This is a genomic window from Pseudomonas sp. GW822-FHT04C11, assembly GCF_058800905.1.
Genome location: NZ_JBXAMS010000017.1, coordinates 57,202 through 114,872, shown reverse-complemented (window position 1 = coordinate 114,872; position 57,671 = coordinate 57,202). Strand labels below are relative to the sequence as shown.

At 60.1% G+C, this 57,671-nt stretch carries 46 protein-coding genes and 1 other RNA gene (2 of these 47 only partly in view); 30 read left to right on the top strand and 17 right to left on the bottom strand.

From position 1 onward, the window contains the following. Positions 1-1,767, top strand: the 3' portion of a protein-coding gene (locus AC1RJ3_RS23990) for a transglycosylase SLT domain-containing protein (protein ID WP_054593196.1). The gene continues 162 nt to the left of window position 1, outside the view; the window shows 1,767 of its 1,929 coding nt (coding positions 163-1,929); its start codon lies off the left edge, out of view; the stop codon is at positions 1,765-1,767. 130 nt (positions 1,768-1,897) lie between these two features. Here the strand turns inward: AC1RJ3_RS23990 and AC1RJ3_RS23985 are convergent, their stop codons facing one another. After that, positions 1,898-3,697 carry an ABC transporter transmembrane domain-containing protein gene (locus AC1RJ3_RS23985; RefSeq protein ID WP_493080869.1) on the bottom strand — a complete coding sequence of 600 codons (1,800 nt, stop codon included), beginning with the start codon at positions 3,695-3,697 and terminating at the stop codon, positions 1,898-1,900. Positions 3,698-3,955: 258 nt separating this feature from the next. Here AC1RJ3_RS23985 and AC1RJ3_RS23980 point away from each other — a divergent pair, with 258 nt between their 5' ends. After that, positions 3,956-4,135: a PA1571 family protein gene (locus AC1RJ3_RS23980; protein ID WP_019689567.1), complete on the top strand. Its 180-nt coding sequence runs from the start codon at positions 3,956-3,958 to the stop codon at positions 4,133-4,135. A 156-nt stretch (positions 4,136-4,291) separates the two neighbouring features. Here AC1RJ3_RS23980 and pdxB read toward each other — a convergent pair whose 3' ends face one another. Then, the gene (gene pdxB, locus AC1RJ3_RS23975) at positions 4,292-5,434 is read right to left on the bottom strand and encodes a 4-phosphoerythronate dehydrogenase PdxB (protein WP_493080867.1); all 1,143 of its coding nucleotides are present in this window, start codon (positions 5,432-5,434) and stop codon (positions 4,292-4,294) included. Between the two features lie 282 nt (positions 5,435-5,716). Here pdxB and AC1RJ3_RS23970 point away from each other — a divergent pair, with 282 nt between their 5' ends. Next, positions 5,717-7,126 carry an MATE family efflux transporter gene (locus tag AC1RJ3_RS23970; protein WP_493080865.1) on the top strand — a complete coding sequence of 470 codons (1,410 nt, stop codon included), beginning with the start codon at positions 5,717-5,719 and terminating at the stop codon, positions 7,124-7,126. A 49-nt stretch (positions 7,127-7,175) separates the two neighbouring features. Here AC1RJ3_RS23970 and tusA read toward each other — a convergent pair whose 3' ends face one another. Together tusA and rlmM are read right to left on the bottom strand one after the other, a co-directional pair. Next, on the bottom strand, positions 7,176-7,427 hold the full coding sequence (gene tusA, locus AC1RJ3_RS23965; protein ID WP_054593199.1) for a sulfurtransferase TusA: 252 nt from the start codon (positions 7,425-7,427) through the stop codon (positions 7,176-7,178). A 228-nt stretch (positions 7,428-7,655) separates the two neighbouring features. Beyond that, complete coding sequence (rlmM, locus tag AC1RJ3_RS23960; protein WP_347929447.1) at positions 7,656-8,729, bottom strand: 23S rRNA (cytidine(2498)-2'-O)-methyltransferase RlmM; 1,074 nt, start codon at positions 8,727-8,729, stop codon at positions 7,656-7,658. A gap of 222 nt (positions 8,730-8,951) precedes the next feature. Between rlmM and acnA the strand changes: the two genes are divergently transcribed. The 3 genes from acnA to AC1RJ3_RS23945 all read left to right on the top strand — a co-directional run bounded on the left by acnA (position 8,952) and on the right by AC1RJ3_RS23945 (position 14,284). Beyond that, entirely contained in the window at positions 8,952-11,702 is a 2,751-nt protein-coding gene (gene acnA, locus AC1RJ3_RS23955) for an aconitate hydratase AcnA (RefSeq protein WP_493080862.1), read from the top strand. A gap of 124 nt (positions 11,703-11,826) precedes the next feature. Continuing rightward, on the top strand, positions 11,827-12,618 hold the full coding sequence (locus AC1RJ3_RS23950) for a CPBP family intramembrane glutamic endopeptidase (RefSeq protein WP_054593202.1): 792 nt from the start codon (positions 11,827-11,829) through the stop codon (positions 12,616-12,618). Between the two features lie 100 nt (positions 12,619-12,718). Next, the gene (locus tag AC1RJ3_RS23945; RefSeq protein WP_054593203.1) at positions 12,719-14,284 is read left to right on the top strand and encodes a methyl-accepting chemotaxis protein; all 1,566 of its coding nucleotides are present in this window, start codon (positions 12,719-12,721) and stop codon (positions 14,282-14,284) included. Between the two features lie 204 nt (positions 14,285-14,488). Here the strand turns inward: AC1RJ3_RS23945 and AC1RJ3_RS23940 are convergent, their stop codons facing one another. Beyond that, the gene (locus AC1RJ3_RS23940; RefSeq protein ID WP_347929446.1) at positions 14,489-15,166 is read right to left on the bottom strand and encodes an alpha/beta family hydrolase; all 678 of its coding nucleotides are present in this window, start codon (positions 15,164-15,166) and stop codon (positions 14,489-14,491) included. A 98-nt stretch (positions 15,167-15,264) separates the two neighbouring features. On the opposite strand from AC1RJ3_RS23940, the gene ccoN (AC1RJ3_RS23935) reads away from it, so the two are divergent. The 8 genes from ccoN (AC1RJ3_RS23935) (at position 15,265) to ccoP (AC1RJ3_RS23900) (ending at position 22,173) form a co-directional block, all read left to right on the top strand. Continuing rightward, positions 15,265-16,689: a cytochrome-c oxidase, cbb3-type subunit I gene (gene ccoN, locus AC1RJ3_RS23935; protein ID WP_054593205.1), complete on the top strand. Its 1,425-nt coding sequence runs from the start codon at positions 15,265-15,267 to the stop codon at positions 16,687-16,689. A 10-nt stretch (positions 16,690-16,699) separates the two neighbouring features. Beyond that, positions 16,700-17,308, top strand: a complete 609-nt coding sequence (ccoO, locus tag AC1RJ3_RS23930; protein ID WP_493080859.1) for a cytochrome-c oxidase, cbb3-type subunit II — start codon at positions 16,700-16,702, stop codon at positions 17,306-17,308. Between the two features lie 9 nt (positions 17,309-17,317). Further along, positions 17,318-17,524: a cbb3-type cytochrome oxidase subunit 3 gene (locus AC1RJ3_RS23925; protein ID WP_103315423.1), complete on the top strand. Its 207-nt coding sequence runs from the start codon at positions 17,318-17,320 to the stop codon at positions 17,522-17,524. Beyond that, positions 17,521-18,474 carry a cytochrome-c oxidase, cbb3-type subunit III gene (ccoP, locus tag AC1RJ3_RS23920; RefSeq protein ID WP_493080857.1) on the top strand — a complete coding sequence of 318 codons (954 nt, stop codon included), beginning with the start codon at positions 17,521-17,523 and terminating at the stop codon, positions 18,472-18,474. Before AC1RJ3_RS23925 ends, ccoP (AC1RJ3_RS23920) begins: the two co-directional genes overlap by 4 nt. A gap of 483 nt (positions 18,475-18,957) precedes the next feature. Then, positions 18,958-20,400: a cytochrome-c oxidase, cbb3-type subunit I gene (gene ccoN / locus AC1RJ3_RS23915; protein ID WP_054593208.1), complete on the top strand. Its 1,443-nt coding sequence runs from the start codon at positions 18,958-18,960 to the stop codon at positions 20,398-20,400. Beyond that, the gene (gene ccoO / locus AC1RJ3_RS23910) at positions 20,400-21,008 is read left to right on the top strand and encodes a cytochrome-c oxidase, cbb3-type subunit II (RefSeq protein ID WP_054593209.1); all 609 of its coding nucleotides are present in this window, start codon (positions 20,400-20,402) and stop codon (positions 21,006-21,008) included. Before ccoN (AC1RJ3_RS23915) ends, ccoO (AC1RJ3_RS23910) begins: the two co-directional genes overlap by 1 nt. A gap of 5 nt (positions 21,009-21,013) precedes the next feature. Continuing rightward, positions 21,014-21,199, top strand: a complete 186-nt coding sequence (locus AC1RJ3_RS23905; protein ID WP_003175465.1) for a CcoQ/FixQ family Cbb3-type cytochrome c oxidase assembly chaperone — start codon at positions 21,014-21,016, stop codon at positions 21,197-21,199. Then, on the top strand, positions 21,196-22,173 hold the full coding sequence (gene ccoP, locus AC1RJ3_RS23900; protein ID WP_054593210.1) for a cytochrome-c oxidase, cbb3-type subunit III: 978 nt from the start codon (positions 21,196-21,198) through the stop codon (positions 22,171-22,173). The genes AC1RJ3_RS23905 and ccoP (AC1RJ3_RS23900) overlap by 4 nt, the downstream gene beginning before the upstream one ends. Before the next feature lie 78 nt (positions 22,174-22,251). Here ccoP (AC1RJ3_RS23900) and AC1RJ3_RS23895 read toward each other — a convergent pair whose 3' ends face one another. Beyond that, positions 22,252-23,262 carry a metallophosphoesterase family protein gene (locus tag AC1RJ3_RS23895; RefSeq protein WP_493080854.1) on the bottom strand — a complete coding sequence of 337 codons (1,011 nt, stop codon included), beginning with the start codon at positions 23,260-23,262 and terminating at the stop codon, positions 22,252-22,254. A gap of 472 nt (positions 23,263-23,734) precedes the next feature. Here AC1RJ3_RS23895 and ccoG point away from each other — a divergent pair, with 472 nt between their 5' ends. From ccoG to AC1RJ3_RS23855, 8 genes are all read left to right on the top strand, one after another. Next, on the top strand, positions 23,735-25,150 hold the full coding sequence (gene ccoG, locus AC1RJ3_RS23890) for a cytochrome c oxidase accessory protein CcoG (RefSeq protein WP_103315347.1): 1,416 nt from the start codon (positions 23,735-23,737) through the stop codon (positions 25,148-25,150). An 11-nt stretch (positions 25,151-25,161) separates the two neighbouring features. Then, a complete protein-coding gene (locus tag AC1RJ3_RS23885) occupies positions 25,162-25,701 on the top strand; it encodes a FixH family protein (protein ID WP_054593213.1) in 540 nt (179 codons plus the stop codon). 176 nt (positions 25,702-25,877) lie between these two features. Beyond that, entirely contained in the window at positions 25,878-28,328 is a 2,451-nt protein-coding gene (locus tag AC1RJ3_RS23880; RefSeq protein ID WP_493080852.1) for a heavy metal translocating P-type ATPase, read from the top strand. Between the two features lie 22 nt (positions 28,329-28,350). Beyond that, a complete protein-coding gene (gene ccoS, locus AC1RJ3_RS23875; protein WP_347929440.1) occupies positions 28,351-28,581 on the top strand; it encodes a cbb3-type cytochrome oxidase assembly protein CcoS in 231 nt (76 codons plus the stop codon). Continuing rightward, positions 28,574-29,257, top strand: a complete 684-nt coding sequence (locus tag AC1RJ3_RS23870; protein WP_493080849.1) for a sulfite exporter TauE/SafE family protein — start codon at positions 28,574-28,576, stop codon at positions 29,255-29,257. Before ccoS ends, AC1RJ3_RS23870 begins: the two co-directional genes overlap by 8 nt. A 317-nt stretch (positions 29,258-29,574) precedes the next feature. Beyond that, positions 29,575-30,957 carry an oxygen-independent coproporphyrinogen III oxidase gene (gene hemN, locus AC1RJ3_RS23865; protein WP_347929439.1) on the top strand — a complete coding sequence of 461 codons (1,383 nt, stop codon included), beginning with the start codon at positions 29,575-29,577 and terminating at the stop codon, positions 30,955-30,957. Positions 30,958-31,036: 79 nt separating this feature from the next. Beyond that, complete coding sequence (gene fnr, locus AC1RJ3_RS23860) at positions 31,037-31,771, top strand: fumarate/nitrate reduction transcriptional regulator Fnr (protein WP_054593218.1); 735 nt, start codon at positions 31,037-31,039, stop codon at positions 31,769-31,771. 78 nt (positions 31,772-31,849) lie between these two features. Beyond that, positions 31,850-32,398, top strand: coding sequence for an adenine phosphoribosyltransferase (locus AC1RJ3_RS23855; RefSeq protein WP_054593219.1), 549 nt, complete (start codon positions 31,850-31,852; stop codon positions 32,396-32,398). Positions 32,399-32,518: 120 nt separating this feature from the next. Here the strand turns inward: AC1RJ3_RS23855 and AC1RJ3_RS23850 are convergent, their stop codons facing one another. From AC1RJ3_RS23850 to dnaX, 4 genes are all read right to left on the bottom strand, one after another. Beyond that, complete coding sequence (locus AC1RJ3_RS23850; RefSeq protein WP_493080846.1) at positions 32,519-33,667, bottom strand: acyl-CoA dehydrogenase family protein; 1,149 nt, start codon at positions 33,665-33,667, stop codon at positions 32,519-32,521. 204 nt (positions 33,668-33,871) lie between these two features. Next, a complete protein-coding gene (gene recR / locus AC1RJ3_RS23845; RefSeq protein ID WP_054593221.1) occupies positions 33,872-34,474 on the bottom strand; it encodes a recombination mediator RecR in 603 nt (200 codons plus the stop codon). A gap of 322 nt (positions 34,475-34,796) precedes the next feature. Then, complete coding sequence (locus AC1RJ3_RS23840; protein ID WP_008028561.1) at positions 34,797-35,135, bottom strand: YbaB/EbfC family nucleoid-associated protein; 339 nt, start codon at positions 35,133-35,135, stop codon at positions 34,797-34,799. A gap of 67 nt (positions 35,136-35,202) precedes the next feature. Beyond that, positions 35,203-37,311, bottom strand: a complete 2,109-nt coding sequence (gene dnaX, locus AC1RJ3_RS23835) for a DNA polymerase III subunit gamma/tau (protein ID WP_493080844.1) — start codon at positions 37,309-37,311, stop codon at positions 35,203-35,205. Positions 37,312-37,457: 146 nt separating this feature from the next. Between dnaX and AC1RJ3_RS23830 the strand changes: the two genes are divergently transcribed. Then, positions 37,458-38,216 carry a substrate-binding periplasmic protein gene (locus AC1RJ3_RS23830; RefSeq protein WP_493080842.1) on the top strand — a complete coding sequence of 253 codons (759 nt, stop codon included), beginning with the start codon at positions 37,458-37,460 and terminating at the stop codon, positions 38,214-38,216. A gap of 3 nt (positions 38,217-38,219) precedes the next feature. Here the strand turns inward: AC1RJ3_RS23830 and AC1RJ3_RS23825 are convergent, their stop codons facing one another. Then, complete coding sequence (locus tag AC1RJ3_RS23825; protein ID WP_347929435.1) at positions 38,220-39,920, bottom strand: putative bifunctional diguanylate cyclase/phosphodiesterase; 1,701 nt, start codon at positions 39,918-39,920, stop codon at positions 38,220-38,222. Positions 39,921-40,410: 490 nt separating this feature from the next. Here AC1RJ3_RS23825 and AC1RJ3_RS23820 point away from each other — a divergent pair, with 490 nt between their 5' ends. Both AC1RJ3_RS23820 and AC1RJ3_RS23815 read left to right on the top strand, forming a co-directional pair. Beyond that, on the top strand, positions 40,411-40,725 hold the full coding sequence (locus AC1RJ3_RS23820; protein ID WP_054593225.1) for a helix-turn-helix domain-containing protein: 315 nt from the start codon (positions 40,411-40,413) through the stop codon (positions 40,723-40,725). A gap of 279 nt (positions 40,726-41,004) precedes the next feature. Further along, positions 41,005-41,373 carry a VOC family protein gene (locus AC1RJ3_RS23815; protein WP_493080839.1) on the top strand — a complete coding sequence of 123 codons (369 nt, stop codon included), beginning with the start codon at positions 41,005-41,007 and terminating at the stop codon, positions 41,371-41,373. A 119-nt stretch (positions 41,374-41,492) separates the two neighbouring features. Here the strand turns inward: AC1RJ3_RS23815 and ffs are convergent. The 5 genes from ffs to AC1RJ3_RS23790 form a co-directional block, all read right to left on the bottom strand. Next, an RNA gene (ffs, locus tag AC1RJ3_RS23810) (signal recognition particle sRNA small type) lies at positions 41,493-41,589 on the bottom strand. Between the two features lie 201 nt (positions 41,590-41,790). Continuing rightward, entirely contained in the window at positions 41,791-44,148 is a 2,358-nt protein-coding gene (gene ligA / locus AC1RJ3_RS23805) for an NAD-dependent DNA ligase LigA (RefSeq protein ID WP_493080837.1), read from the bottom strand. A 146-nt stretch (positions 44,149-44,294) separates the two neighbouring features. After that, positions 44,295-45,143, bottom strand: coding sequence for a cell division protein ZipA (zipA, locus tag AC1RJ3_RS23800; RefSeq protein WP_493080835.1), 849 nt, complete (start codon positions 45,141-45,143; stop codon positions 44,295-44,297). Positions 45,144-45,399: 256 nt separating this feature from the next. Then, the gene (smc, locus tag AC1RJ3_RS23795; RefSeq protein ID WP_493080833.1) at positions 45,400-48,888 is read right to left on the bottom strand and encodes a chromosome segregation protein SMC; all 3,489 of its coding nucleotides are present in this window, start codon (positions 48,886-48,888) and stop codon (positions 45,400-45,402) included. 2 nt (positions 48,889-48,890) lie between these two features. Next, positions 48,891-49,550: a GntR family transcriptional regulator gene (locus tag AC1RJ3_RS23790; RefSeq protein ID WP_216744939.1), complete on the bottom strand. Its 660-nt coding sequence runs from the start codon at positions 49,548-49,550 to the stop codon at positions 48,891-48,893. 266 nt (positions 49,551-49,816) lie between these two features. Between AC1RJ3_RS23790 and xdhA the strand changes: the two genes are divergently transcribed. From xdhA to guaD, 4 genes are all read left to right on the top strand, one after another. Then, positions 49,817-51,271, top strand: a complete 1,455-nt coding sequence (gene xdhA / locus AC1RJ3_RS23785; RefSeq protein ID WP_054593231.1) for a xanthine dehydrogenase small subunit — start codon at positions 49,817-49,819, stop codon at positions 51,269-51,271. Further along, positions 51,264-53,663 (top strand): xanthine dehydrogenase molybdopterin binding subunit, encoded by a 2,400-nt coding sequence (xdhB, locus tag AC1RJ3_RS23780; RefSeq protein ID WP_493080830.1) that lies wholly within the window; start codon positions 51,264-51,266, stop codon positions 53,661-53,663. Before xdhA ends, xdhB begins: the two co-directional genes overlap by 8 nt. A 141-nt stretch (positions 53,664-53,804) precedes the next feature. Beyond that, positions 53,805-54,647, top strand: a complete 843-nt coding sequence (gene xdhC, locus AC1RJ3_RS23775; protein ID WP_493080828.1) for a xanthine dehydrogenase accessory protein XdhC — start codon at positions 53,805-53,807, stop codon at positions 54,645-54,647. A 24-nt stretch (positions 54,648-54,671) separates the two neighbouring features. Then, positions 54,672-55,976 (top strand): guanine deaminase, encoded by a 1,305-nt coding sequence (gene guaD / locus AC1RJ3_RS23770; protein ID WP_493080826.1) that lies wholly within the window; start codon positions 54,672-54,674, stop codon positions 55,974-55,976. A gap of 78 nt (positions 55,977-56,054) precedes the next feature. Here the strand turns inward: guaD and AC1RJ3_RS23765 are convergent, their stop codons facing one another. Next, complete coding sequence (locus AC1RJ3_RS23765; RefSeq protein WP_103315365.1) at positions 56,055-56,819, bottom strand: GntR family transcriptional regulator; 765 nt, start codon at positions 56,817-56,819, stop codon at positions 56,055-56,057. Positions 56,820-57,195: 376 nt separating this feature from the next. On the opposite strand from AC1RJ3_RS23765, the gene AC1RJ3_RS23760 reads away from it, so the two are divergent. Beyond that, on the top strand, positions 57,196-57,671 hold the beginning of the coding sequence (locus AC1RJ3_RS23760) for a benzoate/H(+) symporter BenE family transporter (protein WP_493080824.1). The gene runs 715 nt beyond the window's last position; only the first 476 of its 1,191 coding nucleotides appear in the window; the start codon lies at positions 57,196-57,198; the stop codon falls past the right edge of the window.

Here is a 57,671-nt window from a genome sequence, read left to right as displayed (position 1 = left end):
GAGCTGAGCGATTACCCGCTGGAGCCGTATCTGGCCTATGACGAGTTGACGGCGCGCCTGAAAACCGCGAGCAACGATGAAATCGAAAGGTTCCTCGCCGAGCACGGCGACCTGCCGCAAGCCAACTGGATGAAATTGCGCTGGTTGCGCTGGCTGGCTGAGCGGGGCGACTGGGCGACCTTCGTCAAATACTACGACCCCAAGCTCAATTTCACTGAACTGGACTGCCTCAATGCGCAATACCAGATCGGTCACAACCTCAAATCCGAAGGTTACGCCAACGCTGACAAACTCTGGCTGACTGGCAAATCCCAGCCTGAAACCTGCGACTCGTTGTTTGCGCAATGGGCCGCCGAGGGCCAACTGACCGAACAGAAACGCTGGGAACGCCTCAAACTCGCGGCTCACGCACGCAACTATGCGCTGGCCAACAGTTTGATCAACAACATGACCACCCTGGCATCGCGTGGGCGTTTATTGGTTGATGTCGCGCAAAGACCCGAAATGCTCGACCAGCCTTCGCGCTTCACCCCGGCCGATGAAGCCATGTCTGACATTGTCAGTCTTGGCCTGCGCCGCTTCGCGCGCCAGGATCCGGACCGGGCGATGGCCCTGCTCGACAGCTATGCCGTCAGCATGCATTTCTCTCGCGACGAAAAGGTCGCCATCGCCCGTGAAATCGGCCTGACCCTGGCCCGTCGTTTCGACAGCCGCGCCCTTGATGTCATGACCAAGTACGACCCGGAGCTGCGTGACAACACCGTATCCGAATGGCGCTTGCGCTTGCTGTTGCGCCTGGCGCGCTGGGACGAAGCCTATCAGTTGACCAGCCGCCTGCCACAGGATCTGGCCCTTACCAATCGCTGGCGCTACTGGAAGGCCCGCAGCCTGGAGCTGGCCCAACCACAAAACCCGGAAGCGCAAACCCTGTACAAGAGTCTGGCCCGTGAGCGCGACTTCTATGGGTTCCTTGCCGCTGACCGTTCGCAATCGCCTTACTCGCTGATCAACAAGCCACTGATGTTGAGCCCGGCGCTGATCAATAAGGTTCGCAATACACCGGGTATACGTCGGGCGCTGGAATTCCTTGCCCGGGGGCAGATCGTCGACGGGCGCCGCGAGTGGTATCACGTCAGCCGTCACTTTAGCCGTGACGAAATGGTTGCCCAGGCAAAACTGGCGTACGACCTGAAATGGTATTTCCCGGCGATCCGCACCATCAGCCAGGCGCAGTACTGGGACGATCTGGACATTCGTTTCCCGATGGCCCACCGCGATACCCTGGTACGTGAAGCCAAGGTCCGCGGCCTGCATTCGAGCTGGGTGTTCGCCATTACCCGCCAGGAAAGTGCCTTCATGGACGATGCCCGCTCTGGCGTCGGCGCCAGCGGCCTGATGCAGTTGATGCCCGGCACCGCCAAGGAAACCGCGCGCAAGTTCAGCATTCCGCTGGCCTCGCCACAGCAAGTGCTGGACCCGGACAAAAACATCCAGCTCGGCGCTGCCTACCTGAGCCAGGTCCACAGCCAGTTCAACGGCAACCGGGTCCTCGCCACCGCCGCCTACAACGCCGGCCCAGGTCGTGTTCGCCAGTGGCTGAGCGGTGCCAACCACCTGAGCTTCGATGTCTGGGTGGAAAGCATCCCGTTCGATGAAACCCGCCAGTACGTACAGAACGTGCTGTCTTACTCGGTGATCTACGGCCAGAAGCTCAATTCACCGCAACCGCTGGTGGATTGGCATGAGCGGTACTTCGACGATCAGTAGGAGCTGGCGCAGCCTGCGATCTTTTGATCCGGACTTCGGAAAGCTTTAGCATGAGGCGCTGACAAAAATGCCCGCATTGAAAGATGCGGGCATTTTTTGTGAAGGCCTACTTGGTCGGTTACTTAGTCGGTTACTTGGTCGCTCCGTCGAAAAGACCGCCATCTTCGGCCGCCCCAACAAACTGCAACGCCGCCAGCCGCGCATACAGCGCATTGCTGGCGAGCAGTTCCTGGTGTGTACCCACCGCTATCAGTTTTCCCTGGTCCATCACCGCGATCCGGTCGGCGTTCTTTACCGTGGCCAGGCGATGGGCAATGACCAGCGTGGTGCGGTTTTTCATCAGGCTGGGCAGTGCTTGCTGGATCAGGTGTTCACTTTGCGCATCGAGGGCGCTGGTGGCTTCGTCCAGCAGCAGGATCGGTGCATCCACCAATAACGCCCGGGCGATGGCCAGGCGCTGACGCTGACCGCCGGAAAGTCCGAGACCGCCGTCGCCCAGATGCGTCTGGTAGCCATCAGGCATTTTTTCGATGAAGTCGTGGGCGTAGGCAATTTTCGCCGCTTCCTGGACCTGAGCCAGGGTCGCCGAGGGTTTGCCATAGCGGATGTTCTCTTCGATGCTGCCGAAGAACAGCGCCGGGTTTTGCGACACCAGCGCGAAACAACGGCGCAAATCCATAGGATCAAGTTGGGTCAGCGGCACGCCATCGAGCAGGATGCGGCCCGCGATCGGATCGTAAAAGCGCAGCAGCAGGTCATAAACCGTCGACTTGCCGGCCCCCGAAGGTCCGACCAGCGCGAGGGTTTCACCGGCCTTGATGCTGAGACTCAAACCATCGATAGCGTAGCTTTCGGGCCGTGACGGGTAGGAAAAACGTAGATCTTCGAGCAGCAAATCGCCACGCACTCGATCAGGCAATGTCACTTGCCCCGAGACCGGTGGCTGGATGATGTTTTCCGAGCGCAGCAACTCGGCAATTCGTTCAGCCGCACCGGCCGCCCGCTGCAGCTCGCCAATCACTTCGCTCAAGGTGCCAAAGGCACTGCCGACGATCAGGCTGTAGAACACGAAGGCCGCCAGCTCACCCGCGGAAATCCGCCCGGCGATCACGTCCATGCCGCCGACCCAGAGCATCACCGCGACCGCCCCCAGCACCAGCATGATCACCAGGGTAATCAGCCAGGCGCGCTGGACGATACGTTTGCGTGCGGTATCGAAAGCCTCTTCCACGGTGACGGCGAAGCGCTGCTCGTCCTGCACCTGATGGTTATAGGCCTGCACGGTCTTGATCTGGCCGAGCGATTCCGACACATAGCTGCCGATGTCGGCAATGCGATCCTGGCTCAAGCGCGACAGGCGGCGAACCCGGCGACCGAAGATCAGAATCGGTGCGATCACCAATGGCAGCGTCACCACCACAATGCTGGTGAGTTTCGGGTTGGTGATAAACAGCAGCACGACTCCGCCGATGACCATCAGCAAATTGCGCAGGAACAGCGACAGCGACGAGCCGATCACCGATTGCAGCAGCGTGGTATCGGCCGTCAGACGCGACTGGATCTCCGAGCTGCGGTTGTTCTCGTAGAACCCCGGGTGCAGGTAAATCAAATGATTGAACACCTGTTGACGGATATCGGCCACGCAACGCTCACCGATCCACGACACCAGGTAAAAACGCATGAAAGTGCCGATCGCAAGGCCCAACACCAGCAACATGAACACGCCGATAGACTGGTTGAGCAACTGCGGTGACTGGGTCATGAAGCCCTGGTCCACCAGCAGGCGAATGCCCTGCCCCATGGACAAGGTAATGCCGGCAGTGACTATCAGCGCCAGCAAGGCACCGAGCGCCTGCCAACGGTAAGGTGCAACAAAACGACTGGCCAGGCGAATCGCACGGCGGTGACGGGCAGACAGCATCAGGATCATCCGAAAGCGCTAACTGAAAGAATCAACCTGGCCAAGCCTACACCGGTCGATCCGCCGCAACGCTGTAAATCACAATGAGTCAGGTTAAATATGACCGCTGACAATAGAGCCTAGACGTTATCGGTCTAAAGTCCGGCTAGAAGTCCTGGGTTATTTCTGATGGACTGGTATTGCCGCCTTGTCCCCTGTAGGGAGTTGTCACAGCTTGGTCATTTGGTGGCTCTACAGTAAATGCACAACCTGATGAGGAGACAGGCCATGTCCTTGCAAAACAGCAGCGATGACAAGATTCAAGTGATCCGCACCCGGCCAGACCAGTCTCTGGGATGCTCCATCATTGACGCTCAAGGGCGCGAAGTACCGATCACTGAAGATATGATCCAGAGTGCGTGTCGCGAACTGGAACAACGGTTGGTCAAGCCTGCCAAGCAAGATTGATACGTAGCCTTACGTCTTCCGACCCGGCTCTGATAGCCGGGTTTTTTATTGCTTATTTTTGGGGGCGCTGCGCGCGCCATCGCGGGCAAGCCTTGCTCCTACAGTTCGCGCTGATCTGTAGGAGCAAGGCCTGCTCGCGATGAGGTCGACTCGGTCCTAGACAGCCATTGCCCCCAGCGCCGCCACTATTTGCCGCAACGCCGGTGACTCGCCCTCAATGCGTACCTTCAGCCCGTCAATCTCACGCCGTTCAGGGTAATGCTTGCGCAGCAAGTCAAACGCTGTGCGCTGTTCGGCACCGCTGACCACCAGGCTACGGCGGAAATCCGCGTCATCACGACGCGGGTCGTACACGCCACGGCAGACCATCGCCAAGGCCCAGGCCGGATCACAGCTGGCGTTCAAGTGGACTTGCGCCAGCCACGGTGCCGGCAACAATTCATCAAGGGAGACCTGGGCCGGCTGCCCGAGGAACTGGCAAAACGCCTGATAGATCTGCGCGGTCCCGCGCTGCTTGCCGTCGAGGCTGTAACCGGCGATATGCGGGGTGGCGATCACACACAACTCGGCCAAGCCGATATCGACGCTCGGCTCGCCTTCCCACACGTCCAGCACCGCTTGCAGGTCTTCGCGCGCGAGCAACACTTCACGCAGCGCAGTGTTGTCCACCACCGGACCTCGGCTGGCATTGATCAGCCAGGCGCCAGGCTTGAGCTGGTTCAAGCGGCTTTGGTCAAACAGGTGCCAGGTCGAATGCTCGGCGTTGTTGCTCAACGGAGTGTGCAAACTGATAACGTCGCATTGCCCGATGATCTGCTCCAGGCTAACGAATTCGCCGCCTTCGGCCGCCTGACGCGGCGGATCGCAGACCAGCACCTTCCAGCCCAGACCTTGCAGGACCTTGACCAGCCGACCACCGACTTCACCGGCACCAACCACCCCGTAAGTGCGCTCGGCCAGCTCGACACCTTCGATTTCGGCCAGGGTCAGCAGGCTGCCCAACACGTAGTCGACCACGCCTCGGGCATTGCAACCCGGCGCGCTGGACCAGGTGATGCCGGCCTGCTGGAAGTAATCCAGATCCAGGTGATCCGTACCAATAGTGCAGGTGCCGACAAACCGCACGTTGCTGCCTTCGAGCAAGTCGCGGTCGACGTTGGTCACCGAGCGCACCAGTAGCACATCGGCCTGTTCGACAGTGGCACGGTCGATGGAGCGTCCCGGTACGCGGCGTATTTCACCGAAACCTTCAAAGAACGCATCGAGCAGCGGGATATTTTCGTCGGCAACAATCAGCATGGCAGGCTCCTTTGGCGGATCGGCAGTGTAGGCGTAGATGAAGGTGATGAGCCAGCAGGCAATGCACTACTTGTGGCGAGGGAGCTTGCTCCCGCTGGACTGCGTAGCAGTCCCATTTTTAGGGCCGCTTCGCGCCCCAGCGGGAGCAAGCTCCCTCGCCACTGGGATGTCGAAACGTCCGGCAACCGATTACAAATCCCTAACACAGGATTTTTCCTGACTGCGGCGTCAACGCGTAGAATGCGCCGCCCCGCGCATCAATCCTCTCTGGACGCTTCGCCTGTGAATTCCGTAACTGACAGCCTCGCCGCTACTCCCCTCAACCGCCCGGCCCGGGTTCGCCTGGAGCTTAAAAACCTGCTTGGCCTGGCGCTGCCGATCATGATCGCGCAACTGGCAACCACCGCCATGGGTTTCGTCGATGCAGTGATGGCGGGCAGAGTCAGCCCACGGGACTTGGCTGCGGTCGCACTGGGTAATTCGATCTGGATTCCGATCTATCTGCTGATGACCGGGGTTCTGCTGGCCACCACTCCCAAGATCGCCCAACGCTTCGGCGCAAAGCAGCACGACGAAATTGCGCCTCTGGCACGCCAGGCCTTGTGGCTGGCACTCTGTGTCGGACTGACAGGCAGTGGCCTGCTGCTTAGCGCCGAGCCGATCCTGCACTGGATGAAAGTCGACCCGCAGTTGATTGAGCCGAGCATGGGCTACTTGCACGGTATCGCCTTCGGTTTTCCCGGCATTGCCTTCTACTACGTACTGCGCTGTTACAGCGATGCCATGGGCCGCACCCGTCCAAGCATGGTCATTGGCGTGGGTGGTTTATTACTGAACATTCCAGTGAACTACGCGCTGATCTATGGCCATTTCGGCCTGCCGGCCCTCGGCGGCGTCGGTTGCGGCTGGGCCAGCGGCATCGTCATGTGGTTCATGGCGCTGAGCATGGCCGGTTGGACCCGCTGGGCGCCCTTCTATGCCCCCACGCGTGTGTTGGTGCGTTTCGATCGTCCGCAGTGGGCGGTGATCAAACGCTTGGTCGGCATCGGCCTGCCGATCGGTATCGCGGTATTTGCCGAGTCCAGCATCTTTGCGGTCATCGCCCTGCTGATCGGCAGCCTCGGATCGACCGTCGTGGCCGGGCACCAGATCGCCCTGAACATCAGCTCGCTGCTGTTCATGATTCCTTATTCCCTGGGGATGGCAGTCACCGTACGGGTGGGTCAGGCACTAGGGGCCGGGAACCCGTATCAGGCGAGCTTCGCGGCGAAGGTCGGCCTGGGTGCGGCGCTGGTGTTTGCCGCATTCTCGGCGAGCCTGATTCTGCTTCTGCGCGAACCCATCGCCTCGATTTACACCGCCGACCAGACTGTCATCCAGATCGCCTCGATGCTGATCGTCTATGCCGCGCTGTACCAGTTTTCCGATGCGATCCAAGTGATCTGCGCCGGCGCCCTGCGCGGTTATCAGGACACCCGGGCGACCATGATCCTGACGTTGTTCGCCTATTGGGGGATCGGCCTGCCGGTGGGATACGTGTTGGGGTTGACCGACTGGTTCGGCCCGGCCAGCGGCCCGAGCGGGCTGTGGGAAGGTCTGATTGCAGGCCTGAGCTGCGCGGCGCTGATGCTCTCGATCCGCCTGACGCGCAGTGCGCGCAAGCGAATCCGCATCAGTCGGGCAGCGAGTTAAGCGACGGTAAAAAGAAGGCCTGCAAACGCAGGCCTTTTTTTCGGGTCCGTTAATCGGACTTCTTGCGAATCCAGTACAGATAGGTCCCGGCATCTTCCTGTTGCTCGACCAGCTCATGGCCAAGAAACACGCAGAACTTCGGGATATCGCGACGGGTCGACGGGTCGGTGGCGATCACCTTCAGCAGGCCGCCAGCTGGCAGGTCGCGCACGTGCTGGTGCAGCATCATCACCGGCTCCGGGCAATTGAGGCCGGTGGCGTCGAGGGTGCCGTCTACCGGCGTATCAATCATTTCACTCATGACTCACTCCTGAAACTGGCCGGCATTGTCGCGCAATGTCGGCTCACTTAACAGATCGTACAACGCGTAACTGTGGCGAGGGAGCTTGCTCCCGCTCGGCGGCGAAGCCGTCGTAAAACCTGTGCACCCGGTGTTCGTGCCTGTTGCTACTGGGGCGCTGGTTTCAGGGCTGCTTCGCAGCCCAGCGGGAGCAAGCTCCCTCGCCACACAAACCCCCGCGGATAGAAATCAGCGGGTTTTCGGTTTCTTTACGTCATGCCGGCGCAAATGGCAGGTCACTTCTTCGCGGTCGTGGTACAGCTGTTTGCAGCCGATATCGACCCGAATGCCACGCGCCTTGAAGCCTTCTGCAATGCGCTCAAGCAAGCGCTTCACTTCGGCATAACGTTGCTTCATCGGCAGCTTCAGGTTAACCACCGCCTCGCGGCAATGCCCCTCGCCGATCCACTCTTCCAGCATCGCCGCGTTGCGCGCCGGCTTCTCGACGATGTCGCAGACCATCCAGTCCACCGGTTGCTTGGGCTTGAAGGTAAAACCGTCCGCCATCAAGTGCTGAACCAGCCCGGTGTCCATCAGGCTTTCAGCCATCGGACCGTTATCGATCGCCGTCACCAGCATGCCGCGATTGACCAGTTGCCAGGTCCAGCCGCCCGGCGCGGCGCCAAGGTCGACACCGGTCATGTCGCTGTGCAGACGCTCGTCCCACTGATCACGCGGGATAAAGTGGTGCCACGCCTCTTCCAGCTTCAGGGTCGAACGGCTCGGCGCTTCACGCGGGAACTTCAGGCGCGGAATGCCCATCGGCCACATCGCCGAGTTGTTGGCTTCGGCCAGGCCGACGAACACTTCACGGCCGCTTTTGAAGGTCAGCAGCAAACGCGGCTTGTTGGCGTCTTCCACCAGCTTGCCGGCACCGGTCAGCGCCTTGCGCAGCGGACCTTCGAATTTCTTGCAGAAGTTCGACAGCTCTTTGCCGTCGTTGGTATCGACCACTTCCAGCCACAGGCTGCCGCACGTCGGGAAGCTCGCCAGATGGGCGAGGATCACGCTGATGCGGTCGGTTTCCGGCAGATCGATGAAGATCCCGCGCGCCCATTGGCGCGGAAAAATCAGCTCGGCGAAACGCTGGCCGCGCATCAGGCGCTCGGCGCCATCTTCTTCGGTGCAGACAAACTCGGCGCAGGCGCTGGCGGCTTTGGCCTTGGCATAACCGGCCACGTTCAGCCGCGCGGCGTGTTCGGAAATCTCGGAACAGACTTCGCCTTCGAAGCCCGGCCGGCAATGCATAAAGAGGGTGTTCATTCTTACTCCTGGGCAGATGGCGAGACATTCAACCACTGCGCGATGCCCAGACTTGCGTTGAAGCAAAGCCTGTCACGAAAACCGGCGCATGATAGCCGAGTTCGCAACGCCGGACTTGTCCATAGCGTCCGGTTATTAGCCTTAATGTCCAAACAGGGCTAGGTTAAGAACTCTGTCTGTCCCGCCAGTCCGTAGCCGTGCGGACCCAAAGGAGTCATTTCAATGCCGTCCCTCGATAGTCTGAAGACCCTTAAAACGCTGAAAATAGACGACAAGACCTACCATTATTTCAGCTTGCCGGAAGCCGCAAAGTCCTTGGGCGATCTCGACAAGCTGCCGATGTCGCTCAAAGTGCTTCTGGAAAACCTGCTGCGCTGGGAGGACGAAAAAACCGTCACCGGCGCCGACCTCAAGGCCCTCGCCGCCTGGCTCAAAGAACGGCGCAGCGATCGGGAAATCCAGTACCGCCCCGCACGCGTGTTGATGCAGGATTTCACCGGTGTACCGGCGGTGGTCGACCTCGCGGCCATGCGCGCCGCCATGGCCAAGGCCGGTGGCGATCCGCAGCGAATCAATCCGCTGTCGCCGGTGGACCTGGTGATCGACCACTCGGTGATGGTCGACAAATTCGCCAGCAGCACGGCCTTCACCCAGAACGTTGACATCGAAATGCAGCGTAATGGCGAGCGTTACGCCTTTCTGCGCTGGGGCCAGAGCGCCTTCGACAACTTCAGCGTGGTGCCGCCGGGCACGGGCATCTGTCACCAGGTCAACCTGGAATACCTTGGCCGCACGGTGTGGACCAAGGATGAAGACGACCGCACCTATGCCTTCCCCGATACGCTGGTGGGCACCGATTCCCACACGACCATGATCAACGGCCTCGGCGTACTCGGCTGGGGCGTTGGCGGCATCGAAGCGGAAGCGGCGATGCTCGGCCAACCGGTGTCGATGCTGATCCCGGAAGTGATCGGTTTCAAACTCACCGGCAAGCTCAAGGAAGGCATCACCGCCACCGACCTGGTGCTGACCGTCACCCAGATGCTGCGCAAGAAAGGCGTGGTCGGCAAATTCGTCGAATTTTACGGTGATGGCCTCGCCGAGTTGCCGCTGGCGGATCGCGCAACCATCGCCAACATGGCCCCGGAATACGGCGCCACCTGCGGCTTTTTCCCGGTGGACGAAGTGACGCTGGAGTACCTGCGCCTGTCCGGTCGGCCCAGCGCCGTGGTCAAACTGGTCGAGGCCTACTGCAAAACCCAGGGCCTGTGGCGTCTGCCCGGCCAGGAGCCGGTGTTCACAGACAGCCTGGCGCTGGACATGAGCAGCGTCGAAGCCAGCCTCGCCGGCCCCAAACGCCCGCAAGACCGGGTGTCGCTGCCAAATGTCGCCCAGGCGTTCACTGACTTCCTCGGCCTGCAAGTCAAGCCTGCCCGCCCCACCAGCAAGGAAGAAGGCCGCCTCGAAAGCGAAGGTGGCGGTGGCGTCGCGGTCGGCAATGCCGATCTTGTGAGCGAAGCGGACTACGAGTACGAGGGCCAGACGTATCGGCTGAAAAACGGTGCCGTGGTGATTGCCGCCATCACCTCGTGCACCAACACCTCCAACCCGAGTGTGATGATGGCGGCCGGGCTGGTGGCCAAGAAAGCCGTGGAGAAAGGCCTCAAGCGCAAACCGTGGGTGAAGAGTTCTCTGGCGCCGGGCTCCAAAGTGGTTACCGACTACTACAAGGCCGCCGGCCTGACCCAATACCTCGATGAATTGGGCTTTTCACTGGTCGGCTACGGCTGCACCACCTGTATCGGTAACTCCGGGCCGTTGCTGGAACCGATTGAAAAAGCCATCCAGAGCTCCGACCTGGCCGTCGCCTCGGTGCTGTCCGGCAACCGCAACTTCGAAGGTCGCGTGCACCCTCTGGTGAAAACCAACTGGCTGGCCTCCCCGCCGCTGGTCGTCGCGTATGCCTTGGCCGGCAGCGTGCGCATGGACATCAGCAGCGAGCCGCTAGGTGAAGGCAAGGATGGCAAACCGGTGTACCTGCGGGACATCTGGCCGAGCAGCAAGGAAATCGCCGACGCCGTGGCGCAGGTCGACACCGCGATGTTCCATAAGGAATACGCCGAGGTGTTTGCCGGAGACGCGCAGTGGCAAGCCATCGAAGTCCCGCAAGCGGCGACCTACGTCTGGCAGAAGGATTCCACCTACATCCAGCATCCGCCGTTCTTCGATGACATTTCCGGCCCCCTGCCGGTGATTCAGGACATCAGCGGTGCACGCATACTGGCGCTGCTCGGCGATTCAGTGACCACCGACCACATCTCCCCCGCCGGCAACATCAAGGCCGACAGCCCGGCCGGACGTTACCTGCGTGAACAAGGTGTGGAACCGCGAGACTTCAACTCTTATGGCTCACGTCGCGGCAACCATGAAGTGATGATGCGCGGCACGTTTGCCAACATCCGCATTCGCAACGAAATGCTTGGCGGCGAAGAAGGCGGCAATACGCTCTACATTCCGACCGGGGAGAAACTGGCGATCTACGATGCCGCCATGCGTTATCAAGCGGCGGGCACCCCGCTGGTGGTGATTGCGGGTCAGGAATACGGCACCGGTTCTAGCCGTGACTGGGCGGCCAAGGGTACCAACCTGTTGGGCGTCAAAGCGGTGATTGCCGAGAGCTTCGAACGGATTCACCGTTCCAACCTGGTGGGCATGGGCGTACTACCGCTGCAATTCAAGCTCGACCAGAACCGCAAGAGCCTGAACCTGACCGGCAGGGAGACACTCGACATTCAAGGGTTGACGGGCGTCGAGCTGACACCGCGCATGAACCTGACGCTGGTGATCACCCGCGAGGACGGCAGCAGCGAGAAGGTGGACGTGTTGTGCCGGATCGACACGTTGAACGAAGTGGAATACTTCAAGGCGGGAGGGATCCTGCATTATGTGTTGCGGCAGTTGATTGCTTCATAATGTCGCACTGACAAAAACACCGTCTTCGGACGGTGTTTTTGTTTGAGTCGCGAACGTCCCTTTAATCGCACCGCTTCCTGTGGGAGCGAGGTGGCTCGCAGAATCTCAGACACAAGGATTTCACATGATTGCTCTGCCATGGCTCTATCTGGCACTCCTCTCCATCGGCTACGCACTGGCCCTGATCTACAGTCACCTCGGCTGGCTGGCGGCCATTTCCGTCGGGTTGTTAGCGTTTGCCGGCTTTGCCGTTCGCCAACCACAGATCCAGGTCGGCCGCGTCCTGGGTCACGGCCTGTTCGTTTTCCTCGCGGTAGCGCTGGCCATGCACTGGCTTCCCGGTTTCTACAACGGTCGCGGTATCGGCCCGGAACGCTTCAGCGCGGATGCCGTGCCGTTTTCCATGTACCTGAATCTGGACAAACCACTGATTGGTTTCTGGCTGTTGCTGGTGTGCCCGTGGATTGTCGGTCGCCGCTCCCTGCGTCTTTCACTGTATGCCACCGCCGCGGCACTGACCTTGAGCGCGCTGGCCGCTCTTGGTGGTGCGCTGCTGCTGGGTATGATCAGTTGGGCACCGAAGTGGCCCGATAAAGCCTGGCTCTGGGTGCTGAACAACCTGCTGTTGGTGACGCTGGTCGAGGAGGCGCTGTTTCGCGGTTACATCCAGGGCGGTTTGAGTCGCTGTCTGAAGAACCTGCGCTACGGCGAACACCTCGCCCTGCTTGGCGCCACAGTGTTGTTCGGTCTGGCGCACCTCGGCGCTGGCTGGCAATGGGTACTGCTGGCGAGCCTTGCCGGGTTCGGTTATGGGCTGGCGTACCGTTTCGGTGGGCTGGGGGCCGCCATCGCCACGCACTTTGGCTTGAATCTGCTGCACTTTGGCCTCTTTACCTACCCGATGCTGGCGGGTTGAAGGTCAAGGAATGTGCGCCAGCGCTGAATATTGAAAAATAATTTCAATTTATGCCTGGTACTGCCGACACCCTGTCAAAGCCTTGCGGATTGAAAAAGCCATGCGTAATAACCAGCCCATTACACAACGCGAACGGACCTTTCCGGCTCAGCAACGGTTGATTTCCACGACCGATGCCAAAGGCGTGATCACCTACTGCAACGATGCTTTCGTCGAAATCAGCGGGTTTTCTCGTGAAGAGCTGATCCGTGCACCGCACAACCTGGTCCGTCACCCCGACGTTCCACCTGCGGTCTTCGCGCACATGTGGGGCACACTGAAACAAGGCTTGCCATGGATGGGCATTGTCAAGAATCGCTGCAAGACCGGTGACCACTACTGGGTTAACGCCTATGTCACACCGGTATTCGACGGCAATCAGGTGGTCGGTTACGAGTCGGTGCGGGTCAAGCCCAGCGCCGAGCAGATCCGCCGCGCCGAAGCACTCTACCAACGCATCAATCAGGGCAAGTCGGCGATTCCTCAAACAGACAAGTGGCTGCCGGTGCTACAGGACTGGTTGCCGTTCATTCTGGTCAGCCAGCTGAGCTTCATGATCGGCGCCACACTCAACTCGCAGTGGGGTTTTGCGCTGGCCGCCGGCCTGTCCGTGCCGCTTGGCCTGCTGGGCTTGAGCTGGCAACAGCGAGGCCTCAAGCGCTTGCTGCGCCTGGCCGAGCAGACCACATCCGACCCGCTGATTGCGCAGATGTACACCGACAGCCGCGGCGCTCAAGCGCGCCTGGAAATGTCGATCCTCAGTCAGGAAGCGCGTCTGAAAACCTGCCTGACTCGCCTGCAAGACACCGCCGAGCACCTGAACGAGCAAGCTCGACAGTCCGACACCCTGGCGCACAAAAGCTCGACCGGCCTGGAACGTCAGCGCGTCGAGACCGAGCAAGTGGCGACCGCCGTCAACCAGATGGCCGCCACCACCCAGGAAGTCGCCAGCCACGTGCAACGCACCGCTGACGCGACCCAGGAAGCCAATCGCCTGACCGGTCGTGGCCGTGACATCGCCGGTGAAACCCGTGACGCGATCCAGCGCCTGTCGGTGGTGGTCGGCGAAACCGGCCTGACCGTGACCCAACTGGCCAAGGACAGCGACGAAATCGGCGGCGTGGTCGACGTGATCAAAGGCATTGCCGACCAGACCAACCTGCTGGCCTTGAACGCCGCCATCGAAGCGGCTCGTGCCGGTGAGATGGGCCGTGGTTTTGCGGTGGTTGCCGACGAAGTAAGGCAACTGGCGCAACGCACCAGTGAATCGACCGGGCAGATTCACACCCTGATCGCCAAGCTCCAGCAGACCGCCAGCACCGCGGTGCAAACCATGGAAGCCGGTCACCGTCAGGCTGAGGAAGGCGTGGCGCGGGTTCTGGAAGCCGATCAGGCTCTGGTGGGTATCAGCGAAGCGGTGGCCAACATCACCGACATGACCACCCAAATCGCTGCCGCGACCGAAGAGCAAAGTGCAGTAGCCGAAGAGATCAGCCGCAACATCAGCACCATTGCGCAACTGGCCGACCAGACCTCGGAACAGGCACAGAACTCGGCGTTACTGAGTGAAGAGCTGACCAAAACCGCGAATACCCAGTATTCGTTGGTAGAGCGGTTTAACCGCTGATCGTTGCTGGCAAATACAAAAACCCGGGAGGTGATGCTTCCGGGTTTTTTATTGCCAATGCAAAGACGATGTCGACTATGGCGCAGCCATCGCGGGCAAGCCTTGCTCCTACAGGTATGTATCGTGCCCAAATCATCAGGCAACCCTAAAACCTGCAGGAGCAAGGCTTACCCGCGATGAGGCCCTGACTGCCACCACAAAAACTCACAGGAGAAATGCTGCAACCTTGCTGGCCGCAGCCGCCAAATGCTGTTCATGAGTAAAGCCCGAAGCCTTCAACGGCTTCAAATCATGATCGCCAGCCACCAGCCAAAGCACCTCAATACTCGGCGCTAACGTATAACCCTCGACCGCCTCACGATTCCCCAACGCATCCCGCTCACCCTGCACAATCAGCGTCGGGGCTTTGAGCCCGGCCAGATGCTCGACTCGCGGCTTCTCCGGTTTGCCCACCGCGTAAAACGGATATCCCAGACACACCAGCGCATCCGCGCCCAGCTCATCGGCCAGCAAACTGGCCATGCGCCCGCCCATGGACTTGCCGCCAATGGCCAGACGCCCAGCGACATGGCGTCGCACCACGGCATACACATCACGCCAGCATTCGAGCAATTTGGGCGTCGGATTCGGTGGACGCTTGCCACCGTCGATGCGCCGTTGCGCCATGTACGGAAACTCGAAACGCAACACGTTGACGCCAAGCCCGGCAAGGCGTGCGGCGATGTCGCTCATCCAGTCACTGTCCATCGGTGCGCCGGCGCCATGGGCGAGAATCAGCGTCGCCGATGCCGGCACCGAGGCGGCGTCCCACAGCCATCCGCGATCCTGCACGCACTGCGCCCATTGATCCCCGTCAATACTGGCCTTGTGCTGTTTGTCCATGCTTGCCTCGCTTTTAATCTGCCTATAACTCCAGGCGAAGGGAGCGTCATCGCCTCGCGCGGACGCTTTCACTTCGGCTGAACCGTGGATGGGGAACCATGAACACTTCTTTAAGTACCGCCTATAACTACAAGGTGGTCCGCCAATTCGCCATTATGACGGTGGTGTGGGGCATCGTCGGCATGGGGCTCGGGGTTTTTCTCGCGGCTCAATTGGTCTGGCCTGAACTCAACTTCAATTTGCCCTGGACCAGCTTCGGCCGTTTGCGCCCGCTGCACACCAACGCGGTGATCTTCGCGTTCGGCGGCTGCGCCCTGTTCGCAGCCTCCTTCTATTCGGTGCAACGTACCTGCCAGACGCAGCTGTTCGCGCCGAAAATCGCCGCATTCTGCTTCTGGGGCTGGCAGTTGGTCATTGTCCTGGCCGCCATCAGCCTGCCGCTGGGCTACACCACTTCCAAGGAATACGCCGAGCTGGAATGGCCGATCGCCATTTTGATCGCCATCGTCTGGGTCGCCTACGGCGTCGTGTTCTTCGGCACACTGATGAAGCGCAAGACCAAGCACATCTATGTCGGCAACTGGTTCTTCGGTGCGTTCATCATCACCGTGGCCATCCTGCATATCGTCAACCACGCCTCCCTGCCGGTGAGCTGGACCAAGTCCTACTCGGCCTACGGCGGTGCGACGGATGCCATGGTGCAGTGGTGGTACGGGCACAACGCGGTAGGTTTTTTCCTCACCGCCGGTTTCCTCGGGATGATGTATTACTTCGTGCCGAAACAGGCCGAACGCCCGGTGTACTCGTATCGCCTGTCGATCGTGCACTTCTGGGCACTGATCACCCTGTACATCTGGGCCGGCCCGCACCACTTGCACTACACCGCGCTGCCGGACTGGGCGCAGTCGCTGGGCATGGTGATGTCGCTGATCCTGCTGGCACCGAGCTGGGGCGGGATGATCAACGGCATGATGACCCTCTCGGGCGCCTGGCATAAGTTACGCAGCGACCCGATCCTGCGTTTCCTCGTGGTGTCCCTGGCGTTCTACGGCATGTCGACCTTCGAAGGGCCGATGATGGCGATCAAGACGGTCAACGCCCTCTCCCACTACACCGACTGGACCATCGGCCACGTACATGCCGGCGCACTCGGCTGGGTGGCAATGATTTCGATCGGCGCGCTGTACCACATGATCCCGAAAGTCTTCGGCCGCACGCAGATGCACAGCCTCGGCCTGATCAACGCGCACTTCTGGCTCGCCACCATCGGCACCGTGCTCTACATCGCCTCGATGTGGGTCAACGGCATCGCCCAGGGCCTGATGTGGCGCGCGGTCAACGAAGACGGCACGCTGACCTACTCCTTCGTCGAAACCCTGGTGGCCAGCCACCCAGGCTACGTCGTGCGACTGGTGGGCGGCGCGATCTTCTTCAGCGGCATGCTGCTGATGGCTTACAACACCTGGCGCACCGTGCGTGCCGCACAGCCAGCCGAAGTCGCCGCCGCGGCGCAGATGGCCTGAGGAGTCCGCCATGAAACACGAAACGATTGAGAAAAACGTCGGCCTGCTGTTGCTGCTGATGGTCTTCGCGGTGAGCATCGGCGGTCTGACCCAGATCGTCCCGCTGTTCTTCCAGGACGTCACCAACAAGCCGGTCGAAGGCATGAAGCCTTACACCGCGCTGCAGCTTGAAGGTCGCGACATCTACATCCGCGAAGGTTGCGTGCAATGCCACTCGCAGATGATTCGCCCGTTCCGCGCCGAGACCGAGCGCTACGGCCACTACTCGGTAGCCGGTGAAAGCGTCTGGGATCACCCGTTCCTGTGGGGCTCCAAGCGCACCGGCCCGGACCTGGCCCGGGTCGGCGGTCGCTACTCGGAAGACTGGCACCGCGCGCACTTGTACAACCCGCGCAACGTGGTGCCCGAGTCGAAGATGCCCGCCTACCCATGGCTGGTGGCCAACGCGCTGGACAGCAGCCACACCGAAACCAAGTTGCGGACCATGCGTACCCTCGGCGTTCCGTACACCGACGAAGACATTGCAGGCAGCGTCGAAACGCTCAAGGGCAAGACCGAAATGGACGCGCTCGTCGCCTACCTGCAAGTGCTCGGCACTGCGATCAAGAGCAAGAGGTGAGCCATGGCCATGTTCTTTGAATTAAGTAGCGGAATGATCCGCGGCCTGGGCACCGTCGTCGTCTTCGTAGCGTTTGTCGGACTGGCGCTGTGGGTGTTCAACGGCAAACGCAGCCCGGATTTCGCCGAAGCGCGTCTGCTGCCTTTTGCCGACGAACCGCAACCCGACGACACCACCAGCCAAGAAACAGCAACAACAAGGAGTACCCGGCCATGACCACCTTCTGGAGTACGTGGATCTGCGTACTGACCATTGGCAGCCTGATCGGCCTGACGTGGCTGCTGATCGGCACCCGCAAGGGCGAAACCAAGGGCAGCGTCGACCAGACCATGGGCCACAGCTTCGACGGCATCGAGGAGTACGACAATCCGCTGCCGCAGTGGTGGTTCATGCTGTTCGCCGGGACCCTGGTGTTTGCCGTCGGCTACCTGATCCTTTATCCGGGCCTGGGCAACTGGAAAGGCGTACTACCCGGCTATCAGGACGGCTGGACCCAGACCAAGGAATGGGACCGGGAGATGGCCAAGGCCGACGCCAAGTTCGGGCCGATCTACGCCAAATTCTCGGCCATGCCCGTGGAAGAGGTCGCCAAGGATCCACAAGCGCTGAAAATGGGCGGACGCCTGTTTGCCTCCAACTGCGCGGTCTGCCACGGCTCGGATGCCAAGGGCGCTTTCGGCTTCCCCAACCTCGCCGACAACATCTGGCGTTGGGGCGGCAGTGCCGAAACCATCAAGACCACGATCATGGGCGGACGCATGGCCGCCATGCCGGCCTGGGGTAAAGTGCTGGGCGAAACCGGCGTGAAAAACGTCGCGGCGTATGTCCGTCACGAGCTCGCCGGCCTGCCACTGCCAACCGACAGCGGTGCTGACCTGCAAGCCGGACAGCAAACGTTCAGCACCACTTGCGTAGCCTGTCACGGTGCAAACGGCCAGGGCACGGAACTGATGGGGGCGCCAAACCTGACGCAACCGGCAGGTTTCATCTACGGCACCAGCCTGACGCAACTGCAACAGACCATCCGCCATGGTCGCCAGGGTCAGATGCCGGCGCAGCACGAACTGCTCGGCAACGACAAGGTGCAACTGCTGGCCGCGTATGTGTACAGCTTGTCTCACAGCCCGAACGCCGAGCGTTTGCAGGCTGAAAGCAAAACCGAATAAATCTTCACTGCCCAACTGCTGCATTCACCCGAATGCGGCAGTTCCCTGCTCCTTTGCGACGCATTGTCGCACCCCTCAATTGGTCTGCCTTTCGGTTCGGTGGATTCGCGTCTACGCTTGCTTCGAAGCGGACTGGCAACAGCCGGTCAAAGGTCAACCGTACACGATGCGTTCGACGAATCTGTTCGATGACAGGCCGCAAAGGCTGGTAGATACCGGCTGTCGCGCAAATTGCCGTCTGTCACCTGCCCGCCTCGTTTGAACACACCCAGTTACACCTGACCCGACCCCCTCGCCTTTTTGGTCCGCCGAGACATTTTGTCCATGGGCAATTTTGTCCCTACGCGGAGCATGGAAAGGCCGCAGAATCAGCTTTTGAAAGCATTGACGCAGGTCATGGCGCGTTGCAATGACCCCCCGCTTTCTCCATACTTGCGACCGATTTTTATCCCTAATAAAACACCTAAACCGTGGAACCTTAGAATGAGCACAGCAATCAGTCCGACTGCTTATAACTATAAGGTAGTCCGCCAGTTCGCCATCATGACGGTGGTCTGGGGGATCCTTGGCATGGGGCTCGGTGTCTTCATCGCCTCACAACTGGTCTGGCCGGAGTTGAATTTCGGCCTGCCGTGGACGACGTTTGGACGCCTACGCCCGTTGCACACCAACCTGGTGATTTTCGCCTTCGGTGGTTGTGCACTGTTTGCCACTTCCTATTACGTCGTGCAGCGAACCTGCCAAACGCGACTGATTTCCGACAGCCTCGCCGCCTTCCACTTCTGGGGTTGGCAAGCGGTGATCGTCGGCGCGATCGTTACCTTGCCGCTGGGTTACACCACCACCAAGGAATACGCGGAACTGGAATGGCCCCTGGCTATCCTGCTGGCTATCGTCTGGGTCACCTACGGCCTGGTGTTCTTCGGCACCATCGTCAAGCGCAAAACCAAGCACATCTACGTCGGCAACTGGTTCTACGGTGCCTTCATCGTCGTGACGGCGATGCTGCACATCGTCAACCACGCGTCCTTGCCGGTCAGCTTCTTCAAGTCCTATTCGGCGTACGCCGGTGCGACTGATGCCATGATCCAGTGGTGGTACGGCCACAACGCGGTAGGTTTCTTCCTGACCACCGGCTTCCTGGGGATGATGTACTACTTCGTGCCGAAACAGGCCGAGCGTCCGATCTACTCGTATCGCCTGTCGATCGTGCACTTCTGGGCACTGATCACCCTGTACATCTGGGCTGGCCCGCACCACCTGCACTACACCGCACTGCCGGACTGGGCTCAGTCGCTGGGCATGGCGATGTCGATCATCCTGCTGGCGCCAAGCTGGGGCGGCATGATCAACGGCATGATGACCCTGTCGGGCGCCTGGCATAAGCTGCGCACCGACCCGATCCTGCGCTTTTTGGTCGTGTCCCTGGCGTTCTACGGCATGTCGACCTTCGAAGGCCCGATGATGGCCATCAAGACTGTCAACTCGCTGTCTCACTACACTGACTGGACCATCGGCCACGTACACGCCGGTGCCTTGGGCTGGGTAGCGATGATTTCGATCGGTGCGCTGTACCACATGATCCCGAAAATCTTCGGTCGTGCGCAGATGCACAGCATCGGCCTGATCAACACGCACTTCTGGCTCGCGACCATCGGCACCGTGCTCTACATCGCTTCGATGTGGGTCAACGGCATCACCCAGGGCCTGATGTGGCGTGCAATCAACGATGACGGCACCCTCACCTACTCCTTCGTTGAAGCCCTGCAAGCCAGCCACCCTGGTTTCATCGTTCGCGCCCTTGGCGGTGCGTTCTTTGCCAGCGGCATGCTGTTCATGGCGTACAACGTGTTCCGCACCGTACGCGCCTCGAATCCGGAAGATGCTGAAGCCGCCGCTCAGATCGCTGTCGTTGGAGCTCACTGATGAAGCATGAAGCAGTCGAGAAGAATATTGGCCTGCTGGCCTTCTTCATGGTCATCGCCGTCAGCATCGGCGGCCTGACCCAGATCGTCCCGTTGTTTTTTCAGGACGTGACCAACAAGCCGGTTGAAGGCATGAAGCCACGCCCGGCACTGGAACTTGAAGGCCGTGACATTTTCATCGCCAACGGTTGTGTCGGCTGCCACTCGCAGATGATCCGTCCGTTCCGTGCTGAAACCGAACGTTATGGCCACTACTCGGTAGCCGGTGAAAGCGTCTGGGACCACCCGTTCCTGTGGGGCTCCAAGCGTACCGGTCCGGACCTGGCCCGCGTTGGCGGTCGTTACTCCGATGACTGGCAGCGTGCGCACTTGTACAACCCGCGCAACGTGGTGCCAGAGTCGAAAATGCCGGCTTACCCGTTCCTCGTGGAAAACAAGCTCGACGGCAAGGACACCGCGAAGAAAATGGAAGTCTTGCGCACCCTCGGCGTTCCTTACACCGACGAAGACATCGCCGGTGCAAAAGATGCCGTGAAGGGCAAAACCGAAATGGACGCGCTGGTGGCCTATCTGCAAGGCCTGGGCACCATCATCAAAAGCAAACGGTGATCTGGATGGATATCGGGATGATTCGTGGCCTGGGCACCGTTGTCGTGATGGTTGCCTTTATCGGTCTGGCGCTGTGGGTGTTCAGCCCCAAGCGCAAATCGGAGTTTGAAGACGCGACCTTGCTGCCTTTCGCGGATGATCCCGAAGCCATCAAGCACGTCGAGCAAGCTTCTAGGAGTAACAAAGAATGACTACGTTCTGGAGTCTGTACGTCACAGTCCTCAGTCTGGGTACCATTTTCGCCCTGACTTGGCTGCTGCTGTCGACCCGCAAGGGCCAGCGCGCCGAGCAGACGGATGAGACGGTTGGCCACGCCTTCGACGGGATCGAGGAGTACGACAACCCGCTGCCGAAATGGTGGTTCATGCTGTTTGTCGGCACCATCATCTTCGCCCTCGGCTACCTGGTGCTGTACCCGGGCCTGGGCAACTGGAAAGGCCTGCTGCCAGGTTACGGCTACCTCGACAACGAGAAGCAGACCGCGTTCGCCAACGGCCAGTCCGGCTGGACCGGCGTTCACGAGTGGGAAAAGGAAATGGCCAAGTCGGACGCCAAGTTCGGTCCGATCTTCGCCAAATTCGCAGCCATGCCAATTGAAGAAGTTGCCAAGGACCCACAAGCCCTGAAGATGGGTGGCCGCCTGTTCGCCTCCAACTGCTCGGTTTGCCATGGCTCCGACGCCAAAGGCGCTTACGGCTTTCCTAACCTGACCGACGAAGACTGGCGTTGGGGCGGCGAGCCACAAACCATCAAGACCACCATCATGGGCGGCCGTCACGCGATGATGCCGGCTTGGGGTGAAGTGATCGGCGAGCAAGGCGTCAGCGACGTTGCCGCGTTCGTGCTGACCAACCTCGATGGCCGCAAGCTGCCGGAAGGCGCCAAGGCCGATCCGGTTGCCGGCCAGAAGATTTTCGCTGCCAATTGCGTGGCTTGCCACGGTCCGGAAGGTAAAGGCACCCCAGCCATGGGCGCACCTAACCTGACCCACCCGGCCGCGTTCATCTACGGTTCGAGCTTTGCTCAACTGCAGCAGACCATCCGTTACGGCCGTCAGGGCCAGATGCCTGCGCAAGAACAGCTGCAAGGCAACGATAAGGTTCACCTGCTGGCCGCTTACGTCTACAGCCTGTCTCACGGTGAGAAAGCTGCTGACGCCGAGTAAGGCAAACGCGTGATCGCACTAAAAAACGGCCCCGCCAGTGATCTGGCGGGGCCGTTTTCATTTCCGTCATTCATTTGCCTACTTCAAGACCGGGATGACCTGATCGAGCTTTCGGCTTGGCCAGTTACTGTTGCGAACAACGCTGACCGCCAGCGACTGCCGATCAGCGGTAAAACTGGCAATCAGATAAGTTTGTTGGGAGGCAGAGCCGCTTAGAAAGACCGGTACATCACCAAAGTACTGTGACTTGCCCCAATCAAAGTAAGTCCCCGCGCCCCAGTGATCATGCCCACCAAAGACCGCCGTTACCTTGTATTTCTCGACGATCTGTTTGAATCTCGAAATCTGCTCGTCGTTGCCGTCCCACTGATAAACCTTGTGCATATTCAGAATAATGATTTTGCCCTCCTCTCTCGCCCTCTTTAAATCCCGCTCCAGCCAGTCAAGCGCAGGGGTAATTTCAAACGTTGTCGGAACAAGTGGATTGCCGGAGGTAAAACTGACGGTATAGGTCGGTTCATTATTCAATTGAACCATGTGCACATCACCGATATTTTTCGAGTAAGCGAGGCTGCCATAAAAGATCGTCCCCACGCCCGAACTTCTTGCCGCCAGATCCATGGATTCGACTTTTCCCCAGTAGCGATCCTTGAGGTCGTTGACACTGCCAGCCGCACAGCTATTCAGGAAACAGTCGTCCACGTTATTGGCATAGTCATGATTACCCAGCCCGAAATCATATAGCCCCTCCAGTTTATTCTCGAAAACCGACTTCATGTATGATCGTTCGCCACCATGACCAAAGGCTGTGATATCACCGTTAATCATCACCGGCATGCGGGATGCGCCGCCATTCAACTTCCTGAAACTTGAAATATCGGAGTACTGCAACTCTATCAGCTCTTTTGAGCGCGCCTCCTTGTTGGGATCCGGAAGATTATCATCCGTGAGATCAGTCCAGGGGTATTGCGAATCCGATACAAACACCATATGGCGCGGCGTCTCTGCCGCCGAGGCGCCATAGACCACAGGGATAACCGACGCCAGTGCAAGGCACACCAGCCACACACGCTCTTTATATAAAGTCATAGAAGTCCATTTCCATCGATAGTTAACAGCCACTCCATAGCGGCAACTGCAAAATATATCGCCCCTTGATAATTAACAAACTACCGACCTCTGCAGATCAACAGCAGATATTTCCAACATCCACAGACACTCGCACACTTCAAAACACTCACTAAAAAATGTTCTATATAGTCCAGCGCAAATGAATGTCAGACAGTGGAAGGAGGAGGATGAGGGAATCGGACTCGGTACGCCCCTTGCAGGCGCGCGGTAGTAACCCTGGGCGGACGGATAGCTATACTCAACAAGTCAATTGATCTGCATCACGATTTGTTACATTTGCTACACCATCTACGAATTTCCACCAACGCGACCAAAGGTCGCACCCTTGAGCTAGAGCGACAGGCGTATCATTACGCCACTGCAACACCCTTTTTGACCGCGGTCGGCACGTACTGACCGAGGCATTTTTCCACTGCCGTGGGATGCAATGATGAGCAACCAGATTCCGGTACACGACGTCACCCCGCCTGCCAAGAACGCAAATAACAGCGTCGATCTCTACGCCTCTCGGGAAAAAATCTACACCCGCGCCTTCACCGGCCTGTTCCGCAATTTGCGGATGGCGGGCGGCGCCGCGTTGTTCCTGCTGTATTTCGGCACGGTCTGGCTCAATTGGGGCGGTCACCAGGCGGTCTGGTGGAACCTGCCAGAGCGCAAATTCTTCATCTTTGGTGCGACCTTCTGGCCGCAGGATTTCATCCTGCTGTCCGGCCTGTTGATCATCAGCGCCTTCGGCCTGTTCTTCATTACCGTGTATGCCGGACGCATCTGGTGCGGCTATACCTGCCCGCAAAGTGTCTGGACCTGGATTTTCATGTGGTGCGAGAAGGTCACCGAAGGCGACCGCAACCAGCGCATCAAGCTCGACAAGGCGCCAATGAGCGCCAACAAGTTCTTGCGCAAACTCAGCAAACACACGATGTGGTTGTTGATCGGTTTTGTCACCGGCATGACCTTTGTCGGCTACTTTTCACCGATTCGTGAACTGACGATCGACTTCTTCACCGGCCAGGCTGATGGCTGGTCGTATTTCTGGGTCGGCTTCTTCACCCTCGCCACTTACGGCAACGCCGGCTGGTTGCGCGAACAGGTGTGCATCTACATGTGCCCTTACGCGCGCTTCCAGAGCGTGATGTTCGACAAGGACACGCTGATCGTCTCCTACGACCCGCGCCGCGGCGAAGCCCGTGGTCCGCGCAAAAAAGGCATCGACTACAAGGCTCAGGGCCTGGGCGACTGCATCGACTGCACCATGTGCGTTCAGGTGTGCCCGACCGGCATCGACATCCGTGACGGCTTGCAGATCGAGTGCATTGGCTGTGCCGCCTGCATCGATGCCTGCGACAGCATCATGGACAAAATGGACTACCCGCGCGGGCTGATCAGCTACACCACCGAGCACAACCTGTCCGGGCAAAAAACCCATAAACTGCGTCCGCGCCTGATCGGCTACGCGCTGGTGTTGCTGGCCATGATCAGCTTGCTGATCACCGCGTTCTTCATGCGCTCGCTGGTCGGCTTCGATGTCAGCAAGGACCGTGTGCTGTACCGCGAGAACGCCGAAGGCCGGATCGAGAACGTCTATAGCCTCAAAGTCATGAACAAGGACCAGCGCGACCACACTTACGTGCTGGAAGCCTCAGGACTGCCGGATCTCAAGTTGCAAGGCAAGCGCGAGATCAAGGTGGCTGCTGGCGAAATCTTCAGCATGCCGGTCGAGCTGTCGAGTGCACCGGAACAACTGCCGTCGAGCACCAACGAGGTGAAATTCACCCTCAAGGATGCCGACGACAACAGCGTCCACGTTGAAGCCAAGAGCCGATTCATCGGCCCACAAATCCGTTGAGAGAAGTCATCATGCCCGCAGCAACTGCCACCAGCCCTTGGTACAAGCACCTCTGGCCATGGATCATCATCGGGATTCTGACCTGTTCGGTGACCCTGACCTTGTCCATGGTGACCATTGCCGTGAAAAACCCGGACAACCTGGTCAACGACAATTACTACGAGGCGGGCAAAGGCATCAACCGTTCGCTGGACCGCGAGTTGCTGGCCCAGACCCTGCTGTTGCGCGCCAACGTGCATCTGGATGAGGTGACCGGTGAAGTCGACGTACGCCTGACCGGCAACAGCACGCCAGCGACCCTCGAACTGAACCTGATCTCGCCGACCCAGCCGGATAAAGATCGCAAGATCACCCTGACCCGCAGCGCGGCCGAACCGGGTCGTTATATCGGCCAGTTGACCGACAAGATCGAAGGCCGGCGCTTCGTCGAGCTGCTGGGCAGCCAGGACGATCACGTGTGGCGCCTGTTCGAAGAAGAACAGATTGGCCACGACAAGCATTTGCTGCTCGGTGACGAACCGCTGCAAGGCGCGGAAGATCTGAAGCAGTAACACCTGTGCTCTGTGGCGAGGGAGCTTGCTCCCGCTGGGGCGCGAAGCGCCCCCGAACCCTGCAGACCGGTTCGTTCAGGCCTATCGCGGGCGCAGTTTGACGACTGCTTCGCCCGAACGCGGACCGACCGACGGGAGCAAGCTCCCTCGCCACAATAGTTCTCATGGCAACAAACATGACCACTCCGCTCCCCTGCTACCACTGCGCCCTGCCCGTTCCCTCCGGCAGCCGGTTTACCGCCGTCATCCTCGGCGAAACCCGCGAGCTCTGCTGTCCGGGTTGCCAGGCCGTGGCCGAGGCGATTGTCGCGGGCGGGCTGGAGCACTATTACAGCCATCGCAGCGAGGCTTCGGCCAACCCTGAAGCCTTGCCGGTGCAACTGGTGGACGAACTGGCGCTGTATGACCGCGCCGACGTGCAACAACCGTTTGTTCGCCACGACGGCGAGCTCGCTGAAACCACCTTGCTGATGGAAGGTATCAGCTGCGCGGCCTGCGGCTGGCTGATCGAGAAACACCTGCGCAGCCTGCCGGCCGTGGCCGAGGCGCGCCTGAACCTGTCCAACCATCGCCTGCACGTGCGCTGGGCCGACAGCCAGTTACCGTTGAGCCAGCTGCTTAGCGAACTGCGTCACATCGGTTATGCCGCCCACCCCTACCAGGCCGACCGCGCCAGCGAACAACTGGCCAGCGAAAATCGCCTGGCCCTGCGCCAACTGGGCGTCGCCGGCTTGCTGTGGTTCCAGGCAATGATGGCGACCATGGCCACCTGGCCGGAATTCAATATCGACCTCAGCCCCGAGCTGCACACCATCCTGCGCTGGGTCGCTCTGTTCCTGACCACGCCGATTGTGTTCTACAGCTGCGCGCCGTTTTTCAAAGGTGCAATGCGCGACCTGCGCACCCGCCACCTGACCATGGACGTTTCCGTGTCGCTGGCCATCGGCGGCGCCTACCTCGCCGGGATCTGGACCTCGATCACTGGCGTCGGCGAGCTGTATTTCGACGCGGTCGGGATGTTTGCGCTGTTTCTATTGGCGGGCCGCTATCTGGAGCGCCGCGCCCGTGAACGCACCGCCGCCGCCACCGCGCAATTGGTGAACCTGCTGCCCGCATCGTGCCTGCGCCTGAGTGCGGACGGCCAGAGCGAGCGCATCCTGCTCAGCGAGTTGCGTCTCGGTGACCAGGTATTGGTGCACCCCGGTGCCATCCTCCCGGCCGACGGAAAAATCCTCGATGGCCAGTCGAGCATCGATGAGTCGCTGCTGACCGGTGAGTACCTGCCGCAACCCCGGACGCTCGGCGATGCGGTGACGGCCGGCACCCTGAATGTCGAGGGCGCACTGACCGTCGAAGTGCTCGCGCTGGGTCAGGACACTCGCCTCTCGGCCATCGTCCGCCTGCTCGATCGCGCCCAGGCCGAGAAGCCGCGACTGGCAGAAATTGCCGACCGCGCTGCGCAGTGGTTCTTGCTGTTGTCACTGATTGCCGCTGCTGCCATCGGTTTGCTCTGGTGGGAGCTGGATGCATCCCGTGCCTTCTGGATCGTGCTGGCGATGCTGGTCGCGACCTGCCCTTGTGCGCTATCGCTGGCCACGCCGACCGCACTCACCGCCGCCACCGGCACCTTGCACAAACTCGGCCTGCTGCTGACCCGCGGCCACGTGCTGGAAGGCCTGAATCAAATCGATACGGTGATTTTCGACAAAACCGGCACGCTCACCGAAGGTCGCCTGGCCTTGCGTTCCATTCGAGCACTGGGCGCGCTTGACAGCGATCAGTGCCTGGGCCTCGCTGCCGCCCTGGAGAACCGTTCTGAACACCCGATCGCCCGCGCCTTTGGCCGAGCGCCGCTGGCCGCCGAAGAAGTCCTCAGCACTCCAGGACTGGGCCTTGAGGGCCGGGTCGGCGAACAGCGCCTGCGCATCGGTCAACCGGCATTTGTCTGCGAACTCAGCGGCTGCGCTGTGCCGGCAATCCCGGATGAAGCCGGTCAATGGCTGTTGCTTGGCGACAGCCATGGTGCGCTGGCCTGGTTCGTGCTCGACGACCGCCTGCGCAACGACGCACCGGCGCTGCTCGCGGCATGTAAAGCACGCGGCTGGCGCACGTTGCTGCTGTCCGGCGACAGCTCGCCGATGGTTGCCAGTGTCGCCGCCGAGTTGGGTATCGACGAGTTCCGCGGCGGCTTGCGCCCGGATGACAAGCTGCAGGTGCTCAAGCAGTTGCACCAGCAGGGCCGCAAGGTGTTGATGCTCGGCGACGGGGTCAACGACGTGCCGGTACTGGCCGCCGCCGACATCAGCGTGGCCATGGGCTCGGCCACCGACCTGGCGAAAACCAGCGCCGACGCGGTGCTGTTGTCCAATCGTCTCGACGCCTTGGTGCAAGCCTTCAGCCTGGCCCGGCGTACACGTCGGGTAATCATCGAGAACCTGTTGTGGGCCGGGCTGTACAATGGCTTCATGTTGCCGTTCGCCGCCCTCGGCTGGATCACTCCGGTATGGGCCGCAGTCGGCATGTCGATCAGTTCGCTGACCGTGGTACTCAATGCACTTCGCCTGACTCGCATACCGAGCCAGCCAAGCGCCAGCGCCACGCCAGTCACCCGCCCGCTACCGGTTTGATCCGGTCAGGCATGGAGTCCAGATGCCAGCTCTTTATGTGATGATCCCGGCAGCGCTGCTGATCGTCGCCATCGCCATTTACATTTTCTTCTGGGCGGTCGACAGCGGTCAGTACGACGACCTCGACGGTCCGGCCCACAGCATCCTGTTCGACGACCAGGACCCGAGCCATCAAGCGGCAGTCGACGAAGCCAGCGGTCACTCGCCGACCGATCCGGCCAAGCCGAACGACAAGGCCCCGCCTCATGCTTGAGTTGGCGCCAATGCTGGTTTCTGCGGTGATCCTTGGCCTGCTCGGCGGCGGGCATTGCCTGGGCATGTGTGGCGGGTTGATGGGCGCGCTGACCCTGGCGATTCCCAAGGAACAGCGCAGCCGGCGCTTTCGCCTGTTGCTGGCGTACAACCTCGGGCGGATTCTCAGTTACGCCACTGCCGGCCTGCTGATCGGCCTGGCGGGATGGGCGGTGGCCAACAGCCCGGCGGCGATGTTCATGCGGATCCTCGCCGGCTTGCTGCTGATCGCCATGGGCCTGTACCTGGCCGGCTGGTGGAGCGGCCTGACCCGCATCGAAAGCCTGGGACGTGGCCTGTGGCGCTACATACAACCCGTTGCCAACCGTTTGTTGCCGGTGTCGAGCCTGCCGCGTGCGTTGCTGCTCGGCGCACTCTGGGGCTGGCTGCCGTGCGGTTTGGTCTACAGCACGCTGTTGTGGTCTGCCAGCCAGGGCAATGCCATCGACAGCGCGTTGTTGATGCTCGCGTTTGGCCTTGGCACCTGGCCGGTTTTGTTGGCCACTGGCCTTGCGGCCGAACGGGTCACGGCGTTACTGCGCAAACGTAGCGTGCGCATGACCGGTGGTTTGTTGGTGATCCTGTTTGGTATCTGGACCTTGCCGGGACCGCATCAGCATTGGCTCATGGGGCACTAAAACTGTGGCGAGGGGGCTTGCCCCCGCTGGGCTGCGAAGCGGCCCCAAAATCTGCAATCGTATCCTGCCTATGATCTTACGACTGCTGCGCAGCCGAACGGGGGCAAGCCCCCTCGCCACAAGTAAAACCTCCACCTCGCTGTCTCAGTGAAACCGCATCCATCGCATTTGCGAGGACTACGTCCTCGAACGCCGCCTGCGGCAGCTGCTACAAAGGGCCGCACCACTTCCGGTTACCCTTGATGCAAATCAAGATGCCCCAACGTCGCACCCCCTAGACTCGCCACCACTGCCAGCCTATCCGGGGGAATGCCCGCATGCTCGACGCCATTCGTTGGGACACAGATCTGATCCGCCGTTACGACCTGGCGGGACCACGCTACACCTCGTATCCGACCGCGGTGCAATTCAACAGCCAGGTCGGTACTTTCGATCTGTTCCATGCCCTGCGCGAAAGCCGCAAGGCCCTGCGCCCACTGTCGCTATATGTGCACGTGCCGTTCTGCGCAAACATCTGCTACTACTGCGCCTGTAACAAAGTCATCACCAAGGACCGTGGCCGCGCCCTGCCCTACCTGCAGCGCCTGGAACAGGAAATCCAGCTGATCGCCTGTCACCTGGACCCGAACCAGAAAGTCGAGCAACTGCATTTCGGCGGCGGCACCCCGACCTTTCTCAGCCACGACGAACTGCGCCAGTTGATGGCGCAACTGCGCAAGCATTTCAACCTGCTGGACGATGACTCTGGCGATTACGGCATCGAGATCGACCCACGGGAAGCCGACTGGTCAACCATGGGCCTGCTGCGCGAGTTGGGTTTCAACCGGGTCAGCATCGGCCTGCAAGACCTTGACCCGGCCGTACAGCGTGCGGTCAACCGCCTGCAAAGCCTGGAGGAAACCCGTGCAGTGATCGAGGCGGCGCGGACCCTGCAGTTTCGCTCGATCAACATCGACCTGATCTACGGCCTGCCCAAGCAAACCGCCGAGAGCTTCGCCCGCACCGTGGACGAAGTCATCAACCTGCAACCGGATCGGCTCTCGGTGTTCAACTACGCGCACCTGCCCGAACGTTTCATGCCACAGCGGCGAATCAACAGCAGCGACCTGCCGGCAGCCGCCGAAAAACTGAACATGCTTCAGCGCACCATCGAGCAACTGACCGCCGCCGGTTATCGCTACATCGGCATGGACCATTTCGCCCTGCCGGATGATGAACTGGCCATCGCTCAGGAAGAGTCGACGCTACAACGCAACTTCCAGGGTTACACCACCCACGGTCATTGCGACCTGATCGGTCTTGGCGTGTCGGCCATCAGCCAGATCGGCGATTTGTACTGCCAGAACAGCAGCGACCTGAATCAGTACCAAAACACTCTGGCCAGCGCGCAACCGGGCACCAGTCGTGGTTTGCTGTGCAACCAGGACGACCGTCTGCGGCGGGCAGTGATTCAGCAATTGATCTGCACATTCAGTCTGGCATTCGCCCAGATCGAGCAGGCTTTCAACATTGATTTTCGCGGCTACTTCAGCGAGCTCTGGCCGCAGTTGCAGGCCATGGCCGAGGATGGCCTGATCGAACTCGACAGCGAAAAAATCGTGGTCCTGCCGGCCGGAAGGTTACTGGTCCGTTCGGTGTGCATGGTCTTCGATGCCTATCTGGAACAACAGAATCGCCAACGTTTCTCTCGGGTAATTTAAGACACCATAGGCTGGCTTCGATGTCATTGCGTGGGTTACCCTTACGTCTTATGTGTGTTTTCCCACAAGGATCTAAGAAATGTCCGAGCCAGTTAAACTGCGCGCTCACAGCCAGGCACATTGCAAGGATTGCAGCCTGGCACCCCTCTGCCTGCCACTTTCTCTGAATCTGGAAGACATGGATGCGCTGGACGATATCGTCAAACGTGGTCGCCCGCTGAAAAAAGGCGAGTTTCTGTTCCGTCAGAGCGATCAGTTCGATTCCGTTTTTGCAGTACGCTCTGGCGCGTTGAAAACCTTCAGCCTGAGCGATGGCGGCGAAGAACAGATCACCGGCTTCCACCTGCCGAGTGAACTGGTCGGCTTGTCGGGCATGGACACCGAGAGCCACCCGGTTTCGGCCCAGGCACTGGAAACCACCTCGGTATGCGAAATCCCCTTCGAACGTCTCGATGAACTGGCCCTGCAACTGCCACAGTTGCGCCGCCAATTGATGCGCGTGATGAGCCGCGAGATTCGTGACGACCAGCAAATGATGCTTCTGCTCTCGAAAAAGACCGCTGACGAGCGTATCGCCACGTTCCTGGTCAACCTGTCGGCACGCTTCCGCGCACGCGGATTCTCTGCCAACCAGTTCCGCCTGAGCATGTCGCGCAACGAAATCGGTAACTACCTGGGCCTCGCCGTGGAAACCGTGTCCCGGGTGTTCACGCGCTTCCAGCAGAACGAGCTGATTGCCGCCGAAGGCAAGGAAGTGCACATCCTCGACCCGATCCAGCTGTGTGCACTGGCCGGTGGCTCGGTCGAAGGCTGACGTTGCGATTGCGGCTGAGCGAACCCGCCCGGCCGCAGTTATACTTCGCCGTTTGTAGCCTGCCAGGACACCTCGACGATGGTCATCGACTCCTTCGACATCAAATCCCTGATCCGCCCCGTGATCGATTTTCCAAAGCCGGGCGTGATCTTTCGCGACATCACCCCGCTGTTCCAGTCCCCGAAGGCCCTGCGTCTGGTGATGGACAGCTTTGCGCACCGCTATGTCGAGGCTGACTTCACGCACATCGGCGCCATGGATGCGCGCGGCTTCCTGATCGGCTCGATCCTCGCCTATCAGTTGAACAAGCCACTGGTGCTGTTTCGCAAGCAAGGCAAACTGCCGGCTGACGTACTGTCCGAGGGGTATCAGACCGAGTACGGCGAAGCTTTTCTTGAAGTTCACGCCGACAGCCTCTGCGAAGGCGACTCGGTGCTGATCTTCGATGACCTGATCGCCACTGGCGGTACGCTGATCGCTGCGGCCAACCTGATTCGGCGCATGGGCGCGCGGGTTTTCGAAGCCGCGGCAATTATCGACCTGCCGGAACTGGGCGGCTCCCAGCGCCTGGAAGACATGGGCATCCCGACGTTCTGCCTGACACAGTTTTCGCTGAACGAAAGGTAAGTCGGCGTCGTCACCAACGCCCTCGCGGGCAAGCCTTGCTCCTACGAAAAGCACCGTCTCCTGTAGGAACAAGGCTTGCCCGCGATGGGGGCGCCGCCACACCGAGCCGCTCAGACCAGATCAAAGCCCCATCTGCTTACTGATGATCTCGTTCATCACTTCACGCGTACCGCCGCCAATGGACAGGATCCGGCTGTCGCGGTACAGCCGCTCCACCAGACTTTCACGCATGTAGCCCAACCCACCGAGGATCTGCACCGCGTCGCTGGTGATGCGATCAGCCGTGTCGGTGGCCACATTCTTGGCCATGGATATTTCCTTGATCACGCTCTGCCCCGCCGCCATTTTCGCGGCCTGGCGATAGGTGAACTCCCGGGAGACTTCCAGCGCCGTGGCCATCTCCGCCAAGCGATGCTTGAGCACCTGAAACCTGCCAATCGGCTTGCCGAACGCTTCGCGCTGCCGGGCCCATTTCAGGCTTTCTTCCAGCGCCAGTTGCGCAGTCATGTTGGCCATCAATGCCAACGCCAGGCGCTCGTTTTGAAAGTTGCCCATGATGCAGGCAAAGCCCATGTTCTCGACGCCGATCAGGTTGCCCACCGGCACACGGCAATCATCGAAAAACAGCTCGGCGGTATCCGACGCCCACCAGCCCATTTTTTTCAGCTGACGACCGACAGTGAATCCTGGCATGCCCTTCTCGATCAGCAGCAGGCTGATGCCGCCAAATCCCGGCTCACCGGTGCGCACCGCGATGGTATAAAAATCCGCGCGAACACCGCTGGTGATAAAGGTTTTGCTGCCACTGACCCGGTAATAATCCCCGTCACGCACGGCGCGGGTTTGCAGGTTGGCCACATCGGAGCCGCCGCTGGGCTCGGTAACCGCCAGCGCGCTGATTTTTTTGCCGCAAAGGACTTGCGGCACCACTCGCTCGCGCACCTCGGGCCTGGCCCATTTGAGGATTGGCGGCAGGCCGATGTCCAGCGAGCCCAGCCCCGCCACCAGCCCGCCAGAACCACAGCGCATCAGTTCTTCAGTGGCGGCGATCTTGGCGAACAGATCACCTTCGTGGCTGCCACCCAGCGCTTCGGGATAGCCAATCCCGAGAATGCCCGCTGCACCGGCCTTGAGGTAAAGCTCACGAGGAAAGCCCTCGGCCTCCTCCCACTGATCGATGTCCGGAAGAATCTCGCGTTCAACGAAACGTCGTACGCTGTCGCGGACCAACTGATGGCCAGGGTCGAAGTATTCCTGAAAGGCAGGCATCGGCGAGCTCCACTGAAGGTTCAGCGAACTTACCGAGCGCTTGCTTGGTTTTCAATAGTTGTTGAGTAAATCCTTTGACCCGAGGCGCCTGCATCGCGGGCAAGCCTTGCTCCTACAGGTTCGTGTCGTTCACGTGTTCGTGGTACGACGTAAATCCTGTAGGAGCAAGGCTTGCCCGCGATGGCGTCAACCCAGACACCACAGTTACAACACGATTGGCTTACGCCCGGCAAACGAATGGGCCAATGTCCCGCCATCCACCAGTTCAAGCTCGCCACCCAACGGCACACCATGGGCGATGCGCGAAGCAATCAGGCCTTTATTGCTGAGCAACTGGGCGATGTAGTGCGCTGTCGCTTCACCTTCAACCGTCGGGTTGGTGGCCAGGATGACTTCAGTGAACGTACCCGCCTCTTCGATCCGCGCCAGCAATTGCGGAATGCCGATGGCTTCCGGCCCCAGACCGTCGAGTGGCGACAAATGCCCCTTGAGCACGAAGTAGCGACCGCGAAACCCGGTCTGCTCCACGGCGTAGACATCCATCGGCCCTTCGACCACGCACAGTAAGGTGTCGTCGCGGCGAGGGTCCGCGCATTGCGGGCACAGATCGTCTTCGGTCAGTGTGCGGCACAGTCGGCAATGACCGACCCCTTCCATGGCCTGACTCAGGGCCAGCGCCAGCCGCGAGCCGCCGCTGCGATCACGCTCGAGCAGTTGCAACGCCATGCGCTGGGCGGTTTTCTGACCGACACCGGGCAAGGTGCGCAAGGCGTCGATCAGTTGGCGAATCAAAGGGCTGAAGCTCATGGGGGAAACGTCCGACATATCAACAAGACGCGGTTTATACCCGCGCCTCTGGCCAGCGTCAAATGCTCATCTGCAGCAATGATTTTGCTTTCACTGTGGCGAGGGGGCTTGCCCCCGTTCGAGCGCGAAGCGGTCGCAATCCAGACAATGCTACGCTCCTGAAAGAACACGATTGCCTGAATTACGGCTGCTTCGCAGCCGAACGGGGCGGTGCAGCGTTCCGACAAGCCCCCTCGCCACAAAAACGAACTTTGTGTCACAGAAACAAAAATGCCAGGCGCGATGCCTGGCATTTTTGTAGACCATCCGACGCGTCAGCGAATCAGAATGGCAGTTTCATGCCCGGCGGCAGTTGCATGCCTGCGGTCATGCCGGACATTTTGTCCTGGCTGTTGGCTTCGATCTTGCGGACGGCGTCGTTGACGGCGGCGGCGAACACGGCCTCCAGCATCTCCTTGTCGTCCTCGCTCAGGCCTTCGACCAGGCTTGGATCGATGGTCACGCGCTTGACGTCGTGACGACCGGTCATCACCACGGTGACCATATCGCCACCGGCTTTACCGGTGACTTCGGCGTTGGCCAGCTCTTCCTGCATCTTGGCCATTTTTTCCTGCATCTGCTGCGCCTGCTTCATCAGGCCGGCCATGCCACCTTTCATCATGGGAATCACCTCAAAAGTACTTGGATCAAAACAGCGCCCGGCCCAGTGGGCCGAACACCTTCAGTTATTAGCCCTGGCTGACCAGAGCCTCGACAGGTTCAATAGTATCGTTACGGATCACCGCGCCGAACTGTTGCATCATTTGCTGGATGAACGGATCGCCGTGGATCGAATCCTCAGCCTCGCGCTGGCGGTCGGCACGTCGACGCGAAGCCGCCTGGGCCGGGGTTTCCTGCTCAGGCTTGATCAGCTCGATGCTCACCGTCAGGGTGCGCTGGTGATATTGGTTCAGCGCATCGTTCAGCCGGCGTTGTTGTGTTGCGTTGAACAGCGCGCTGTGGGCCGGGTCCAGGTGCAGCAACCAGTGGTCACCATCGACGGCAATCAGCGTGCAGTTGGCGGCGATGCTGCCGGTCATGCCGGAAATCGGCAATTTCGGGAACAGCTCCAGCCATTGCAATGCCAACCCTGTGGCCGGCATCGCAGCCGGTTCAGGTTCGGGGGCCGGCGCAGGTTCTGCGGCGTGCTCACTGGCCAGCTCATCGAGGTAACTATAGGCCGAATCCATGTCCGGCTCGATGTAGTCCTCGTCCAGCGGCGGCTCGTCATCCTGGTCCATTCCCGGCGTGGCGGCGTCGATGTCAGCCACCGACGGCTCGGGAATCGGCGCTGCCGCCCATTCCGGCGCATCGGGTACAACGCTGTCCGGCGTCGGTGTCGGCATTGGCGTCAGGTCAGGCTGCTCGGCAGTCGTCTCCAGCACCGGCTCGACAGCCGGTTGCTGGACGATCTCAGGCTCTACCGGATCGTTCCAGGGCAAGTCGACGACTTCTTCGACAATGGCCACGGGTTCAGCCACCGCTTCGACCACCGGCGCAGGCACGACCACCGGAGCAACAGGCTCAGGTGCCGGCGCTGGTGCAACCACCTCGGCAACCGGTTGAACCGGCGCCGCGGCAGGCGCAGCGGTAACGGGTGCGGGCGCGATTACCGGCGCAACACGCGGTGCGCCAGCCACTGAGTTTGCGGAATCAACTGTGGCCTGGCTGATCCCCACTGGCTTTAGCGGCTGCCTCGGCGCGTCTGCAGTGTCTGCCGGGCGGAACGCGAGCATTCGCAGCAAGACCATTTCGAATCCGCCGCGCGGGTCCGGCGCCAGCGGCAAATCGCGGCGACCAATCAAGCCCATCTGGTAATAGAACTGCACGTCTTCGGCTGGCAAGGCCTGAGCCAGCGCCAACACCCGGTCGCGGTCGCCATGACCGTTATCGACGCCTTCAGGCAAGGCCTGGGCAATCGCGACACGGTGCAGCACGTTAAGAATTTCCGACAGCACGCCATTCCAGTCCGGACCCTGCTCGGCCAGATGCCGCACCGCTTCGAGCAACGCCTTGGCGTCGCCATCGAGCAGCGCGTGCAGGACATCGTAGACCTGACCATGATCGAGCGTGCCGAGCATCGCCCGCACGTCGGCCGCCATGACCTTGCCTTCACCGAAGGCGATGGCCTGGTCGGTGAGGCTCATCGCATCGCGCATCGAACCGTCGGCAGCCCGGCCCAACAGCCACAGCGCATCGTCTTCGAACGGCACATTCTCGACGCTCAGCACATGGGTCAAATGCTCGACCACGCGCTCCGGCGTCATGTTTTTCAGCGAGAATTGCAGGCACCGCGACAGAATCGTTGCAGGAAGTTTCTGCGGATCGGTGGTCGCCAGGATGAACTTGACGTAGGGCGGCGGCTCTTCGAGGGTTTTCAACAGCGCATTGAAGGAATGGCTGGAGAGCATGTGCACTTCGTCGATCAGGTAGACCTTGAAGCGCCCACGGCTCGGCGCGTACTGCACGTTATCGAGCAGCTCACGGGTGTCCTCGACCTTGGTCCGGCTCGCGGCGTCGATCTCGATCAGGTCGACAAAGCGCCCTTCATCGATTTCGCGGCACACCGAGCACTCGCCACACGGCGTCGAAGTGATACCTGTCTCACAGTTCAGACATTTGGCAATGATCCGCGCGATGGTGGTCTTGCCCACACCGCGGGTGCCGGTAAAAAGATAGGCGTGGTGCAGCCGCTGGCTGTCCAAGGCATTGATCAGAGCCTTGAGCACATGGGTCTGGCCGACCATTTCGCGGAACGAGCGCGGACGCCATTTACGTGCAAGAACCTGATAACTCATCGAAAACCGTCGCATCTGGGAAGCGGAAGCGGGTAATGCTAGCGGAGCAAGGCCAAAATTGCATCCGGTGTGCTCGGCTAATCTGGCTAAGCTGGTATTTGGATCCGTTTTAATCGGCTCCTGCCGGTCTTTTTGCTGGAGAATTTATGCGTTCAGCCTTGGGGGCTTTGTTGTTGATCAGCGTCAGCGCTACCAGCGCGCCTGCACCCTTGCGCTTTGCGATCACCGACAGCTGGGCGATGCCCATGGTGCAAATCGATCATGGCCGACCGACCCAAGGCATTCTGTACGACGTGATGCTCAGCCTGGCCACACAACTGGGACTGCCGGCCGAGTTTCACGTGCTGGCCCGCGCACGTGTGCAGAGCGCCATGGAGCACGGGGAAATCGACATCCGCTGCTACGCGGCGCAGTCCTGGCTACCAAATCAGTCCGCAGACTATCTCTGGAGCGTTCCGTTGTGGTTTCAACGCGACGTGCTGGTCAGCACGCAAGGCTCTCCTGCCTCGGTCATCCCTGCCAGCCTTCCTGTGCAGCCGATCGGCACCGTACTCGGTTACAGCTACCCGACCCTGCAACCACTCTTCGATAACGGCCAACTCAAGCGCGACGACGCACGCAACCAGGAACTCGTGCTGAAAAAACTGGCGGCCGGCCGTAATCACTACGCCGTCAGCAATCAATGGGCCCTGGACTGGGTCAACCTGCAACTGTTGCCCGACCGGCCATTGCGGGCAGTCGCGGTGTTGCAGGAGCAAAACGTCGGCTGCTACGTGCGTAACGACCCAAGACTGCCGGTCCAGTTGATTCTGCAAACGCTGCTCAAGATGAAAATGTCCGGGGAAGTCGACGACATCATCAGGCTCTACACCGGAACCAACGAACCGACCCTGGCCGACCAGTAAGCCTCAGACCGCCTGGTCCAGTGTCTGCCACCGGGTTGGTGCGACGAAGGCCTCGACCCAGCCCGGCACCTCGCTGGCCGGCATCGGCCGCGCAATGAAATAGCCCTGCGCTACCTCACAGCCCAGGCGCAACAGCAACTCGCCATGCTCGATGCTTTCCAGGCCCTCGGCGATCACCTCTCGCCCAAACGCCCGGGCAAGACCAATGACTGCGGTGGTCAACGCCAGATCATCGCGATCATGCAGTATGTCGCGCACAAATGACTTATCGATCTTGATGGTTTGCGTGTGCAGGCGCTTGAGGTAACTCAGCGACGAATAACCCGTGCCAAAATCTCCCAGGGAAAACCTCACGCCCAGCGCCTGGCAGGCCTGCAGGCAGGTGCTGACGTGCTGAATATTCTCGATCGCCACCGACTCGACAATCTCCAGGTCAAGCAACTGGGGCGCGACCCAGGCGTGCCGTGCAAGCACGGTCTTGAGCCGATCAAAAAAGTCCGCCCGCTGAAAATGCCGGGCAGCGATGTTGACGCTGACCGGCCAGCGTTGACCGTTCTTTTGCCATCGCGACAACTGCGCCAGAACCTGCTCCATCACCCACTCGCCAATATCGACGATCAGGTCCGTCTCCTCGACAAACGGCAGAAACTCCCTGGGCGGCACCAGGCCATCCTGCGGGTGCTCCCAGCGCAGCAACGCTTCGAAACCAACCACCGCACCGCAGCGCATATTGACCTTGGGCTGAAAATGCAGGCGCAGCTCATCGTTGAGCAAAGCCTGACGCACCCGCGCAACCGTCTGGTGAGTGGCCTTGACCTCTTGGTCGCGCACCACATCAAACAGGTGGAAACGGTTACGCCCGCTCTGCTTGGCCACGTACATTGCCTGATCGGCATGGCGCAGCAGGGTTTCCGCATCTTCGCTATCGACCGGGAACAACGTGACACCGATGCTGGCAAACACATTGATGTCCTTGCCCAGAATCGAGTACGGCGCAGAGATCGCCTCGAGCACGCGATGCAGCGCCGCGCGCAATTCCGGCATATCGCGTACAAACCGCAAGATCAGCACGAACTCGTCCCCAGCCAGCCGCGCCACCACATCCTCGCCGCGAACGATGGTGCGCAGACGCTTGGCCACCTCGACCAGCAACAAGTCGCCGCTGGCGTGACCATAGCCGTCATTGACCGCCTTGAAGCCGTCAAGGTCGAGCATGCACACCGCTAACGGCACCTTCTCGACGCGGGAATAATCCAGGGCCTGCTCGAGCAAGTCGGAGAGATACGCCCGATTGGGCAGGCCGGTCAGGACATCATGGCCGACCCGCCATTGCAGTGAGTGCAGCAACTGCCGCTTTTCACTGATATCGAAGCAAATCGACAGATACCGATGAACCCGTCCGGTCGACTCATCCAGCACCGGCACCATGGTGCTGTCGACCCAATTCAGGCTACCGTCTTTGGACCGGTTGCAGATTTCGCCCTTCCAGACTTTGCCCAGGGCAACCGTGCGCCACATCGTTGTGAAGAAGTCGTCAGGATGCAGACCTGAATTGAGGATGCGGTGATTGGCCCCCAACAACTCCTCGCGACTGTAGCCAGACACTGCGCAAAACAAATCGTTGACGTAAGTAATGCGCCCCGCCAGGTCTGTCTCGGAAAAAATGGCGGCTGCATCTACGGCCCTGCGGTACTTCTCATCCATGAGTCCGGCTCACTGTGGCTAGCGGTTGTACCGCTCGACCAGCGCACAACGCCCGGAAGAGATGTTTTGAAGGATGCGGCACTGCGCAGAGGGTCGCAGCGCGTGATGCTGCCAGGGCAACATCCTTGTAAAAGAGCGGGCCGGCAAATTCAGATGCACGTTAAAACTCCATGAACAGCATTTGATGGCCCCCGAACAAACGAAGATCAACTAGGCTCAGAGGCCTCGTACAGGCACGCCAAAAACACCGACTCTGGTAATATTGAAACGGCATTTCGCGTCGTCGGCGGCGTCTCTGCACACCCTGCGAGGTAACGCAATGCTGGCCGTCTCACATTGCCTGGACTTATGAAGCCAGGTCACCAAATGCCTGTACGAAACGGGGATTCTACGAAATACATCACATTTTGCAAAGCAAGGTGATGGATCATGCAGTTGTCTAATGCAAAAATCTATCGTTAAGTTCTTGATTCTAAATGGGAATTGAGCGATGCAAATTTCAAGTTTGGGTCCAGCCATAAGACGCTATCGCAAGGTGGCGGGGCTTACTCAGGCTGAACTCGGTGAAAAAACCGGTTTTGACCCCAAAACCATCAGCCGCTTCGAAACCGGCACCTATACCCCCAGCGTGGAAGCCCTGTTCATGCTTGCCGATGTGCTGGGAGTGAAGCTCAAAGCGTTTTTTGCCGATCTTGGCGACGAAGACGAACAGCGAGCGTATTTGTTCGGTGTCATACACAAAGCCACCCCGAAGGATCTGGGAAAGCTGATCGCGGCGGTAGACCAGGCCTTGTCCAAGCCGTAGGGTCTGTACGAAAATTCGCCGAGCGGCGACCAGGCAAGGCAAAAACAGGCGAGGAAGCGGAGTTTAGGCCTCTAAATAAGCATTCCGAGCCTGTTTTTAACGCAGCTTGGTCGACGCGCAGGCAGTTTTCGTACAGAGCCTAGAGCCAGAAACAAAAAAGAGCAGACAGGTGTATTGGATTGATACACCTGCCTGCTCTTTTGCTATCGACTACTGACAGAAACTGACAGACCGACCGTTTAGGCTTGAGCCATCAACGCCAACGACATCGGAGTCGCCATGAACGCCCAACATTACCTGCTGCTGTACGTCGACAGCCCCGCCACCAGCGCCAACTTCTATAGCCGCCTGCTCGACAAACCACCGGTTGAACTGCAACCGACCTTTGCGCTGTTCATTCTTGATTCGGGTGTAAAACTTGGGTTGTGGTCCAGGCACACCGTGGAACCTGCAGCCGAAGCGGCGGGCGGTGGCGGCGAACTGGGATTCTCGGTGGCCGACAAAGAGACGGTCGACACGCTGTACACCGCATGGACCGCACAAGGGCTGCGCATCGCCCAAGAGCCAATTGAACTGGATTTCGGCTACACCTTCGTGGCGCTCGATCCGGATGGGCATCGGTTGCGGGTGTTTGCGCTTTCGGAATGACGGCGAGGTTATTTTGGACGAAGCAAGGCATCGACCAGGAAAGATCAATGAGATAAAAATTCTGGATTTTTTTGAGGATCACAAGCCTTGCGAATGAAGGCTTGGCGTTAAGGTGGCGACCCCACCAGCCACACCCCGGCACACAATGTTCCCGCTGTGGCTGCTTCCTTCCGGATCTGACCAGGTTCACGGGTAATCGTTGCGGGGGGACCGATGGGGTCACCATAACGACGCTCACCTGACGGCGAGCCGCGCCATTGTACCTATCTGAGACGAAGTTACAACCGTTCGCGCAGATTAAAAAATATGAACCGGTTCAAGGACATGCGTTGGTCTTGAAAAGGTCGCGGCCTGCGGCAGCTCCTACATGCATACATTGCCCCGCAGGAACTGCCGAAGGCTGCGACCTTGCCGACTTCAGGCAGTAATGCCGTGCCCGGCCAAAAACGTCACGAACGCTTCTTCGTCCAGCACCCTCAACCCCAGCTCATTGGCCTTGACCAATTTGGAGCCGGCGCCAGGCCCCGCCACTACACAGTAAGTCTTGGCCGACACCGAGCCCGCCACCTTGGCGCCGAGGCTTTCGAGCTTGTCCTTGGCGACGTCACGACTCATCAGCTCCAGAGAGCCGGTGAGCACCCAAGTCTGGCCTGCCAGCGGCAAGCCTTCGACGACTTTTTTCTCGCTTTGCCAGTGCATGCCAAAGTCGCGCAACTGCTGTTCGGCATCCAGCGCCAACCGACGGTTCTGCTCGATGGCGAAGAATTCCCGAACGGCGTTGGCCTGCTTCTCCGGCAGCGCCTGGCGCATGTCCAGCCAGTCGGCGCTGATGATCGCTTCCAGCGAACCGAACTTGTCAGCCAACTTCTGCGCCCCGCCTGGTCCGACCGAGGGAATGTTCAGCTTGTCGATCATCCCGCCCAGCGTGGTACTGGCGGCAAACTCGGCGCCCAATTCGCCCTGATCCTGAATCTCCAGGCCATGCTTGAGCAGTTCTTCGATCACCTTCCGGTTGTGCGCGTCTTCGAAGAAGCTGTGAATCTCGTAGGCGACTTCCAGCCCGACATCCGGCAAGTACGTCAGCACTTGCGGCAATGCCTGCTGAATCCGCGCAAGCGATGCCAGCGAGCGCGCCAGGACCTTGGCCGTCTCTTCGCCGACATCCGGAATTCCGAGGGCGTAGATGAAGCGCGCCAACCCCGGTTTCTTACTGTCGGCAATCGCGCTGAGCAGGTTCTTGCTCGACAGCTCGGCGAAACCTTCCAGGTCGACGATCTGTTCGAAGCTCAAGGCGTACAAATCCGCCGGCGAACTGACCAGACCTTCATCCACCAACTGCTCGACGCTCTTCTCGCCCAGCCCCTCGATGTCCATGGCCCGGCGCGAAACGAAATGGATGATCGCCTGTTTGAGCTGGGCCCCACAGGCCAGACGCCCGACACAACGATATACCGCCCCTTCGCTGAGCGTTTCGCGACCCTTGCTGCGCTTGACCAACTGCGTGCGCTCGACATGCGAACCACAGACCGGGCAGCACTTGGGAATCTGCACGGGACGGGCATTTTCCGGGCGACGCTCGGTAACCACTTGCACCACTTGCGGGATCACGTCACCGGCGCGGCGAATGATCACCGTATCGCCGATCATCAAGCCCAGACGCGCGACTTCGTCCATGTTGTGCAATGTCGCGTTGGACACGGTCACACCCGCCACTTTCACTGGCTTCAAGCGTGCAACCGGAGTGACCGCACCGGTTCGGCCGACCTGGAACTCCACGTCGAGCAACTCGGTGAGCTCTTCCATCGCCGGAAACTTGTGGGCAATTGCCCAGCGCGGCTCGCGAGCACGAAAGCCCAGCTCACGCTGCGAGGCGAGGCTGTTGACCTTGAACACCACACCATCGATTTCATAAGGCAGCGCATTACGGCGCTCGCCGATATCGCGGTAGTAATCCAGGCATTCACCAATACCCTTGGCCAGTTTCAACTCGTGACTGACCGGCAAGCCCCATAGTTTGAGTTGTTGCAGATTGCCAATGTGCGTGTCGGCGATCTCGGCCGAGACCTGGCCGAGACCGTAGCAGCAAAACTCCAGTGGGCGACTGGCGGTAATCTTCGAATCCAGCTGACGCAAGCTGCCCGCTGCGGCGTTGCGTGGGTTGGCGAAGGTTTTGCCGCCGGCTTCCAGTTGCGCGGCGTTCAGGCGATCGAAACCAGCCTTGGACATATACACTTCGCCGCGCACTTCCAGGGTCGACGGCCAGCCGCTGCCCTGCAGCTTGAGCGGAATGTTGCGCACCGTGCGCACGTTGACGCTGATGTCTTCACCGGTGGTGCCGTCGCCGCGAGTAGCGCCGCGCACCAGCATGCCGTCCTGATACAGCAAGCTGACTGCCAGGCCATCGAGCTTCGGTTCGCAGCTGTACTCCACCTCGGCGCCAGCGCCAAACAAATCGCCGGCCGGCAAATCCAGACCTTCGGTGACCCGGCGATCGAACTCGCGCATGTCGTTTTCTTCGAAGGCGTTACCGAGACTGAGCATCGGCACTTCGTGCCGCACTTGAGTGAACGCTGCAAGCGCCGCACCGCCAACCCGCTGGGTCGGCGAGTCGACAGTGACCAGCTCGGGATTTGCCGTTTCCAACGCCTTGAGCTCATGGAATAGCCGATCGTATTCGGCGTCCGGAATGCTCGGCTCGTCGAGGACGTAGTAACGGTAGTTGTGCTGATCCAGCTCAGCGCGCAGCTCTAGAATGCGTTTTTCAACGGCGGTCATGGGTGCTCTCTCATAAAGCAAAAGAGCAGCCGAGGCTGCTCAATCTTCAAAATACGATATAGCGTAAAGACGCAGATTCTGTGGCGAGGGAGCTTGCTCCCTCGCCACAAGAAGCTCTCTAGTCATAGAGAGCTTGACCATTCGATTCAGCGCTTCTGGGTCAGGGCGCGACGCTCGAACTCGACGATACGTTGACGGTAGTGCTCGATGGTCTGAGCGGTCAGTACGCTGCGCTGATCGTCCTTCAGTTCGCCATTGAGCTCCTGAGACAGTTTGCGGGCAGCGGCGACCATCACGTCGAAGGCCTGTTTCGGGTGGCGCGGGCCTGGCAAGCCGAGGAAGAAGCTGACAGCCGGGGTGCTGAACAGATCGATATCGTCCAGATCGAACACGCCAGGCTTGACCGCGTTGGCCATGGAGAACAGCACTTCGCCGTTGCCGGCCATGCTTTCGTGACGATGGAAGATATCCATCTCGCCAAAGCGCAGACCGCTTTCCAGGATGTTCTGCAACAGGGCCGGGCCTTTGAATCCGCCCGGGTCACGGCAGATCACGCTGATGACCAGGACTTCTTCTGCCTGCGGCTGTTCTTTATTGACTGCAGCGCTCAACGATTTGGTTTCGTCCGGGAAATCATCACGGCTGCTGAAGCTAGGGCCGCCATCCAGGTCCAGATTCAAATTCAGGTCGCCCTGGGATGGCTCGCCACCCCGCTTGCTGCGCTTGGAGCCCGACTCACGCGGCTCACGGGCAGGCATGCTCACCGACGGCAAGTCATGCTCGTCGAGTTGCGGTTCTTTATGGGTATCCAGCACGCGTGGCGGGCCCAGCAGTTCGGCACCACTGTCCTCGTCCGGCAGGTTGGACAGGCTTCGGTCCAGGCGAAACTTCAGCTTGCCCTTGCCGCCGCGCATGCGCCGCCAGCCATCAAAAAGAATACCGGCAATGACAATAATGCCGATGACGATCAGCCACTCGCGCAGACCGATTTCCATGTAATCCCGTGCCTCTATAAAAAATGCTGAAAAATAAGGGGTTTACAAGCTGTAAACCGCTTTAAAACGTGGCGCCAACTCTATGTTCTGAATGGCGTTTTGCCCACGCATACGAAAAATTGACATTAAACTAGCACGACCAAAGATAACTTTACACCGTCAGTCACAATGGCTTCAGCCATTATGTCGATTAGCCAGCATTCTCTGCGGGTAAAAATCCCTGATTCCCGCAAATATCTGGCCTACGCGCCATGACTCAGGCGTCCACCATCGCCATCGCCTCCTCGACATCCACGGCTACCAGACGCGAACAACCAGGCTCGTGCATCGTGACCCCCATCAATTGGTCGGCCATTTCCATGGCGATCTTGTTGTGGGTGATATAGATGAACTGCACCGTTTGTGACATCTCTTTCACCAATCGGGCATAGCGTCCAACGTTAGCGTCATCCAGCGGTGCGTCAACTTCGTCGAGCATGCAAAACGGCGCCGGGTTCAGCTTGAAGATCGCAAAAACCAGTGCCAATGCCGTCAGGGCTTTTTCACCGCCTGACAGTAAATGGATGGTGCTGTTCTTCTTCCCGGGCGGACGCGCCATGATCGTCACCCCTGTATCGAGTAGATCTTCGCCCGTCAGTTCCAAATAAGCGCTGCCTCCACCGAAAACTTTTGGAAAAAGAGCCTGCAATCCACCGTTAATCTGATCAAAGGTATCTTTGAAGCGATTGCGGGTTTCCTTGTCGATCTTGCGAATGACGTTTTCCAGGGTGTCGAGCGCTTCCACCAGGTCAGCGTCCTGAGCATCCAGATAACGCTTGCGCTCGGACTGCTGCTGGTACTCGTCGATAGCCGCGAGGTTGATCGCGCCCAGTCGCTGAATTCGCGCAGCAATGCGCTCGAGCTCTTCTTCAGCGTCTTTTTCGTTCGCTTCAGCCACCAGAGTGGCGAGCACCCCCTGCAGGTCATAGCCGTCTTCGAGCAATTGATCCTGCAAGGTTTTGCGGCGCACGGTCAGGGCCTGCCATTCCATGCGCTGCTGTTCAAGTTGACCACGGATCAGCTGCGATTGCTGCTCGGCCTGGCTGCGGCGTTTCTCGGCATCACGCAATTCGCGGTCGGCATCTTCCAGGGCGATCTGTGCGGTTCTGAGTTCTTCGTCGACGCTCATGCGCTTGTCGAGCAACTCTTCAAGCTTGAGCCGCAACTCTTCCAGCGGCGCTTCGCCCTCCTCCAGATTAAGACTGAGCTGCTCGCGCTTTTCAGTCAGGCGCTCGGACTGCAATTCCAGCCGTTCCAGTGCCTGACGGGTTGAATCGTGTTGCGCCTTGAGCGAGCCCAGACGCACCGCCAATTGGTGCGCATGGTCTTTATGCTGACGGGCCTCCTGCCGCACCCGATCCAGGCGTTCGCGCAAGCTGTCGCGCTGAGCCAGCAGCAATTCGCGCTGTTCGGTGTCGATCGCCATGCTGTCGAGGGCTTCCTGCAATTGCAGGCGCGACTCGCCAATCTGTTCATGCTCCAGCGCACGCTGCTCCGCCAATTCACCGAGCTCTTCGTCGAGCCGCGTACGGCGTAATGTCAGCTGCTCGGCCTTGGCTTTACCGGCCGACAGTTGAGCTTTCAATTCGCCTTGCTGGCGCGCTTCGTCCTGCAGCAAACGGCGCAGGTGTTCGCGGCCATTCTCTTGCTGACGCTGCTGGGCGCGCAGGTTTTGCAAAGTGGTTTCCAGCGTCTCGACGGTGGCTTCACGTTCTTCGCGCTCAAGCCCCAGACGCTGGATTTCCTGCCCGCGCGCCAACATGCCGCTCTCGGCCTCACTGGCGCGGCGCACCCGCAAAAAGTGCCGCCCAACCCAGTAGCCATCACGGCTGATCAGGCTTTCGCCGACCGACAATTGACCACGCAGCGACAGCGCCTGTTCAAGACTGTCCACCGGTTTGACCTGCCCCAGCCACGGCGACAGATCGATCTGCGCCTCAACCTTGTCGAGCAGGCTGCCGGGGATCCGTACTCCATCGCTGGCCGCGCTGAGCAAGCGCAGATCGCCCTGGGCAAAACCGGACAGATCGAAGCCCGCGAAGTCATCGACCAGCACGGCTTGCAGGTCGGCACCGAGCACGGTTTCCACCGCCAGCTCCCAACCCGCCTCAACCTTCAAGCCTTCGGCCAGACGCGGACGTTCGGCCAGATGCTGTTCACGCAACCACTCGGCGGCGCCGGTGCCCGGATCGAGCGCCGCTTGCTGCAACGCCTCCAGCGAGGCCAGGCGCCCGTTGAGCCGTTGCAAGTCGCCCTGCGCCTGCTGCTGGTTTTGCAGGGCCAGTTGCAGTTCCTGACGCAATTGCTCAAGCCGCTCGACCTGCGCTTCTTCGCTGGCCTGCAAATCTTCGAGGGTCGCTTCACTGGCGGCGAGCTGTTCACTCAGATCGAGAATCGCCGCGTCTTCCGGGGCTGCCGACAACAGGTCGCGCTCTTCGGCCAAGCGACGTTGGCGCTCGGCCAGGCGTTCCATGCTGGTTTCCAGCTGCTGGATGCGCGACTGCTGGACTTCAGCCTGACGCCGTGGCTCGGCCGAGCGCAGGTTAAAACTGTCCCACTGCTCCTGCCAGCCGTGCATGGTGGTTTCGGATTCTTCCAGCGCGGCGGCGGCCTCTTCAGCGGCGGCGCTGGTGACTTCCTGCTCAGGCGTGAGCATATCCAGCTCTTCGCCGAGAGTCGCCAACAAGGTGCGGTCATGACCCAGGTGCGACTCGGTTTCCAGGCGCGAACGCTCGGCTTCCTTGAGGTCATCCTGCAACTGACGCAAACGCTGCTGGCCGTGCTGGATGCTTTGCTCGACCCGGGCGATGTCGCCGCCGACCGAATAGAAACGTCCCTGCACCAGATTGAAGCGCTCAGACAGGTCGTGATGACCGTCGCGCAGCCGCTCGATGCTCGCATCGGCATTGCGCTGTTCAGCGACCAGGGCTTCGAAACTGATTTCCTGGTTGCCAATGATTGCTTCGCGCTGACCAACCTGTTCGTTCAATTCCTGCCAGCGTAGCGCCGACAGTTGTGCCTTGAGCTGACGCTCTTCGGCTTTGTATTCCTGATACTTCTCGGCCGCCTGGGCCTGACGATGCAAGCGTTCGAGCTGACGTTCCAGCTCATCACGCAGGTCGGTCAGGCGCGCGAGGTTTTCGTGGGTGCGACGGATGCGGTTTTCGGTCTCGCGCCGGCGCTCCTTGTACTTGGAGATCCCCGCCGCTTCTTCGATGAAGTTGCGCAGGTCTTCGGGCTTGGATTCGATCAGCTTGGAGATCATCCCCTGTTCGATGATCGAGTAGCTGCGCGGGCCCAGGCCGGTACCGAGAAAAATGTCGGTGATATCGCGGCGACGGCATTTGGTGCCGTTGAGGTAATACGTGGTCTGGCTGTCGCGGGTGACTTTGCGGCGAATGGAAATCTCCGCGTAAGCCGCGTATTCACCGAGCAACGTGCCGTCGGAGTTGTCGAAAACCAGTTCGATGCTTGCCTGGCTCACCGGTTTGCGACTGGTAGAGCCGTTGAAGATGACGTCGGTCATCGACTCGCCGCGCAAGTTCTTGGCCGAGCTCTCGCCCATCACCCAGCGTACGGCGTCGATGATGTTCGACTTGCCGCAACCGTTGGGCCCGACCACCGCCGCCATGTTACTGGGGAAGTTCACCGTGGTCGGGTCGACGAAGGATTTGAACCCCGCCAGTTTGATGCACTTGAGCCGCACGCTCAGGCAACCGGCAAGGCAGACAGCACCAGATCGCAACTGCGCCGGGCATAAGCCGAGAGCACGACGCGAATCTCTGGCAGATCACGCGCCAGCACGGCCGCGAGCAAGCGTTCGAACAGTTCGAGGAACTCACTCATCTCGGCCTTGCGCTGTTCCAGGGCGAGAAAATACGCACGGCTCATGGCCGGTTGCAGGTTCTCGACGGTTTCCTGCAAGTACGGGTTATTGGCGAATGGATACGCCGCGCGCATCACGCTGAAGCTGTCTTCGACAAAGGCGCGGATGTCCTGACGCTCGTAACTGGCGCTCAGGCGCTGCTGGATTTGCAGGAACGGCGCCATGTCGGCCTGAACCTGCCAGCCACTGGCCACTGAATTACCGAGCAGGATGTACAGCTCGCTCATCAGCGTGCACAGGCTCTGCACCTTGTGTGCGGTGAGTTCGGTCACATGAGCACCACGACGCGGCAAGATGGCGATCAGGTGCCGGCGCTCGAGAATCAGCAAGGCTTCGCGAACCGAGCCGCGGCTGACATTGAGGGCCAACGTGACCTTCTGTTCCTGGATGCGCTCTCCGGGCTTGAGGTCGCCGCGAATGATGCGTTCGGCGAGGTGGTGAGCAATTTGCTCGGCGAGGCTGTCCGGCGCCTTGAACGTCATGGTTTTCCTTCAAACTCTTCGATCTGTACAAGCGGCGCAGTGTAGCGCACTTGCGGGGTGATGGCGCAGGGCCAAGCCAGCGGAATTTGGCACGATTCAAGCAAAAAGCGAGGTATCCCGAGAGGGTCAATAATGAAATAAGCCACTGTTGATCGGCAAAAGCGATTTTTCCTGACCCTCAAGTCAGAAAATCATTGACCGAAAGGTCAGACCTGATAAATTCAGGTTCGTCGGTTAACAACAATAATGAGTCTGCGAGGCCTTCCGTGATCCAGTTTTTACTTAACCAGGAACTCCGTAGCGAGCACGCCCTGGACCCGAACCTGACCGTGCTCAACTATCTGCGCGAACATTTGGGCAAACCCGGTACCAAAGAAGGTTGCGCCAGCGGTGACTGTGGCGCGTGTACGGTGGTGGTCGGTGAATTGCAGACCGATGACAACGGCCGCGAACACATTCGCTATCGCAGCCTCAACTCGTGCCTGACGTTTGTTTCGTCGCTGCACGGCAAACAGCTGATCAGCGTCGAAGACCTCAAACACCAAGGCAAGCTGCACAGCGTGCAAAAAGCCATGGTCGAGTGCCATGGCTCACAGTGCGGCTTCTGCACACCGGGCTTTGTCATGTCATTGTTCGCGCTGCAGAAAAACAGCGATCACGCCGATTCCCACAAAGCTCACGAAGCCCTCGCCGGCAACCTCTGCCGCTGCACCGGCTACCGGCCGATCCTCGCCGCCGCCGAACAAGTGTGCAGCGCCAAACAGCCCGACCAGTTCGATGCTCGCGAAGCCGAAACCATCGCTCGCCTGAAAGCCATTGCTCCGACCGACACCGGTGAACTGAACAGCGGCGATAAACGCTGCCTGGTGCCACTGACCGTCGCCGATCTGGCCGACCTCTACGACGCCTATCCGCAAGCCAAACTGTTGGCCGGCGGTACCGACCTGGCGCTGGAAGTGACCCAGTTCCACCGCACGCTGCCGGTGATGATCTACGTCGGCAACGTCGCAGAAATGAAGCGCATCGAGCGCTTTGACGATCGCCTGGAAATCGGCGCCGCCACCGCCCTCTCCGACTGCTACGACGCCCTCGAGGCCGAGTACCCGGACTTCGGCGAATTGCTGCAACGCTTCGCCTCCTTGCAAATCCGCAATCAGGGCACCCTTGGCGGCAACATCGGTAACGCCTCGCCGATTGGTGACTCACCTCCGCTGCTAATCGCACTGGGCGCACAGATTGTTTTGTGCAAAGGCGAAACCCGCCGCACGCTGGCGCTGGAAGACTATTTCATCGATTACCGGGTCACTGCGCGCCAGGAAAGCGAGTTCATCGAAAAGATCATCGTGCCGCGTGCCAGCGCGGAACAACTGTTCCGCGCCTACAAGGTCTCCAAGCGTCTGGACGATGACATTTCCGCGGTCTGCGCGGCGTTCAACCTGCGCATCGAAAACGGCGTGGTTGCCGACGCCCGCGTTGCGTTCGGCGGCATGGCCGCGACACCGAAACGCGCGAAAAGCTGCGAAGCCGCGCTGCTCGGCGCGCCATGGAACAACACAACGGTGGAACGTGCCTGCGCCGCCCTTGCGCAAGACTTCACACCGCTCACGGACTTCCGTGCGAGCAAGGAATACCGCCTGCTCAGCGCGCAGAACCTGCTGCGTAAATACTTCATCGAACTGCAAACACCGCACATCGAGACTCGGGTGACCGCTTATGTCTAACCATCACAAAGTCGAGAAAACCCAAGCCGAACTGGCCGAACTGTTTGCCAAGGACCTGACCACCGGTGTCGGCCGCAGCGTCAAGCACGACAGCGCCGACAAACACGTGTCCGGTGAAGCGCAGTACATCGACGACCGGCTGGAATTCCCGAATCAGCTGCACGTTTACGCACGGCTCTCGGACCGTGCCCACGCGAAAATCATCAGCATCGACACTAAGCCCTGCTACGCCTTTGAAGGTGTCCGCATCGCAATTACCCATGAGGACGTGCCGGGCCTGAAAGACATCGGTCCCTTGTTGCCGGGTGACCCGCTGCTGGCCATTGATGACGTACAATTCGTCGGTCAGCCGGTGCTCGCGGTGGCCGCGAAAGACCTGGAAACCGCACGCAAGGCGGCCATGGCCGCGATCATCGAATACGAAGATCTGGAGCCGGTGCTCGACGTAGTCGAAGCCTTGCGCAAACGCCATTTCGTGCTGGATAGCCACACCCACAAGCGCGGCGACTCGGCCACTGCGCTGGCGACTGCCGAGCACCGGATTCAAGGCACGCTGCACATCGGCGGCCAGGAACACTTCTATCTGGAAACCCAGATCTCTTCGGTGATGCCGACCGAAGACGGCGGCATGATCGTCTACTGCTCGACCCAGAACCCCACCGAAGTGCAGAAACTGGTGGCGGAAGTGCTCGACGTATCGATGAACAAAATCGTCGTCGACATGCGCCGCATGGGCGGCGGCTTTGGCGGCAAGGAAACTCAGGCCGCCAGCCCCGCCTGTCTCTGCGCGGTAATCGCGCACCTGACCGGGCAGCCGACCAAAATGCGCCTGCCACGGGTCGAAGACATGCTGATGACCGGCAAACGTCACCCGTTCTACATTGAATACGATGTCGGCTTCGACGACAGCGGACGCCTGCACGGCATCCAACTGGAACTGGCCGGCAACTGCGGTTGTTCACCGGACCTGTCGGCGTCGATCGTCGACCGGGCGATGTTCCACTCGGACAACTCGTACTACCTGGGCGACGCAACCATCAACGGTCACCGCTGCAAGACCAACACCGCGTCGAACACCGCCTATCGCGGCTTTGGCGGCCCGCAAGGAATGGTCGCCATCGAAGAAGTCATGGACGCCATCGCTCGTCATCTGGGCCTCGACCCGCTGGACGTGCGCAAGGCCAACTACTACGGCAAGACCGAGCGTAACGTCACCCATTACTACCAGACCGTCGAGCACAACATGCTCGAGGAAATCACCGCCGAGCTGGAAGAAAGCAGCCAGTACGCCGAACGCCGCGAAGCGATCCGCCGCTACAACGCCAACAGCCCGATCCTGAAAAAAGGCCTGGCGCTGACCCCGGTGAAATTCGGTATTTCCTTCACCGCCAGCTTCCTCAACCAGGCCGGTGCATTGATTCACGTCTACACCGACGGCAGCATCCACCTGAACCACGGCGGCACCGAAATGGGCCAAGGCTTGAACGTCAAAGTCGCGCAAGTCGTGGCCGAGGTGTTCCAGGTTGAAATCGACCGTGTGCAGATCACCGCGACCAACACCGACAAAGTGCCAAACACCTCGCCGACCGCCGCGTCCAGCGGTGCTGACCTGAACGGCAAGGCTGCGCAAAACGCCGCTGAAATCATCAAGCAACGCCTGGTGGAATTTGCCGCGCGCAAGTATGCGGTCAGCGAAGAAGACGTGGAGTTTCACAACGGCCACGTGCGGGTTCGCGATCAGATCCTGACCTTCGAAGAGCTGATCCAGCAGGCGTATTTCGCCCAGGTGTCGCTGTCCAGCACCGGTTTCTACAAGACCCCGAAAATCTACTACGACCGTAGCCAGGCTCGCGGCCGGCCGTTCTACTACTACGCGTTTGGCGCAGCCTGCGCCGAGGTGATTGTCGACACCCTGACCGGCGAATACAAAATGCTCCGCACCGACATCCTGCATGACGTCGGCGCCTCGTTGAACCCGGCTATCGACATGGGCCAGGTCGAGGGTGGTTTCATCCAGGGCATGGGCTGGCTGACCATGGAAGAGCTGGTCTGGAATGCCAAAGGCAAACTGATGACCAACGGCCCGGCCAGCTACAAGATCCCGGCGGTCGCCGACATGCCGCTGGATTTGCGGGTCAAGCTGGTGGAAAACCGCAAGAACCCGGAAGACACGGTGTTCCATTCCAAGGCCGTGGGCGAACCGCCGTTCATGCTGGGGATTTCCATCTGGTGCGCGATCAAGGATGCAGTGGCGAGCCTGGGCGATTACCGACATCAACCAAAAATCGACGCACCGGCCACACCGGAGCGGGTGTTGTGGGGCTGTGAGCAGATGCGCCAGTTGAAGTCGGTGAAAGCCGCGGAAGCCGAGACCGAGCTGGCTTCGCTCTAAAACCGAGGCGCGGCCTTCGCGGGCAAGCCTTGCTCCTACAAGTTTTGCGTCGATCGCATCATCGTGATCCGCCGCCATTCCGTAGGAGCAAAGCTTGCTCGCGATGAGGCCCGAACAGACAACAGAAATGTTGAGGTGAACATGTACAACTGGATCGACGCCCTCGCCGACCTGCAAAACCAGGGTGAACCCTGTGTGTTGGTGACCATCATCGAGGAGCTCGGCTCGACGCCGCGCAATGCCGGTTCGAAAATGGTCGTCAGCGCCACGCAGGCGTTCGACACCATCGGTGGCGGGCACCTGGAATACAAGGCGATGCAGGTCGCCCGGGAAATGCTTGCAGGCGGCAAACAGGACACCCATCTGGAGCGTTTCACCCTCGGCGCCAGCCTCGGTCAATGCTGCGGCGGCGTCACGGTGTTGCTGTTCGAGCCCATGGGCCAGGTACAGGCACAGATCGCTGTATTCGGTGCCGGCCACGTCGGTCGGGCGCTGGTGCCGTTGCTGGCCAGCCTGCCCTGCCGCGTGCGCTGGATCGATTCACGGGAGGCCGAGTTCCCCGAACAGATCCCCCTCGGCGTGCGTAAAATCGTCGCCGAAGAACCGGTGGACGAAATTGACGACCTGCCCGTTGGCAGTTACTGCATCGTCATGACCCACAATCACCAGCTCGACCTGGAGCTCACCGCGGCAATCCTCAAGCGCAACGACTTTGCCTACTTCGGCCTGATCGGCTCGAAGACCAAACGGGTGAAATTCGAACACCGCCTGCGCGAGCGCGGTTTCGACAACGCCGTGCTGCAACGCATGCGCTGCCCGATGGGCCTCGGCGAGGTCAAAGGCAAGTTGCCGGTGGAAATCGCCATCTCCATCGCCGGCGAAATCATCGCCACCTATAACGCGAATTTCGGCCAGCACGGCGCGAAAGCCGAACCTATTGCCAAACTGCTGCCCGCCTCGCGCCGCAGCCACGCCTCGAACTAAAAAAGCCACGAACCGAGAACGACAATGCCTTTGACTCGCAAAGCCTACCGCGCCGCTATTCTGCACAGCATCGCCGACCCTGCCGTGGTGGGTATCGAAGCCTCCTACGAGTATTTCGAAGACGGCTTGCTGGTGACTGAAAACGGCCATATCAGCGCCGTCGGCCCTGCCTGCGAACTGCTCGCCAGCCTGCCCGCCGACATTCAAGTCAGCCATTACCAGGATGCGCTGATCACGCCGGGCTTCATCGATACGCACATTCACCTGCCGCAAACCGGCATGGTCGGTGCTTACGGCGAACAGCTGCTGGACTGGCTGAACACCTACACCTTCCCGTGCGAAAGCCAATTCTCTGACAAGGCCCACGCCGAAGAAGTCGCCGGTATCTTCATAGAGGAACTGCTGCGCAACGGCACCACCACCGCGCTGGTGTTCGGCAGCGTGCACCCGCAATCGGTGGACTCGTTCTTTGAAGCTGCCGAAAAGCTCGACCTGCGGATGATCGCCGGCAAGGTGATGATGGACCGCAATGCACCGGACTACCTGACCGACACCGCCAAATCCAGCTACATCGACAGCAAGGCGCTGATCGAGCGCTGGCACGGCAAGGGTCGATTGCACTACGCAGTGACGCCACGCTTCGCACCGACCAGCACCCCGGAACAACTGACCCTGGCCGGCCAGTTGCTCAGCGAATACCCCGACCTGTACATGCAGACCCACATCAGTGAAAACCTGCAGGAAGTCGAATGGGTCAAGGAACTGTTCCCCGATCGCAAGGGCTACCTGGACGTCTACGACCACTACAAATTGCTCGGCGAACGCTCGGTATTCGCGCACGGCGTGCACCTGTGCGATGACGAATGCGCACGCCTGGCCGAAACCGGTTCGGCGATTGCTTTCTGCCCGACCTCGAACTTCTTCCTCGGCAGTGGTCTGTTCAACCTGCCGATGGCCGAGAAGCACAACCTGAACGTCGGCCTGGGCACTGACATCGGTGGCGGCACCAGTTTCTCGCTGCTGCAAACCCTGAACGAAGCCTACAAAGTCATGCAGCTGCAAGGCGCACGCCTGAGCCCGTTCAAATCGCTGTACCTGGCAACCCTCGGCGGTGCCCGCGCACTGCGCCTGGAAGACAAGATCGGCACCCTGCAACCGGGCACCGACGCCGACTTCCTGGTGCTGGACTACAACGCCACGCCGCTGCTCGGCTATCGCCTGAAACAGGCCAAGAGCATCGCCGAGACGCTGTTTGTGCTGATGACATTGGGGGATGACCGAACTGTTCTGCAAACTTACGCGGCGGGGAATCTAGTTCACCAGCGTTAAGCCCTTCTGAAACGAAAAATCCCCCGCAGCCATCAGGTTGCGGGGGATTTTTTACGTCTGTCAGACCGCCGCGATCTATCAGAGTTTGGCGGTCGGCCGCCCTGGCTTCTTGGTCTGCAACAGGTGCGAGAACACCGCATGCAAATCATCCGAGGCGCTTTCTTCGTCGAGATTGAGCTTGCTGTCGATGTGGTCCATGTGATGCATCATCAGGTTCACCGCCAGGTCGGCGTCGCGGGCCTCGATGGCGTCGATCAGCTGAGTGTGTTCATCGTAGGAACAGTGCGAGCGGTTACCGCTTTCATACTGAGCGATGATCAACGAAGTCTGCGACACCAGGCTGCGCTGGAAGCTGATCAGCGGGGCGTTCTTCGCCGCCTCGGCCAGCTTCAGGTGGAACTCGCCAGACAGCCGGATACCGGCACCGCGGTCGCCACGGGAGAAGCTGTCGCGCTCGTCGTTGACCATTTGCCGCAGCTCGGCAATCTGTTCGGCCGTCGCGTGTACGACTGCCAGTTCAGTGATCGCCTTCTCGACCAGACGCCGCGCCATGAATACCTGACGGGCCTCTTCGACACTCGGGCTGGCAACCACGGCACCCCGGTTGGGACGCAACAGCACCACGCCTTCGTGGGCCAGACGCGACAGCGCGCGGCGAATGATGGTGCGACTGACCCCGAAAATTTCTCCCAGCGCCTCTTCGCTCAACTTTGTACCGGGCGCCAGGCGCTGTTCGAGGATGGCCTCGAAGATATGCGCATAGACGATATCGTCCTGGGTTCCGCTGCGGCCGGCTTTGCCTGCTCGCGGTTGTTTCTTGAGGGGCTGCAACTGTTCGTTCATGGGCACTCGAGTCGGGAGAACTGCGGCGAATTGACTGTGACTGTAATACGGCACAGAGGGTCGCTGGCAAGTATTGCGTAAAAAACACAGCACATTGTACACAACCGCTGGTGGCAACACGACTGTACGGCCATATACGCCCCCGGCTGTATTGCAACGAGCTGCCACGTTTAAGTTTAGGCTTGAACACTTGGCCCGTGGCGAGGGAGCTTGCTCCCGTTGGACTGCGCAGCAGTCCTGAAACCTGCCGACTCGTTTATTCAGATAACCTCGCTCACACATTACGACCGCTGCGCGGCCGAGCGCGAGCAAGCTCCCTCGCCACACGGGTAGCTGCGGACTTTATTCGTATATCAAGAACAAGGAACACTGCGCCATGACCGACGCCACTCACGCGCAACTTCGCCCATTGGCCGACACTTCACCTTCGGCCATCGTCGCCGGGTTCATCGCCATGATGACCGGCTACACCAGCTCGCTGGTGCTGATGTTCCAGGCCGGCCAGGCGGCGGGCCTGACCAGCGGGCAAATTTCATCGTGGATCTGGGCGATTTCGATTGGAATGGCCGTGTGCTCGATCAGTTTGTCCTTGCGTTATCGCACACCGATCACCATCGCCTGGTCGACGCCCGGCGCGGCGCTGCTGATCACCAGCCTTTCGGGCGTGACCTACGGCGAGGCGATTGGCGCTTACATCACTTGCGCCGTGCTCGTCACTCTTTGCGGCATGACCGGCAGCTTCGAACGCTTGGTCAAACGCATTCCCGCGTCACTGGCGGCGGCGTTGCTGGCGGGGATTCTGTTCAAGATCGGCAGTGAAATTTTCGTCGCTGCCCAGCACCGCACGGGCCT

What these genes read in the sequence shown, in the direction of transcription:
- AC1RJ3_RS23985 (WP_493080869.1), bottom strand. Translation starts at nt 3,697, where the DNA reads ATGATCCTGATGCTGTCTGCCCGTCACCGCCGTGCGATTCGCCTGGCC.
- AC1RJ3_RS23980 (WP_019689567.1), top strand. Translation starts at nt 3,956, where the DNA reads ATGTCCTTGCAAAACAGCAGCGATGACAAGATTCAAGTGATCCGCACC.
- pdxB (WP_493080867.1), bottom strand. Translation starts at nt 5,434, where the DNA reads ATGCTGATTGTTGCCGACGAAAATATCCCGCTGCTCGATGCGTTCTTT.
- tusA (WP_054593199.1), bottom strand. Translation starts at nt 7,427, where the DNA reads ATGAGTGAAATGATTGATACGCCGGTAGACGGCACCCTCGACGCCACC.
- rlmM (WP_347929447.1), bottom strand. Translation starts at nt 8,729, where the DNA reads ATGAACACCCTCTTTATGCATTGCCGGCCGGGCTTCGAAGGCGAAGTC.
- acnA (WP_493080862.1), top strand. Translation starts at nt 8,952, where the DNA reads ATGCCGTCCCTCGATAGTCTGAAGACCCTTAAAACGCTGAAAATAGAC.
- AC1RJ3_RS23950 (WP_054593202.1), top strand. Translation starts at nt 11,827, where the DNA reads ATGATTGCTCTGCCATGGCTCTATCTGGCACTCCTCTCCATCGGCTAC.
- AC1RJ3_RS23945 (WP_054593203.1), top strand. Translation starts at nt 12,719, where the DNA reads ATGCGTAATAACCAGCCCATTACACAACGCGAACGGACCTTTCCGGCT.
- AC1RJ3_RS23940 (WP_347929446.1), bottom strand. Translation starts at nt 15,166, where the DNA reads ATGGACAAACAGCACAAGGCCAGTATTGACGGGGATCAATGGGCGCAG.
- ccoN (WP_054593205.1), top strand. Translation starts at nt 15,265, where the DNA reads ATGAACACTTCTTTAAGTACCGCCTATAACTACAAGGTGGTCCGCCAA.
- ccoO (WP_493080859.1), top strand. Translation starts at nt 16,700, where the DNA reads ATGAAACACGAAACGATTGAGAAAAACGTCGGCCTGCTGTTGCTGCTG.
- AC1RJ3_RS23925 (WP_103315423.1), top strand. Translation starts at nt 17,318, where the DNA reads ATGTTCTTTGAATTAAGTAGCGGAATGATCCGCGGCCTGGGCACCGTC.
- ccoP (WP_493080857.1), top strand. Translation starts at nt 17,521, where the DNA reads ATGACCACCTTCTGGAGTACGTGGATCTGCGTACTGACCATTGGCAGC.
- ccoN (WP_054593208.1), top strand. Translation starts at nt 18,958, where the DNA reads ATGAGCACAGCAATCAGTCCGACTGCTTATAACTATAAGGTAGTCCGC.
- ccoO (WP_054593209.1), top strand. Translation starts at nt 20,400, where the DNA reads ATGAAGCATGAAGCAGTCGAGAAGAATATTGGCCTGCTGGCCTTCTTC.
- AC1RJ3_RS23905 (WP_003175465.1), top strand. Translation starts at nt 21,014, where the DNA reads ATGGATATCGGGATGATTCGTGGCCTGGGCACCGTTGTCGTGATGGTT.
- ccoP (WP_054593210.1), top strand. Translation starts at nt 21,196, where the DNA reads ATGACTACGTTCTGGAGTCTGTACGTCACAGTCCTCAGTCTGGGTACC.
- AC1RJ3_RS23895 (WP_493080854.1), bottom strand. Translation starts at nt 23,262, where the DNA reads ATGACTTTATATAAAGAGCGTGTGTGGCTGGTGTGCCTTGCACTGGCG.
- ccoG (WP_103315347.1), top strand. Translation starts at nt 23,735, where the DNA reads ATGAGCAACCAGATTCCGGTACACGACGTCACCCCGCCTGCCAAGAAC.
- AC1RJ3_RS23885 (WP_054593213.1), top strand. Translation starts at nt 25,162, where the DNA reads ATGCCCGCAGCAACTGCCACCAGCCCTTGGTACAAGCACCTCTGGCCA.
- AC1RJ3_RS23880 (WP_493080852.1), top strand. Translation starts at nt 25,878, where the DNA reads ATGACCACTCCGCTCCCCTGCTACCACTGCGCCCTGCCCGTTCCCTCC.
- ccoS (WP_347929440.1), top strand. Translation starts at nt 28,351, where the DNA reads ATGCCAGCTCTTTATGTGATGATCCCGGCAGCGCTGCTGATCGTCGCC.
- AC1RJ3_RS23870 (WP_493080849.1), top strand. Translation starts at nt 28,574, where the DNA reads ATGCTTGAGTTGGCGCCAATGCTGGTTTCTGCGGTGATCCTTGGCCTG.
- hemN (WP_347929439.1), top strand. Translation starts at nt 29,575, where the DNA reads ATGCTCGACGCCATTCGTTGGGACACAGATCTGATCCGCCGTTACGAC.
- fnr (WP_054593218.1), top strand. Translation starts at nt 31,037, where the DNA reads ATGTCCGAGCCAGTTAAACTGCGCGCTCACAGCCAGGCACATTGCAAG.
- AC1RJ3_RS23855 (WP_054593219.1), top strand. Translation starts at nt 31,850, where the DNA reads ATGGTCATCGACTCCTTCGACATCAAATCCCTGATCCGCCCCGTGATC.
- AC1RJ3_RS23850 (WP_493080846.1), bottom strand. Translation starts at nt 33,667, where the DNA reads ATGCCTGCCTTTCAGGAATACTTCGACCCTGGCCATCAGTTGGTCCGC.
- recR (WP_054593221.1), bottom strand. Translation starts at nt 34,474, where the DNA reads ATGAGCTTCAGCCCTTTGATTCGCCAACTGATCGACGCCTTGCGCACC.
- AC1RJ3_RS23840 (WP_008028561.1), bottom strand. Translation starts at nt 35,135, where the DNA reads ATGATGAAAGGTGGCATGGCCGGCCTGATGAAGCAGGCGCAGCAGATG.
- dnaX (WP_493080844.1), bottom strand. Translation starts at nt 37,311, where the DNA reads ATGAGTTATCAGGTTCTTGCACGTAAATGGCGTCCGCGCTCGTTCCGC.
- AC1RJ3_RS23830 (WP_493080842.1), top strand. Translation starts at nt 37,458, where the DNA reads ATGCGTTCAGCCTTGGGGGCTTTGTTGTTGATCAGCGTCAGCGCTACC.
- AC1RJ3_RS23825 (WP_347929435.1), bottom strand. Translation starts at nt 39,920, where the DNA reads ATGGATGAGAAGTACCGCAGGGCCGTAGATGCAGCCGCCATTTTTTCC.
- AC1RJ3_RS23820 (WP_054593225.1), top strand. Translation starts at nt 40,411, where the DNA reads ATGCAAATTTCAAGTTTGGGTCCAGCCATAAGACGCTATCGCAAGGTG.
- AC1RJ3_RS23815 (WP_493080839.1), top strand. Translation starts at nt 41,005, where the DNA reads ATGAACGCCCAACATTACCTGCTGCTGTACGTCGACAGCCCCGCCACC.
- ligA (WP_493080837.1), bottom strand. Translation starts at nt 44,148, where the DNA reads ATGACCGCCGTTGAAAAACGCATTCTAGAGCTGCGCGCTGAGCTGGAT.
- zipA (WP_493080835.1), bottom strand. Translation starts at nt 45,143, where the DNA reads ATGGAAATCGGTCTGCGCGAGTGGCTGATCGTCATCGGCATTATTGTC.
- AC1RJ3_RS23790 (WP_216744939.1), bottom strand. Translation starts at nt 49,550, where the DNA reads ATGACGTTCAAGGCGCCGGACAGCCTCGCCGAGCAAATTGCTCACCAC.
- xdhB (WP_493080830.1), top strand. Translation starts at nt 51,264, where the DNA reads ATGTCTAACCATCACAAAGTCGAGAAAACCCAAGCCGAACTGGCCGAA.
- xdhC (WP_493080828.1), top strand. Translation starts at nt 53,805, where the DNA reads ATGTACAACTGGATCGACGCCCTCGCCGACCTGCAAAACCAGGGTGAA.
- guaD (WP_493080826.1), top strand. Translation starts at nt 54,672, where the DNA reads ATGCCTTTGACTCGCAAAGCCTACCGCGCCGCTATTCTGCACAGCATC.
- AC1RJ3_RS23765 (WP_103315365.1), bottom strand. Translation starts at nt 56,819, where the DNA reads ATGAACGAACAGTTGCAGCCCCTCAAGAAACAACCGCGAGCAGGCAAA.